Raw genomic sequence first — 51,103 nt, 5'->3', positions numbered from 1 at the left:
GGAAGGCGTTGGACTCCACGATGGCGTCGTAGCTTCTGCCGATGCCGCGGCAGGCGCTGCCGTCGACGGTGATCGTCAGGATGGCGCCCTGCTCGGCCGCCGAGGGCACGACGACGATACGGCTCGGCCCCGCACGACCCGGATCGACGCTGCCGGGATCGGCGCTGCCGGGGGCCGCGGTACCCGTACCCGGATCCGCACTGCTCGTGTGCGGGCGCACGCTGCCCGCCGGGTCCGCGGCGGCGGGCCGTGCGGGTACGGCGAGAACGGCTGCGGCCAGGGCCGTGGCCGCGGCGGCGCGGATCAGGGGCATGGTCTTCCTCCTGGCGGACGCGCTGCGGGGGTAGCACCCGGGGTTGCGGTGGGACGCGTCCATGTCGACAGTCGCCCGGCCCGGCCGGGTGTGCATGCCGGTGTTGGTCCGAACGGGCCGCATCCGCCCCCGCGGCGGTTGTCCGGGCCCCGCCGCCACCCGTTCGTCCTCTCTGCTGTCGCCGGTGCCACCGCTCCCGCCGTAACGTTCCGTCATACGACCAGCGCGGAGCGCGAGCGCCCCGCGCTCCCCGAGGGGAGAGAGATGGGTGCGAAGGACGGGCGGAGCCGTGGCCGCTATGTGCCGGTACGCAGGAGGAACTCGCCCTGGGGCGCCATAGCTCTCGCTCTCCTCGCCGGAGTGGCCCTGATACGGAACGGGGCCGAGGAGGCCGCCGGCCCGCCGCAGCCGGCCGCCGAGGCCGCCACGGCCGGACGGACCGCGGGTGCGGCGGGGACCTCCCCCTCGGCGGCACCACCCGCGCTCCCCGCGTCCACCCCGGCCCGGGTGAAGATCCCCGCGATCAGGGTCGATGCCCCGCTGACGGCTCTCGGGCTGGAGCCCGACGGCTGGATCCAGTCGCCACCGGCGTCGGACAAGAACCTCGCGGGCTGGTTCAAGGACGCGGTCACCCCGGGGGAGCAAGGAACCGCGGTCGTCGTCGGGCATGTGGACAACGCGGCGGGCCCGGTCGTCTTCTACAACCTCGGAGCCCTGAAGAAGGGCAACCATGTCGAGGCCGTCCGACAGGACGGCCGCACCGCCGTGTTCGAGATCTACGGCATCGAGGTCTTCGAGAAGCGGAACTTCCCCGCCGAGCGGGTGTACGCCGACACCGGCCGGCCGGAGATCCGCGTCATAACGTGCGGTGGCCGCTTCGCCAGGGGATCCGGCTACAACGGGAACGTGGTCGTGTTCGGCAGGCTGATCCAGGTCCGGTGAGCCCGGGGCCGGCACGGCGTGGTTGGCTGACGGCATGACCATCACCGTGACCACGTGGTCCCTGGAGCAGACCTCGCCCGCCGACCTGGTCCCCGCCGCCCCGTCGGCGGACGGCGGCGGCATACGGATCGTCCGGTCGCAGGTCCCGTCCCCGGAGTTCAGCCGCTTCCTCTACACCGCCGTCGGCGGAGACATCCGCTGGACCGACCGGCTCGGCTGGTCGTACGCGCGGTGGCGGGAGGACCTCGAGCGGCCCGGCAAGGAGACGTGGGTGGCCTACGACCGCGGGACACCGGCCGGGTACATCGAGCTGGACGCCCAGGACGCGGGCGTGGTGGAGATCAGCTACTTCGGGCTCCTGCCGGCCTTCCGGGGGCGGCGCATCGGAGGCCTGCTGCTGAGCGAGGGCACGGCCCGCGCCTGGGACCTCGCCGAGCGGTGGGAGAATCTGGCCCCGACCAAGCGGGTGTGGGTGCACACCTGCAGCAAGGACGGGCCGTACGCCCTCGACACCTACCGGCGGCGCGGCTTCCGGGTCTTCGCGACGACCACCGAGGAGGAGCCCGAGGTCCCCGCGCCCGGTCCGTGGCCGGGCGCCGTCCGACGCCCGGGGGCACGCGGCACCCACCGCGCGAGCGACGCGCGTGACCAACGACACACCGTCTCATAAACCGGGACGATGTCGTCCGGATACTGGACATCAGTGGACGCTCCAGAGACCCGCGTGACACGCTTTCGTCATGTCTCGAGCTGGAATTGCCTTGGTGAGTCGACGCCACGTCGACCTCGGCCGCATGTCCAGCGCCATGTGTCCGGCGGGCTGACAGTCACAGCGCCGCCGCACGCAGCACCGTCCCCACCGCCGCGGACGAGTGAGCACCCCTGAGCCGGACCACAGCACGCGCCTGCCCACCGTGCTGAGCCCACTTACGTACCCGCAGGTCAGCTGGACGCCCCGAGCACGTCCGCCGTATTGAGCCGCCCCGAAGGACAGACACCCATGGCCGCCACCCCAGAACGTGCAACCGCTGCCACGACCCGCCGCAAGGCCGGCCGCCACCGCGGCGAGGGCCAGTGGGCCGTGGGCCACTTCACTCCGCTCAACGGCAACGAGCAGTTCAAGAAGGACGACGACGGTCTCAACGTCCGGACACGCATTGAGACGATCTACTCGAAGGCCGGATTCGACTCGATCGACCCGAACGACCTGCGCGGGCGGATGCGTTGGTGGGGCCTCTACACCCAGCGCAAGCCCGGGATCGACGGCGGCAAGACCGCCGTCCTGGAGCCGGAGGAGCTGGATGACAGGTACTTCATGCTCCGCGTCCGCGTCGACGGCGGCCGGCTGACCACCGGACAGCTGCGCGTCATCGGCGAGATCTCCGACGAGTTCGCCCGCGGCACCGCGGACGTCACCGACCGGCAGAACATCCAGCTGCACTGGATCCGCATCGAGGACGTGCCCGAGATCTGGCGGCGGCTCGAGGGTGTCGGCCTGTCCACGACCGAGGCCTGCGGCGACACTCCGCGGGTCATCCTCGGCTCGCCGGTCGCCGGGATCGCCGAGGACGAGATCGTCGACGGCACACCCGCGATCGAGCAGATTCACAGCCGCTACATCGGCAGCAAGGAGTTCTCGAACCTCCCGCGGAAGTTCAAGACGGCGGTCTCCGGCTCCCCGCTGCTGGACGTGGCGCACGAGATCAACGACATCGCGTTCGTCGGCGTGCACCATCCCGAGCACGGCCCCGGGTTCGACCTGTGGGTGGGCGGCGGCCTGTCGACCAACCCCAAGATCGGTGTGCGGCTGGGCGCCTGGGTCCCGCTGGACGAGGTGCCGGACGTCTGGGCAGGCGTCGTCGGTATCTTCCGCGACTACGGCTACCGGCGGCTGCGCACCCGCGCCCGGCTCAAGTTCCTGGTCGCCGACTGGGGCGCCGAGAAGTTCCGCCAGGTGCTGGAGGACGAGTACCTCGAGCGCAAGCTGACCGACGGCCCCGCACCCGCGGAGCCCCCGCAGGAGTGGCGCGACCACATCGGCGTCCACCGCCAGAAGGACGGCCGGTTCTACGTCGGCTTCGCCCCCCGCGTCGGCCGCGTCGACGGCACCGTCCTGACGAAGATCGCCGAACTGGCCGAGGCCCATGGCTCGGGCCGGGTGCGCACCACCGTCGAGCAGAAGATGATCGTGCTCGATGTGGCAGAGGCCCACGTCGAGTCGCTGGTCGCCGGGCTGGAGGCGCTGGACCTGCGGGTCAGCCCCTCGCCGTTCCGGCGCGGCACCATGGCCTGCACCGGCATCGAGTTCTGCAAGCTCGCCATCGTCGAGACCAAGGCGCGCGGTGCGTCGCTCATCGACGAACTGGAGCGCCGTCTCCCCGACTTCGACCAGCCGATCACCATCAACCTCAACGGCTGCCCGAACGCCTGTGCCCGTATCCAGGTCGCCGACATCGGCCTCAAGGGACAGCTCGTCCTGGACTCCGACGGCAACCAGGTCGAGGGCTACCAGGTCCATCTCGGCGGGGCACTGGGCCTGGAGCCCGGCTTCGGCCGCAAGGTGCGCGGTCTGAAGGTCACCGCCGACGAGCTGCCGGACTACGTCGAGCGCGTGGTGAAGCGGTTCCAGGCGGAGCGCCAGGACGGCGAGCGGTTCGCCCAGTGGGCTGCCCGCGCGGACGAGGAGGCGCTGTCGTGAGCGCAGCGGACGAGAGGGAGGACGCGGCATGAGCGAACGAGCAGCGCCGTTCTACTGCCCCTACTGCGGGGACGAGGACCTGCGGCCCTCCGAGGAGGGCCACGGCGCCTGGGAATGCGGGTCCTGCAACCGGGCGTTCCGCCTCTCGTTCCTCGGGCTGCTGGCCAAGGGTCTGCAGCGCGACCGCAGTGAAGGGGGCACCACCTCATGACCACCGCACAGCAGTGCACCGCTGACGAGCTCCAGGAGCTGGCCGAACAGGCGGGCCGCGACCTGGAGAACGCGTCCGCGCTGGACATCCTGCGCTGGGCCACCGACACCTTCGGCAGCCGCTTCTGCGTCACCTCCTCGATGGAGGACGCCGTCGTGGCCCATCTCGCCTCACGCGCCGCCCCGGGCGTGGACGTGGTGTTCCTCGACACCGGCTACCACTTCCCGGAGACCATCGGCACCCGCGACGCGGTCGACGCCGTGATGGACGTCAACGTGATCACGCTGACACCGCGGCAGACTGTCGCCGAGCAGGACGCCGAGTACGGCCCGAAGCTGCACGACCGCGATCCGGACCTGTGCTGCGCGCTGCGCAAGGTCAAGCCGCTCGAGGACGGGCTGCGGGCCTACGACGCCTGGGCGACCGGACTGCGCCGCGACGAGTCCCCGACCCGGGCGAACACCCCGGTCGTCGGCTGGGACGCCAAGCGGCAGAAGGTCAAGATCTCCCCGATCGCCCGCTGGACGCAGGAGGACGTGGACGCGTACGTCGCCGAGCACGGCGTGCTCACCAACCCCCTGCTGACGGACGGCTACGCGTCGGTCGGCTGCGCCCCCTGCACCCGGCGCGTACTCGCGGGCGAGGACGCCCGGTCCGGCCGCTGGGCGGGCAGCAGCAAGACCGAGTGCGGGCTCCACGGCTGAGCCGATGACCGAACGACGAGACGAAGGACGGAAGATGAGCCTGACGGACCGCGGGGCGGATGCGCCTCAGGTGGGTGCCACGATCTGGCTCACCGGTCTGCCGAGCGCGGGCAAGACGACGATCGCCCACGCGCTGGCGGAGCAGCTGCGGGGCGAGGGGCACCGGGTGGAGGTGCTGGACGGGGACGAGATCCGTGAGTTCCTCTCCGCCGGCCTCGGCTTCACCCGCGAGGACCGCCACACCAATGTGCAGCGGATCGGCTTCGTCGCCGAGCTCCTGGCGTCGAACGGCGTGAAGGCTCTCGTTCCGGTGATCGCCCCGTACGCCGACAGCCGTGAGGCCGTCCGCAAGCGCCACCAGGCCGCGGGCACCGCCTATCTGGAGGTGCATGTGGCGACTCCGGTGGAGGTGTGCTCCGTACGCGATGTGAAGGGCCTCTACGCCAAGCAGGCGGCCGGCGAGATCTCCGGTCTGACCGGGGTCGACGACCCCTACGAGGAGCCGGAGACGCCCGACCTGCGGATCGAGTCGCACACCCAGACCGTGCAGGAGTCCGCAGCTGCGCTCGGCGCGCTGCTGGTCGAGAGGGGACTGGCATGACGACGGTTGCTCAGACCGGCGAGACCACCGACAACCCGTACGCCCTGTCGCACCTGGACGCCCTGGAGTCCGAGGCGGTGCACATCTTCCGCGAGGTGGCGGGCGAGTTCGAGCGGCCGGTGATCCTCTTCTCCGGCGGCAAGGACTCCATCGTCATGCTGCATCTGGCGCTGAAGGCGTTCGCGCCCGCGGCGATCCCGTTCTCCCTGCTGCATGTGGACACGGGGCACAACTTCCCCGAGGTCATCGACTACCGCGACCGCACCGTGGCCCGGCACTCGCTGCGGCTCCATGTGGCCTCCGTGCAGGAGTTCATCGACGCCGGGAAGCTGCGCGAGCGCCCGGACGGCACCCGTAACCCGCTGCAGACCGTTCCGCTGCTGGACGCCATCGAGAAGGGCCGGTTCGACGCGGTCTTCGGCGGCGGGCGGCGGGACGAGGAGAAGGCCCGCGCCAAGGAGCGGGTGTTCTCCCTGCGGGACGAGTTCGGCGGCTGGGACCCGCGCCGGCAGCGCCCGGAGCTGTGGCAGCTCTACAACGGCCGTCACTCCCCCGGCGAGCACGTCCGGGTCTTCCCGCTGTCGAACTGGACCGAGCTGGACGTGTGGCAGTACATCGCCCGCGAGGGCATCGAGCTGCCGGAGATCTACTACGCGCACGAGCGCAAGGTCTTCGCCCGTAACAACATGTGGCTGGCGCCGGGCGAGTGGGGCGGCCCCAAGGACGGCGAGCCCCTCGAGAACCGCCTGGTGCGTTACCGCACGGTCGGCGACATGTCCTGCACCGGCGCGGTCGACTCCGACGCCGTCACCATCGAGCAGGTCATCGCCGAGATCGCCGCCTCCCGGCTCACCGAACGCGGCGCGACCCGGGCCGACGACAAGCTGTCCGAGGCCGCCATGGAGGACCGCAAGCGGGAGGGGTACTTCTAACCATGAGCACCACGTCCATAGCCGAGCAGACCTCGGCCACGTCCCTGCTGCGCTTCGCCACGGCCGGATCCGTCGACGACGGCAAGTCCACCCTCGTCGGGCGGCTGCTGCACGACTCCAAGTCCGTGCTGGCCGACCAGCTGGAGGCCGTGGAGCACGCCTCGCGCAGCCGGGGCCAGGAGGCCCCGGACCTCGCTCTGCTCACCGACGGACTGCGGGCGGAGCGCGAGCAGGGCATCACCATCGATGTCGCCTACCGCTACTTCGCCACACCGCGCCGCCGGTTCATCCTCGCCGACACCCCCGGCCATGTGCAGTACACCCGGAACATGGTCACCGGTGCCTCGACCGCCGAGCTGGCGGTCGTCCTGGTGGACGCGCGCAACGGCGTCGTGGAGCAGACCCGCCGCCATGCGGCCGTCGCCGCGCTGCTCCGCGTGCCGCATGTCGTCCTCGCGGTCAACAAGATGGACCTGGTCGACTACGCCGAGCCGGTGTTCGCCGCCATCGCCGAGGAGTTCACCGCCTACGCCGCCTCGCTCGGCGTTCCGGAGATCACCACGATCCCGATCTCCGCACTGGCCGGGGACAACGTCGTGACCGCTTCGGCGAACATGGACTGGTACGGCGGACCGACCGTACTGGAGCACCTGGAGACCGTGTCGGTGAGCACCGACCCGTCCGCCGACCCGGCCCGTTTCCCGGTCCAGTACGTGATCCGGCCGCAGACAGCCGAGCACCCCGACTACCGCGGCTACGCCGGCCAGATCGCCTCCGGTGTGCTGCGCACCGGCGACAGCGTCACCGTCCTGCCCTCCGGCCGGACCAGCACCATCGAGGCCATCGACGCGCTCGGCGTGCCGGTCGATGTGGCCTGGGCGCCGCAGTCCGTGACCGTACGGCTCACCGACGACCTCGACATCTCCCGCGGCGACATCATCGTCCCGGCCGCCTCGGCGCCCACCCCCACCCAGGACATCGAGGCGACGGTCTGCCATCTGCACGACCGGCCGCTGAAGGTCGGTGAGCGGGTGCTGCTCAAGCACACCACCCGCACCGTCAAGGCGATCGTCAAGGACATCCCCTCGCGGCTGACTCTCGACGACCTCTCGCAGCACCCGGCACCGGGCGAGCTGGCGGCCAACGACATCGGCCGGGTGGTCATCCGCACCGCGGAGCCGCTGGCGCTCGACGCCTACGCCGACTCCCGGCGCACCGGGTCCTTCCTGCTGATCGACCCGGCGGACGGAACGACCCTGACGGCAGGCATGGCGGGCGCCGCCTTCGCGGCCTCGGAGGCCGAGGTCGGCGCCGCCCAGGACGACGAGGGGTGGGACTTCTGATGACCATCGACGTCTTCTCGACCTTCGCGAAAGAGGGCGGCCGCATCGGCAGCGGCGTTCGCGGAAGCGGCCAGGGCGGAGTCGGGCGATGTGTGTGCTGACCCCTGGGCAGCACCGCGCCGCCATGTATCCGCACCACTTCCGAAGATCCACTGAACTGCCGGGCGTGACCTGACACCACGGTCGCCCGGCCTGACGAGAGGACTCCCTCCCGTGTCTGCCGATCGCTCCCCCCTCGTCCGACCATCCACCGGCCTGCGGCACGGGGGCCCCCGCCGCCGTCTGTTCGCGGCCGTCATCTCCCTCCCCCTGCTGGCCGGCGCCCTGGGCGCCTGCGGCTACGGCTCCGAGGCCAAGCAGGAGGCCAAGGCTCCGGTGGCCAAGGGCAAGAAGGTCGACGGCCTTGACCAGGTGAAGATCGGCTACTTCTCGAACACGACCCACTCCACGGCACTGGTCGGCCTCGGCGGCAAGGGCCTGATCCAGAAGGAACTGGGCGGCACCCAGGTCACGCCCCGGGTCTTCAACGCGGGCCCGGCCGAGATCGAGGCCCTCAACTCCGGTGCCATCGACATGGGCTGGATCGGCCCCTCCCCCTCGATCAACGGCTGGACCAAGTCCCACGGCAAGAGCCTGAAGATCATCTCCGGCTCCGCCTCCGGTGGTGTCTCGCTCGTGGTCGACCCGAAGAAGATCAAGAGCCTGGACGACCTCAAGGGCAAGACGATCGCCACCCCGCAGCTGGGCAACACCCAGGACGTGGCGCTCCTCAACTACCTGGCCGAGAAGGGCTACAAGGTCGACGCGACCACCGGCAAGGGCGATGTCTCCATTGCCCGTACGGACAACAAGGTGACTCCGGTCGCCTTCAAGAGCGGCGATATCGACGGCGCATGGGTCCCCGAGCCCACGGCGTCCAAGCTGGTCGCGGAGGGTGGGAAGGTCCTCCTCGACGAGAAGAAGCTCTGGAAGGACGGCAAGTTCGTCATCACGAACCTGATCGTCTCCCAGAAGTTCCTCAAGCAGCACCCGGATGTCGTCGAGGCGGTGCTGCGCGGCTCGGTGAGGACCAACGCGTGGATCAAGGACCACCCCGAGGACGCGAAGAAGGCCATCAACGCCGCCCTGGAGAAGGACACCGGCAAGCCGCTGCCGGCCGAGGTGCTCGACCCCGCCTTCAAGAACGTCGAGATCACCGATGATCCGCTGGCGTCCACGCTGAACCGCGAGGCCGACCACGCGGTCAAGGCTGGGCTGCTCCAGAAGCCCGACCTCAAGGGCATCTACGACCTCACCCTGCTCAACAAGGTGCTGAAGGCCGAAGGCAGGCCCGAGGTCGACGACGCCGGTCTCGGCTCCAAGTAACCAGCAACCGGATCGCTCCCCAGGAGGTGACACTCATGGCCACCACCACGCTCACCAAGGCGGCCGCGGACGACACGGCAGTGTCCTACGCCGCCCGTATCGACCACGTCTCGAAGTCTTTCGGCCGGCCCGGTGCTCAGCAGCTCGTACTGGATGACATCACCCTCGACGTCGCACCCGGCGAGTTCGTCACCCTTCTGGGGGCCTCCGGCTGCGGTAAGTCCACGCTGCTCAACCTGGTCGCGGGGCTGGACAGGCCCTCCGCCGGGGCCATCGAGGTGCCCGGCGGACGGCCGGCGCTGATGTTCCAGGAGCACGCTCTCTTCCCGTGGCTCACCGCGGGCAGGAACATCGAACTCGCCCTGCGGATGCGGGGCCTGCCCAAGCCCGAACGGCGCCCGGAGGCCGAGCGCCTGCTGGAACTCGTACGGCTGAAGGGCGCGTACGGCAAGCGGGTGCACGAGCTGTCCGGCGGTATGCGGCAGCGGGTCGCCCTCGCCCGGGCACTCGCCCAGGACAGCCAGCTGCTGCTGATGGACGAGCCCTTCGCCGCCCTGGACGCCATCACCCGTGACGTCCTGCACGACGAGCTGACCCGCATCTGGCGGGAGACCAACCTCTCCGTCCTCTTCGTCACCCACAACGTCCGCGAGGCCGTACGGCTCGCCGAGCGGGTCGTCCTGCTGTCGTCCCGCCCGGGCCGTATCGCCCGGGAGTGGCAGGTCGACATCCCCCAGCCGCGCCGGATCGAGGATGCCGGGGTCGCCGACCTGTCCGTAGAGATCACCGAACAGCTGCGGGGAGAGATCCGTCGACATGGCCAGCACTGATACCAAGCAGTCCGCCGACGCCGCACCCGACCAGCTCGCCGGGCTGGAGGCGGGCCTCGACGCGCTGGAGACCCGGGCCGCGCAGCGTGCGCCGATCGGCCGGACCCTGCTCTCCAAGGTCGTGCCGCCGATCGTGGCCATCGCGATCGTGCTGGCGCTGTGGCAACTCGCCTACCACTTCGAGGTCAAGGAGCACTATCTGCTCCCCAGCCCGCTGGAGGTGGGCCGCAGTCTCCAGGACAAGTGGCTGGACGGCACGCTCCTGGGCTATGTGTGGACCAGCGTCTCGCGGGGCGCGCTCGGCTTCCTGGTCTCCGTCGCGATCGGCACCCCGCTGGGACTGATCGTCGCCCGGGTCAAGCCGGTACGGGCCGCGATCGGCCCGATCCTCTCCGGGCTCCAGTCACTGCCGTCCGTCGCCTGGGTGCCCGCCGCGATCATCTGGTTCGGGCTCACCGACGCCACGATCTACGCCGTGGTGCTCCTCGGCGCCGTACCGTCGATCGCCAACGGCCTGGTGGCGGGCGTCGACCAGATACCGCCGCTGTATCTGCGCGCCGGGCGCGTCATCGGGGCGACCGGGCTGCGCGCCGTACGACACGTCCTGCTCCCGGCCGCCCTGCCCGGGTACATCGCCGGTCTCAAACAGGGCTGGGCCTTCTCATGGCGCTCCCTGATGGCCGCCGAACTGATCGTGAACGCCGCCGACCTGGGCGTGGGGCTGGGCCAGCTGCTCGAGCAGGGCCGGGAACTCCAGGACATGTCCTGGGTCCTCTCGGCGATCCTCCTCATCCTCATCGTCGGCATCGGTATCGAACTGCTGGTCTTCGCCCCGATCGAGCGGCGCGTCCTGCGCAGCCGCGGCCTTCTCACCAAGAGCTGACCATGCTTCATGCCCCTCCCGTCCTGCTGATCGTCGCCCACGGCAGCCGCGACCCGCGGCACGCGGCGACCGTCACCGCGCTCACCGAGCGTGTGCGGTCGCTGCGGCCCGGGCTGCGCGTCGAGACCGGCTATCTGGACTTCTGCGCGCCGAGCGTGCACCAGGTCCTGAAGCGGCTCACGGCCGAGGGCGTACAGGACGTGGTCGCGCTCCCCCTGCTGCTCACCCGCGCCTTCCACGCGAAGGCCGATATCCCGGCGGTCCTCCACGAGGCGTCGGCCCGGCTGCCGCAGCTCTCCCTCCGGCAGGCCGATGTGCTCGGCCCGTCGCCACTCCTCACGGCCACCCTCGAACGGCGGCTGTACGAAGCCGGGGTACGCCCCGGCGACCGTCGCTCGACCGGGGTCGTCCTGGCCTCGGCAGGCTCCTCCGACCCGGAGGCGATCGCAGTGATCGCTGACATCGCGCGGGAGTGGCGGCACACCGGTTGGTGCGCCGTGCGGCCTGCGTTCGCCTCCGCATCGCTCCCCCGCACCGCGGACGCAGTAAGGGCACTGCGCGCCGAGGGGGTGGAGCGGGTGGCCGTCGCCCCGTATGTCATCGCCCCCGGGTTCCTGCCCGACCGGATCGCGACCGGCGCCCGGGAGGCCGGGGCGGATGTCCTGGCCTCCGTGCTCGGCGATGCCCCCGAATTGGCCCGTCTGCTGCTGCAGCGCTACGACGCGTCGCGCGTATCACGCCTGACGGCCCTCACCGCCTGAACCCAGCCCCGCCACAGCCACCCGGCCGCTCGGGTGTCCACGGGCCGTCGGGGCAGCCGAGTGCCGGCGCTGCCTCAGCCGCAGCCGGATCACACGGCCCGACCGCTGGGCCGTACCACTCACTACTCCGTCATCGCCATGAGCTTGAGCACCGTGTTCCAGTTGCGGGCGGTGGCGACGACATCGGCAGTGGCCTTCGCAAGCACCGGCATCAGCTTGCTGGTGCCCAGACCCTGGGGGCAGTGCACAAAGATCTCGCGCTCACCGATCCGGAACTCGTCCGGAAGGTAGGCCGAGGCGTCGATGGTGCTCAGCCGGCCGGCGTCGGGAGGCGCCGACAGGAAGGTCACGACCAGCTTCGACGGCTCGAACGACGAGGGCGGGAAAGGGTTGCGTCCGGCCGCGGCCCGTAGCTCCGCCGCACTGAGGACGATGCAGGACACCTCGAAGCCGAAGCGCCCGGCGAGCGCCTGCTCCAGGTCGCGCGCCAGCAGCCGGGGGTCCTTCTCCGGGCTGGTGAACACGGCGTTCCCGCTCTGCAGATGCGTACGGACGGCGCCGTGGCCCAGACCGGTCAGCAGCTCGCGCAGCGCCGCCATCGGCACCTTCTTCTGCCCGCCCACATTGATACCGCGCAGCAGCGCCACATAGGTCGTCACGGCGGCACCCTACGGGATACGCCGTGGGCCCGCGCGGGGCGTCACCGCGCCCCACAGGCCGTCGGGGGTCTGCCTTTCTCGTAGACGGTCAGGCCCCGGGAGAGACGGAGCGGGACCAGGAGCAGTTCGACGACGAGCGCCTTCCACGCGTAGTAGAGGTTCACCACCTTCGCCGGGTACACGCAGGGAATGTTCGCCAGCACTCTCAGAACCGGCAGCTTCCGCCTCCGGGCCGCATAGAGCAGGGGAGGCACGGTGAGGAGTATGTCGGCACCGGCCCACCAGGCCAGGGCCGATGGCAGGGACTGTTCTGTCGTGGCGGCGAGGAACAGAGGCGAGGCCCACCACAGCGGTGCCGTGACGATCTCCAGCAGCGCGAGAACGATCCAGACGGCGAGCAGGGGCTTCCTGAGGATCAGACCGCCCATGTGCAGGCGGACGTTCTGACAGAACCCGGCCATCCAGCGCCACACCTGCTTGCGCAGGTAGGTCAGGGTCTCGGGGTCGGCGGCCCATGCCTCGGCCTCGCTGACATAGACGGCTCTCCGGCCCGCGATCTGCTGGGACCAGGTGAAGTCCATGTCCTCCACGATGGTCCGCTCGGGAAAACCGCCGAAGGCCACCAGGGCGTCACGCCGGAAGGCCGAGCAGCAACCCGAGCAGACCACGGGGCTGTTGGCGCTGTTCTGGATGGGCCGGTGCCAGTGGAATCCGAAGAGGTACTCGACGGCCCGGCCCCGCTCCCACACCGTGCGCGTGTGCCGGGTCTGCACAGTGCCGGCGGCCACCACCACCTCGGGGTCGTCGAAGGCCGGTGTGATTCTCTCGATGTAGTCCGGTGCCAGGACGGTGTCGGCGTCGACCGCGAGCACCAGTTCGGTGGAGCAGTGCGGCAGCGCGTAGTTCTGTGCCTTCGCCTTGCTGCCGAGGTTGTGCGGCGGTGTCAGAACCCTCGCCCCGTATGCCTTCGCCACCTCCCCCGTGCGGTCCGTCGAGCCGTCGTCGATCACCAGGACCTCGTCGGCCGGGACCGTCTGCCGGAAGACGGACTCCAGGGTCGCCGGCAGTCCTTCCTCTTCGTTGTGCGCCGGGACGATGACGGTGAGACCGCGCATGTCTTCTTCCCCCGAATTCCCCCGAGTGCCATGGCCGCATGGCCCATGACGGCGATCAGTCCGACGACGCCGTAGACGATGGTGCCCAGACCGATGAACGGCAGGCCCCCGTGCATCTCGTCCTCCTTCTGTGCCGCGTGTTGGCGTCTTTCCGTGACCGACAGTAGTCAGTTGCGCTGATTCCTGCCGGGATCCGTCACGGCCTGTGGATAACTCCCGCGGCCCCCTCTCAGAAGACACAACTTCCCGGAGCCACAACGAACCGGCCGCCGCGCCCCGTGGGGGAGGGCGCGGCGGCCGGCTGCCGCTGGAGCCTGCGAAGGGTTACTCCACGACCTTCAGCAGCTTGTTCGGGGTGCCCTCGCTCGGGTTGCTGATCTTGCCAGCCGTGGCGCCGTCGGTCAGCGCCCCGGCGACCTGCTCCGGGGTGGCGGCCTGGTGCTTGCCGAGGTAGACGGCGGCGGCGCCCACCACGTGCGGGGTGGCCATCGAGGTACCGGAGATCGTCTTCGTGCCGTCGTCGCTGTCGTTCCAGTCGGAGGTGATCTCCGAGCCCGGAGCGTAGAGGTCGACGACGCTGCCGAAGTTGGAGAAGTCGGACTGCTCGTCGCCCTCGGTGCTGGAGGCGACGGTGATCGCCTCCTTCACCCGCGACGGGGAGCCCTGGCCGGCGTCGGAGGACTCGTTGCCGGCCGCGACGGCGAAGGTGACACCGGAGGCGATGGCCTTCTTCACGGCCGCGTCCAGCGCCTCGTCGGCCCCGCCGCCGAGGCTCATGTTGGCGACCGAGGGGCCCTGGTGGTTCTTGGTGACCCAGTCGATGCCCGCGACGACCTGCTCGGTGGTGCCGGAGCCCTGGTCGTCCAGGACCCGGACCGCCACGATCTTGGCCTTCTTGGCGACCCCGTGCTCCGCACCGGCGATGGTGCCGGCGACGTGGGTGCCGTGGCCGTTGCCGTCGTCCGCCGAGTCGTCACCGTCGACGGCGTCGAAGCCCGAACTCGCCCGTCCCTCGAAGTCCTTGTGCGTGGTGCGCACACCGGTGTCGATGACGTACGCCGTGGCACCCTCGCCCGCGCCGTCCGGGTAGGTGTACTTCTTGTCGCCCGCGGTGTCGTCCTGGTCGATGCGGTCCAGGCCCCAGGACGGCGGGTTCTCCTGGGTGGCGTTGATGCTGAACTTCTTGTTCTGTACGACCTTGCCGACAGCCGGGTCCGCGGCGAGCCGCTTCGCCTCGGTCTCGGTGAGACCGCCGGCGGAGAAGCCGTTGATCGCGGAGGAGTAGGTGCGCTTCAGCTTGCCGCCGTACTCCTTGGCGAGGTCGGCCTTGTCGCCCTTCGACGCCGCCGTTGCGGCCTTGTTGTCCAGGAGCACGATGTAGCTGCCGCTGACGGCGCCCATGGCGTCGGCGCCGTAGATCTTGCCCGTGGCGGGCGCGGGGCTCGCGCCCGCGGGGAGGGACAGCAGGGTGCCTCCGGCGACGACGGCGGCAGCGGCGGATATCGCCACGGTGAGCCGACGCTTGCCGTAACGCTTGTGTGAAGCCATGAAGAGGGTTCTCCTCGATTGCTGTGTGGGGGGTTGAAGCGTTGTTGCAATCGCCCCGGCGCACAGGAAGATCTACGCCCGGGTGGTTCGAAACCCTGACCGATCGACGCGAGCAATTCAATGACAACGGTGTGACAACTCACAGGTGTGACGCACACAACAAACGTACAGAACTCCAAACGACCGCAAAAGGGATCCAGTTGAGGCAGGTTGCCTCAACTCCCTTTATTTGACCGGGATCAGGGGCCCACTCGTGGTGCGGCGCCACCTCATCAGCACGTGTACGGGGACCGCGCCCCGGCCCCCGTACGCCTGCCCCCGGCTCAGGCCGTCGTCTCGAACGACTTGATGGTGCGGGTGAAGTCCCGGGTGGACAGCAGCAGTTTGTAGATGATGGCCAGCTCGAAGACGAGCAGCAGGGCGGCCGCGCCGATGGTCACCGGTGCGACGGCATCCACCGCGGGGGCGACGATGAAGACGGCCATCTGGAACTCGATCCCGCTGACCAGGTGGGTACGGATGCGATGACGCATCAGGAACGAGCGGAAGCGGATGTACCAGGGGAAGCGGTGCCGGAACTCCTGGTGCAGATCCACGATCTCCGGGCGCCGCTGCTCGTCCAGGGCCCCGGGTCGGGCCTCCGCCGGCGTACGGTCCTGGTCGGCGTCGGCCTCGGGGTTGTCCCGCAGCAGGTCCTCCATGAAGGCAAGTTCCCGCTCGTTCTCGGCACGGCGCGCCGCGCGCACCCGCGCCTTGATCTGCTTGCGCATCCCATGACGGATCTTGAAGATCTGCAGGGAGTCGACATAGCGCAGCATGTCGAGGAAGACGACGGCGAGCGCCAGCCAGAGATGCAGCACCTCGCCGGTACGGACGTACTGGCCGCCCATCAGGGCGATGGCACAGGCCAACACCCGTACTCGGTCGAAGACATAGTCGAGCCAGGCGCCGAAGACCGAATCGGTTCCGGTCAGCCGCGCCAGCTTGCCGTCCATGCAGTCGAGGATGAAGCTCACGTGATAGAGGGCGGCGCCGGCCAGCAGCCACCCCCAGCTGCCGGCGGCGAAGCATGCCGCGGCGCCGAGGCCGAGGAGGAGCGCGAGCCAGGTGATCTGGTTCGGCGTGGCCCGGGTCCACATCGCCGTCCAGCGGACGAGTGGTGTGGCGACCGGATCCACCAGGAGCACGGTCCACCATGCGTCACGCTTCTTCTCGGTGGTGCGACGCACCTCGGCGAGGGCCGGTATGTCTCGGGGCATGGTCAACTTCCTGCCTGCGGAGTGAGTTCACCCGACGTTAGGAATGCCGTCACCCAAGAGACAAGATTCGCCCCGCACAACCTTTACCCATGGGTATCCGTCTCCCCTACTGCTGAGGTCGGTGGCCTTCCCAGGCTTCCGGCCGTGCCCCGGCGAGGCCGGCGCGATACGCCCGGGTGCGTTCCCGGGCGCCGTCCCCGGTGGCCCTCCGTGCGCTGGAGGCGGCCTCGTGCCCCTCTCGGCCGGCCCGGGCCACTGACGGCCACCGGCGGGAACCCACACCACCCACCACCGCACCACCGTCTCACCACCGCGACTGCGAGACTGTCCCGTACGGTACGGCGGACGGCGGAGGTACGGCATGGCGCGGGGGCGAGTGGTGCCCTTCACCGAGGAGCGGGCGCGGTATGTGCTCCAGAAGGCCGGACATCCGGCCGGGGACGCGCGGTTGCTCGCGCTGGGGGAGAACGCCGTCTTCGGAATCGGCACCGACGGGCCGGTCGTCCGCGTGGGCCGCAGCGCCGAGCTGCTGGAGCGTATGGGGCGTGAGCTGCTGACCGCGGCCTGGCTCGCCGAGCAGGGCGTCCCGGCCGTCCGGCCGGCCGGTCCCGGGACCGCTGCCCGGTTGGTGGACGGGCACCCGGTGACGGTGTGGCAGCGGCTGCCGGACGCCGTGCGCCCGGCGGACGCCGCCGATCTGGCCGAGCTGCTCCGGCTGGTGCACCACCTGCCCTCCCCGCCCTTCCCGCTGCCCCGGCGCGACCTGCTGGGCGGCGTGGAGCGCTGGCTGCGGCTCGCCGGTGACGCGATCGACCCCGCCGACGCGGCGTTTCTGCGCCGGCGGCGGGACCGGTTCGCGACAGCCGCCGCAAACCTCGTACCGCAGCTGCCTCCCGGCCCGATCCATGGCGACGCGCTGCCCCGCAATGTGCACATCGGCCCCGAGGGCCCGGTCCTCGTCGACCTCGAGACCTTCGCCGACGATCTGCGCGAGCACGATCTCGTGGTGATGGCACTGGCCCTGGACCGCTACGGCCTTCCTCCGGAGGAGCACGCCCGGTTCACGACCACCTACGGCTGGGACGTACGGGACTGGGACGGCAGTGAGGTGCTGCGCGGGGCCCGGGAGACGGCCGCCTGCGCATGGGTGGCCCAGCACGCCCCCGGAAACCCGGCCGCCCTCGGCGAGTTCCGCAGAAGGATCACCTCACTGCGCACGGAGGACACCCGGGTCCGCTGGTACGCCTTCTGAGTCCGCCGGTGCGCCCTCCGACCGCCCCGACGCCCCTTGCCAAGCTGCCCGGCTGCCCAGCTCCCCGACTCCCCGGCTCCACTGGCTCCCCGCCCCCGACGATCCCTACGGCTGCGAGGGGTCCGGCGGGACCGACGGCTCCGGCGACACCGACGGCACGGACGGCACCGGGGCGGCCGCCGCGCGCTGAGCCGGAATCAGCGGCCAGGCCGGCTCCACATACGCCCGCGGGTCCGATGTCCGGCGCAGAAACCGCTGAAACGACTCCGCCTGCTCCGCGGCGGCCCGTATCTGGAGGTCGTGCAGCGCCCGGAGGTCGAGCACTCCGAGGTCCGTGTGCTTCTCCCCGATCCGCAGGGCCACTTCGGCCGCGGCCATGGCATCGGCGCCCGCCTCATGAGCACCGGTCAGCCGCACACCGTAATGGGCGCACAGCGCCTCCAGGGTGCGTTTGCCCTTGCGGTAGCGGTCGGCGTGCTTGTCCAGCACCAGAGGGTCGATGACCGGCCCGGGGGCCCGGCCGAGCCGGGCGGACAGCGGCGCGACGCCGTGCCGCAGGCACTCCCGGTCGAGCAACGACAGGTCGTACCGGGCGTTCATGACGGCCAGCGGACGCCCGGCGCGCAGGACGTCGGCGACGGCTTCCACGATCTCGCCGACCCCCTCCGCCGCCGCCCTGCCCCGCTCCCGGGCCTGCTCGGTGGAGATGCCGTGGATCGCCGTGGCCCCGTCGGGAATCGGCACTCCGGGGTCCAGCAGCCAGGTCCGCCCGGGGGCCGCGCTGCCGTCCGGCTCGAGCCGGACGAGCGCCGCGGTCACAATGCGGTCGCGCTCGATGTCGGTGCCCGTGGTCTCCAAGTCGAAGCCCGTCAGCGGCTCATGGTGCCAGCCCATACCTGCGGCCCCCCTCTTCTGTGGTGCGTTCCCCCTGATGGCTTCCACCCTCCCATGCCCCACTGACAGCCGGCCCGGGAGCGAGTGGCCGCTCAGGACACGGGCCGGGAGTCCGTCCACACGCTCTCGAACTCCTCGCGGTAGGTCTGGAAGAGCCCGTGGTCGGCGTCCGCGCCACGCTCCTGCACCAGGTCGCGTCCGCCGCCGCGCAGGACGAGCACCGGGACCTCCATCCCCCGCGCTTTGCGCAGATAGGACTGGACGACCGCCAGACCGTCGGCTCCGTCCCCATTGACCAGGTAAGCGGTGAAACGGGGCGTCTCGTCGAAGACACGGATCTCGAAGCCGCCGGTGTCCCTCAGCCGGGCCCGCACCCGCCGCATATGCATGATGTTGGTCTCCACCGTGCGGCTCAGCTCCCCCTTCTTCAGACCGAGTTCACGCTCCCTGCGGCGCACCGCGCTGCTGGCGGGGTTGAGGAACAGCAACCGGGTACGGCAGCCGGACTCGGCGAGCCGGACCATGCGCCGGCCCGAGTAGTTCTGCACCAGGAGATTCAGGCCTATGCCGATGGCGTCGAGCCGGCGGGCGCCGCCGAAGAGGTCCTCGGCCGGCAGCTGCCGTTGCAGCCGTACGCGGTCGGAGTGCACCCCGACGACATCGGCGTACCGGTCGCCGACCAGGTCCTCCACGGCGTCGACGGGGAGCCGGTCGGCCGAGGGTGTGCCCGTGCCGCTGCCGAGGATCTCCAGCAGCCGGGCCGAGGCCCGTTCGGCCTGCGCCAGGACCGTCGCGGAGAGCGCACGGTTGCGGGAGACGACGTTGCGCGCCACCTCGAGCTCGTCCAGCGCGAGTTCCAGATCGCGGCGGTCGTCGAGATAGGGCTCGAAGCAGGGCCAGTGCTGGACCATCAGCTCGCGGAGCTGCGGCAGGGTCAGAAAGCTGACGACGTTGTCGTCCGCGGGGTCGAGCAGATAGCCCTTGCGCCTGCTGACCTCTCGTACGGCGACGGCGCGCTGGACCCACTCGTGACCGGCCGGCCCGGCGGCGGCGACCACCCACTCGTCGCCGTGCACGGGTTCGTAGATGGGGCGCAGCACCGCGGCGACGACCGCCCGCAGCCGCTGCTCGACCAGGTTCAGCCAGATATAGGCCCGCCCTGCCCGCCGGGCACGCGTACGCACTTCGGTCCAGGCGTCGGCGCCCCAGTCCAGTTCCGCTCCGATCTCCATCGGCCGCGCAAGGGACACCGCGCCCGGTGGGACGTCAGCGGCGCCTCCCTGCTGACTTCCGTCACCAGGGGGCAGCTCAAGCCCGCCCGAGCTCACCTGTGCACCGCCTTCCGCCCCCGTTCCACGATCAAGGAAGGGTACTGCGTGGGCGGAGGGCGGTGCACCCTCATCCGTTCACTGGTCTACCAACTCGCTTTACGGCTGCGTCGGTTGGCCGTTCTGGTTGGCGAGGCCTGCCGGGGTGAGCGGGTTCATGGCGGTCACATCGCGCGGTGCGAGCTGGAAACCCTGCCAGTGGACGGGCATCGGGGTCTGGTCCTCGTCACGCGCCACATGGTGGAAACCGACGTTCACCCAGACGATGGGGTGCTTGAGCGTCTGGCCGTTGACCCACGTGTCCACACTGGTGCCGGAGCAGTTGCGGTTGTGACTGGCGAACTGCTGGCAGGAGTCCCACTGGGTGAAGAAGACATCGTTCTTGGTGTACGGGCGCCCGGGGTACTTGTTGCTGTGGCCGAGGACGATCTCGTACGACCGCGGGTGGTTGTCCTTGTTCTTGCCCCGAGTGCTCACCACGCGCCACCAGCGCTGTGCTCCGGTGTTGCCGGCCAGCTCCTTGGTGACCTCGGTGCGCTTGGTGCTGGTCGTCGGTGTCCGGCCGGGGCGGTCGGTGGTCTTCGCGTCGAACTGCTGTACCTTGCCGGGCGCGCCGTCGAGACCGAAGTTCAGCCGCCAGAAGACGTTGTGGCTGTGGCTGGTGGCGTAGGCCTTGGCGCCCTTGCCGACGGGCCAGCCCCGCCCGTCGCCCGCGTCGTAGTCGAACGGGGACAGATTGCCGGTGGCGCCGACCTGGGTGGAGATGGTGCCGTCGTCGGAGAACCGCCACTCGGTGATGTACTCGTACCAGCCGACCTTGTTGACGCTGTAGACGAGCAGGTCCTTGCCCTGGGCGGACCAGACGGTGCCGCCCTCGTCCGCGGCGGCGCGGTAGGCGTGGCCGCGGGCGCGGGTGGTGGTGCACAGACCGTTGACCGCGTCCGCGTGCGGGAGCTCGACCTTCTTGAGGGTGCCGCCGGGGCACTCCTGGGGCGAGAGGTTCTGTACACCCTCGCCGAAGCCGTAGCTGGTGAGGTCGTCGAACTCGTTCTTGCCGTCGTCGTACGGCACATGGACCTGGCCGAGTTTGGCGGTGGTGAGGACCGGTATGGGGCGGGCCTCGCCCTTCGGCTGGTAGCTGACCTTGTCCAGCACCAGACCGGCCTTGGACTCGTAGTGCCAGCACATCCGCCAGGTGGTGCCGCCGGAGAGCTTCTGCTCGATCCTTGAGGCGGCGCCGCAGTCCGCGGGGGCTGCCGGGGCCTTGGGCGCGGCCGGGGCCTTGGGCGCTGCCTGGGCGGCGCCCGCCGGGCCCGCCGCGGCGACCGCGCCGCCGAGCAGCACCGTCAGTCCGACGGCGGCCGTCGCCCGTATACGGCCGCGGCTCCGTCCGGGGGCACGGCTCGGCCCGCGGCGCCGACCCCTGGTCTCTCTTCCTTCACGCATGAATGGTGACTCCGTTTTTCTCGCTCAGACGTCCGAACGTCTATCGGATGCGGCCCACGGTGCGGTTGCTGAGGTCGACGACCAGGTGCCGGATGTCGATCCAGGGGCCGTTGCGCACCTTGGTGAACAGCCGCATACAGCGGTGCCGGCCACACTCACGCAGCCCGGCGGGCCCGCTGTTCTCCTCGTCGACCCGGTAGGCCATGCCGGTGGTCTCCAGCTGGTCCGCCGCGGTGAGCGCCTTGCCGGTGGCGTCCTCGTAGTCCTTCTTCAGCTCGGCGCTGAGGGGGCTGTCCAGCAGCACCCGCACGGCCTCGGCGGCCTCGGCGCGCGTCGGCGGCGGCTGCTCGCCGCCCCGGCTGTCGGTGTCCTCGACCTTGCCCGTCGCCAGGTTGACGGTCTTGGTGACGAGCGTGTCGTCCTCGTAGTCGTAGTACGAGATCTCGGCGCGGCGCGGCGGGGTCGTGTCTCCGGCCTCCGAGGGCCGCGGTTCCGCGAGATCCGTGCTGAGCCACTGCGGGCCCGCTCCGCCGGTGACGTTCTCGCTGTCGGCGCGCAGGCCCGGATTCAGGGCGAGCCGCTCCGCGCGCTTCAACTCGTCGTCGGTCAGCGCGTCCCGGCCCGTGCCCCGCTCGCCGACCGGCGGCTGCGACTCGACGACGCCGGGCTGCTGCTGCGTCTGCTGCTGCGTCTGCCCCTGCTGCCCCTGGCCCGGTGCCTGGGCGGCCGCTCCGCCTCGCGTGCCGGCCGGGCCGTCAGCGGCGCCGGCGCTCCCCGGCAGGGTCACTCCGACCATCACCGCGGTGCCGGTCACCGCAATGGCCGCCCCCGCGACCACCTTGCCCAGGTGGCGGCGCATCATGGTGCGCACATGTCCCCCCTCATCGCCCATCTCCCCTAATGAGTGCATACAACGTATGCATCGGTCACCCTGTAGGACGAGCCGTTGTCGTAGGAGGTTGCCCTGCTTTCCAGGAAGATCTGACGAAAGTGCCCCGTAACTCCGCTGGTTGGACAAGGGTTCCTGTTCGGTCGGGGATTCGCCGTCTCGCGGAGCCCGGATCAGAAGTGGAAGAGTCGACATCATGCAGGTCTGGCCGGGACAGGCGTATCCCCTCGGCGCCACGTACGACGGCGCCGGGACGAACTTTGCCGTCTTCTCCGAAACCGCCAGCAGGATCGAGCTGTGCCTGCTGCACGACGACGGCTCGGAGACGGCGGTGGAGCTCCGCGAGTCCGACGCGTTCGTCCGGCATGCCTATCTGCCGGGTGTCATGCCGGGGCAGCGGTACGGCTTCCGGGCCCACGGGCCCTACGAGCCGGCCCGCGGGCACCGCTGCAACTCGGCGAAGCTGCTGCTGGACCCGTACGCGAAGGCCGTCAGCGGCCGGATCGACTGGGACGAGGCGGTCTACGGCTATCACTTCGGCAGGCCGTCCGAACGCAACGACCTGGACTCCGCGCCCCACACGATGACCTCCGTCGTGGTCAACCCCTACTTCGACTGGGGGGACGACCGGCCGCCGCGGACCGACTACCACCGGACGGTGCTCTACGAAGCCCATGTGAAGGGTCTGACGATGCTCCACCCGGCTCTGCCGGACGAGCTGCGGGGCACGTATGCGGCGCTCGCCCACCCCGCGATCATCGAACATCTGACCGAGCTCGGGGTGACGGCGCTCGAACTGATGCCCGTCCACCAGTTCATCCATGACCACCGTCTGGTGGACTCCGGCCTCGCCAATTACTGGGGCTACAACACCATCGGCTTCTTCGCCCCGCACAACGCCTACGCCTCCTGGGGCGACCGCGGTCAACAGGTGCTGGAGTTCAAATCCGCCGTCCGGGCCCTGCACCAGGCCGGCATCGAAGTCATCCTCGACGTGGTCTACAACCACACCGCCGAGGGCAACCACCTCGGTCCGACGCTGTCCTTCCGGGGCCTGGACAACGCCTCGTACTACCGGCTGGCCGACGATCCGCGCTACTACATGGACACGACCGGGACCGGGAACTCGCTGCTGATGCGCAGCCCGCACGTCCTCCAGCTGATCATGGACTCACTGCGCTACTGGGTGACCGAGATGCGGGTGGACGGATTCCGCTTCGATCTCGCGGCGACCCTGGCCCGCCAGTTCCACGAGGTGGACCGGCTGTCGTCCTTCTTCGACCTGGTGCAGCAGGACCCGGTGGTCAGCCAGGTCAAGCTGATCGCCGAACCGTGGGACGTGGGCGAGGGCGGCTATCAGGTGGGCAACTTCCCGCCGCTGTGGACCGAGTGGAACGGCAAGTACCGGGACACGGTGCGGGATCTGTGGCGGGGCGAGCCGCGCACGCTGGCGGAGTTCGCCTCCCGGCTCACCGGCTCCTCCGATCTCTACCAGAGCGACGGGCGGCGGCCCATCGCCTCCGTGAACTTCGTGACCTGCCACGACGGCTTCACCCTGCACGACCTGGTGGCGTACGACCAGAAGCACAACGAGGCCAACGGCGAGGGGAACCGCGACGGCGAGAGCTACAACCGGTCGTGGAACTGCGGAGCGGAGGGGCCGACCGACGACCCGGGGGTGCTGTCGCTGCGCGGCCGTCAGCAGCGCAACTTCATCGCGACGCTCATGCTCTCGCAGGGCGTGCCGATGCTCAGTCACGGCGACGAGTTCGGGCGTACGCAGGGCGGCAACAACAACGCCTACTGCCAGGACAGCGAGCTGTCCTGGGTTCACTGGCCGGGCCCGGACGCGGACAGCCGGCTCCTGGAGTTCACCCGTTCGATGGTGTGGCTGCGACGGGACCACCCGGTCTTCCGGCGCCGCCGCTTCTTCCAGGGCAGGCCGGTGGAGGGCACGCACGACGACCTCTCGGACATCGCGTGGTTCACTCCTCAGGGGGAGGCGATGCGGCAGCGCGACTGGCAGGCCGCGTCCGCCCGCTCGCTCACGGTCTTCCTCAACGGCCGCGCGATCTCCGAGCCCGGCCCGCGCGGGGAGCGGATCGAGGACGACTCGTTCCTGCTGATGTTCAACGCCAGTGATGAGCCGTTGGACTTCGTGGTCCCGGTCAACCACGGACAGCAGTGGCAGGTGGTGGTGGACACGGCCCGTACGGAGGGGGTGGAGCCGGGAACCGGCCGCAGGGTCAAGGCGGGTGACCGTTTCACCCTGGTGGACAGGAGTCTGACGGTGCTGCAACGCCCGGCGTGACGCTCCTGCCGTACGGCCCGGCCACGCGCGCGTGGCCGGGCCCCGCACGGGACGAGCCACGGATGCACGGGTGGGAGGCACGAAAGCCGCGCCCGGGGGTAGCCCGTATCCATGACGCCTGAGCCGCCTCAGCACGAGCCGTCCGAGCCCGCCCCCCACCGGCCCGTGACGACGGAGCCCACCGCGCCACCCGAACCCGGCGGAGCGCCCACGGCGACGTACCGGCTCCAGCTCCAGCCCGGCTTCCCGTTCTCCGCCGCCACCGCGGCCGTGCCGTATCTCGCCTCGCTCGGCGTCTCCCACCTTCATCTCTCGCCCGTACTGGAGGCGGTGCCGGGCTCGGCCCACGGATACGACGTGGTGGACCACTCGGCCGTACGGGGGGAGCTGGGCGGCGAGGAGGGGCTGCGGGAGCTGTCCCGTACGGCGCGGCGGCACGGCCTCGGACTGGTGCTCGACATCGTGCCGAACCATATGGCGGTGCCGGTCCCGGAGCAGCTGAACCGGCCCCTGTGGGAAGTGCTGCGGGACGGACCCGATTCGCCGTACGCGCGCTGGTTCGACATCGACTGGGAGCAGCACGGCGGACGGGTGCTGCTGCCGGTGCTGGGCGGGCGGCTCGGCGACGAGCTGGAGCACATCGCCCCGGACGGGGACGTGCTGCGGTACCACGACCATGTCTTCCCGGTCCGGCCGGGCACCGCGCACCTGCCACTCCCGGAGCTGCTGGACGTCCAGTGGTACCGGCTCGGCTGGTGGCGGCTGGCCCGCACCGAGCTGAACTACCGGCGGTTCTTCACCATCTCGGAGCTGATCGGTGTGCGGGTGCAGGACCCCGTGGTGTTCGACGCGACGCACGCCAAGGTGCTGGAGCTGCTGCACGACGGTGTCGTGGACGGGCTGCGCGTCGACCACCCGGACGGGCTCGCCGACCCGGGGGCGTATCTGCGGCGGCTCGACCGGGCGACGGGGGGCCGCTGGACCGTCGTGGAGAAGATCCTCACGGGCGGCGAGCGGCTGCCCGCGGACTGGCCGGTCGCCGGCACCACCGGGTACGACGCGCTGCGGCGCGTCGATGGTCTGTTCGTCGACCCGGCGGGGGCGGCGGACCTTCTCGGCGTCTACCGGGGCTTCACGGGGCAGCCCGCCGACCGGGGCGGCGAGTGGGCCGCCACCGAGCGCCGCGCCGGGTACAAGGTCGTCACACACGAACTGGCTGCCGAGGTCTCCCTGCTCGCCCGTACCGCTGCCCGGATCTGCGAGACGACACCGGCTCTGCGCGACCACGCGCCCTGGGCGCTGCGCACGGCCGTGCGGGAGCTGCTGGTACGCGTGCCGGTGTACCGCCCGTACGCGGTCGCGGGAGAGCGGGTGCCGGAGGGCGACACGAAGATGTTGCGGACCGCGGCCGAGGGCGCGCGTGCCGTCTTCACGGTCCCCGAGGAGGCGGACGCGGTGGATCTCGTCCGGGATCTGGCGCTCGGGCTGCTCGGCGCGACACCCGACCACCGGGAGTTCTGCTCGCGCTTCGCCCAGACCTCGTCCGCACTGCGTGCCAAGTCGGTGGAGGACAAGGCCTTCTACCGCTACGCGCCACTGCTGTCGGCCGGGGAGGTCGGCGGCGATCCGGGGAGCCCGGCCGTGTCCGTGGACGGATTCCATGACTTCTGCGCCCGTCTGCAGCGCGACTGGCCGGCGACCGGGACGGTGCTGTCCACGCACGACACCAAGCGGAGCGCGGACGTACGGAGCCGGATCGCGCTGCTGACCGAGGCTCCGGGAGAGTGGGCCGGGCTGGTCGAGCAGCTGACGAAGGAGACGGCGCGCCCGGAAGTGCCGTACGCACCCGGCTCAGCGCCCGGCCGGGCTCCGGAGGGCGCCCCGGCGCCCGCGCCCGCCCCGGACCGGCATGTCGCTTGGACGGCCTGGCAGGCGGCGTTCGGGCTGGGGTTCCCCTGCTGTGACCGGACGCCGCCCGAACGGCTCGTCCCGGCCGTGGTGAAGTCGGTGCGGGAGGCCGGTTTGCGGACCTCCTGGACGGAGGGTGACCCGGCGTACGAGGCAGCGGTGGAGGACTTCGTGACGGCGGGGCCGTGCGGGCCGCCGATGCGTACGGCCGCGCCCTTGATCGATTCGCTCGCCGAGGGAGCCCGCGCCAACATCCTCGGCGCGACGCTGCTGCATCTGACCATGCCCGGAGTTCCCGACGTCTATCAGGGCACGGAGCGGGAGTACACCGCCCTGGTGGACCCCGACAACCGTCGGCCGTTCGGCTGCGAACCCGGCGTCCTCGCCGAACTGGACGCGGGACGGGACCCACGGGGGCTCTCGGAGGACAAGCTCCGGCTCACGGCCACGGCGCTGCGGCTGCGCCGCGCCCACCCGGACTGGTTCGGCGGGTCGGGCCACTACGAACCGCTGGCCTTACGGGGTGCGGCCGCCGTGCACGGTGTCGCCTTCTCCCGGGCGGGCGAGGCCGTCACCGCGGTCACCCGGCTCCCCCGCCGCCTGGAGGAGGCGGGCGGCTGGCGGGACACGGAGGTGATCCTGCCGGAGGGGCGCTGGACCGATCTGCTGTCGGGACGGACGGTGGGAGGCGGCGCAGTGCGGGCCGCAGAGCTGTTCGACGGATCGCCGGTGGCCCTGCTGATCCGGGGATGACCCCGTCCGCCGCATGACCCGGTCCGCCGCATGACCCGGTCCGCCGTATGCCCCGGTCCGCCGTATGACCCGCTCCGCCGTATGCCCCCGTCCGCCGCCCGGGTCGTCCGCCCCGCAGGACGGACCGGCGATCCGCGCAGGAGGGGGCGGGGCTCGCGTGCGTACGCCCTGTGAGTACGCCCAGGGCGTCGCCCGGCGTGTGGACGGGACGGCGGCCCGAGGCGGGTGTACGGCACTCCGCCCGAGGTGTGTTCCGGCACCGCCGCGGCCCGAGGTGTGTACGCCCCGATCAGACCTCGTCCAGGACCGGCCAGGTGCTGTCGGCGGCGCGCCAGTGGGTGAGCCGGGACATGTCACCGCTCCACAGCGCGCGCCCGCACCACTCCGACTCGAACCACGCGTCACTGCCGGAGCAGCCGCGGGGGTCCACGACCAGCTCGACCTCCGGGGCCCGCTGAACGGGGCCGCTTCCGGCCACGAGGGCTCGCAAGGGCCGTACGTACACCCGGCCGTCGGGCCCGGCCCAGAACTCGGCGTCGCTGCCCTGGAGGAGCTCAGCCGCCTCCACAGGCAGCTCGCCCCGCTCCAGAGCCTCCCGGACCGCGCTCAGAGCGGCCCGCCGGGCCCTGCTTCCGGCGGAAACCTTCCTCGCCATGACTCCATGCTCCCTCCGCGCGGTGCGGAATGCACGCGCCGGGCCGGATGCGCGCCCCGGGGCTGCTCCGCGGACGCCCGCTGCTGATGCGAAGGGCACCGGCAACCCGCGACGACGGCGGCTCCGCGGAAGCTCCGGCAGGTCGGTGGGGCGGTCGCGGCTCCCGCGCCGTCACCCGGTCAGGCGCTCAACTCTTCGCGGCGACGGGCTCGGAAGGCAGCACGCCCTGGCGACGCAGAACCGCGTAGCCGACGCCGATACCCACTGCCACGGGCCACTCGATGACGTCCGCGATGCCGAGGACGCCCAGGCCCACGTAGACCGGCAGTCCCCCCTTGGCCGGCAGCACCTGGCGGGCGGCGGCCACGGGCAGCATCGCGGCGTTCGCGGCTCGGGAGGCGACGCGGTCGAACGAGGGGAGCGTGATGGTCACGGTGCGCCGGTCGCTCTTTTCCGCGTCCTCCGGTGTCTGCTCGGTCCCACGGTTCTCGGAGCGGGCCGCCGCCTTGGCCCTGCTCGGGGAGGAGGCCTTCCGGGATCCGGGGGTCCGGGTTCCGGCGGTGGTCGCCGCGGCTTCGGTCCGCGGTGCGCCGGCGCTCGGCTGCGTCTCGGTGTTCGCCCCGGCTGCCGCGCTTTCCCGGGCTTCGGCGTTCTGCTGGGCTTCAGCGCTCTGCTGGGCTTCGGGGTTCTTCCCGAAAGCGGCTTCGGCGTTCTTCTGGGAAGCGGTGGTCTTCCGTGAGGAAGGCGAATTGGTCACGGCTCTCACGTCCACACGCAATGATCTGGGAGTTCTTTGTCCCACAAGAATAAACAATTCCGGCATGTGTTGAACGGCCGCCGGGGGTTACTCGCGGAGTGGCCGCCGCCACGGCCCCTCGGGACCCGAGCGGTGACGTCTCCAGCTCGGAAGGGCGCCGCTCATGTCATCGTCGTCAGCGCCGGGTCCGCCGGTGATTCCGCTGCTGGGGCCGATCACGGGCCTGGTGACGGCCGGTGTGCGCGGGGCCGCGGATGTGGCCGGTGATCTGGCGGGCCGGCTGATCGGGCTGGAGCGGCGGGGGGTGTGGTCACGGCCCGGCCGCTGCCATATCGAGGTCCAAGGGGTCCACGGTTCCCGTGGAGAGCATCTGGCCCGGTTGGTGGAGCGTGCGCTCGAGGAGCACCCGGGGGTGGAGTGGGCGCGGGTGAACGCCCCGGCGGAGAGGGTCGTGGTCGGCCTGGCCTCGCCACCGCCGCCGGTGCGGGAACTGACGGCGCTGGTCGCGGACGCGGAGGCCCGCGGCGCGGCCGTACCGGACGAGTTCGACGAGTGGTGCCCCGAGCCGCATCACCCCTCCGAGGGCCCGCGGACCCGGCAGTCGGTCCAGGTCCTGGTAGCGGACGGGTTCGGCCTGCTCCTGTCCACCATCCGCAATCTGGCGCCGTGGGTGCGGCTGCCGACCGAGGTCGGGGCGCTCGCCACCGCGCTGCAGCACCATCCGCAGCTGCGGCATCTGGTCGCGAAGGGCCTCACCGGCCCGCACCAGGCCGAGTCGGTGCTGCCGGTCGTCAGCGCGCTGGCCCAGGGCGTCGCCACCCGGGGCGGCGGGCTGGCCCTGGATGTGGTGCAGCGGGTGGCGCAGTGGCGGGAGGCGAGCGCCGACCGCGAGGCGTGGGCCGCGGCGGAGCCAGGGCTGGTGTGCCGGCCCGAGTACGCCTCGGCCGACGCGATCGTGGTGGAGCGGCCGGGTACGCCTCCGCAGGACGCGGCGGACCGCTACGCCCAGCGGTCGATGGGGATCGGCGCGCTGGCCGGCGCCATGGCCGTACCGTTCGTCGGGCCGCGGCGGGGGCTGGCGCTGGCGCTGACCGCCGTACCGAAGGCACCGCAGGCCGGGCGGGAGGGGTTCGCCACGAGCCTGGGCCGGTTCCTGGCGCTGCGGGGAGTCGTGGCCATGGACCGGAGCGCGCTGCGCCGGCTCGGCCAGGTGGACACCGTGGTGCTGGACGAGGAGACGCTGCGCAGCGACCGCTACGACCTGGTCGACCTGGAGCTGCTGAGCGGAGCCGATCCGGAACGGACCACCGACCACCTCTTCGCCCTGTTCGACCCGGACGACCCGAACCAGGGCCGGCGCGATGACCACGGCTGGCGGCTGGGCCCCCTGGAAGACCTGGATCTGACGGGGCGTACCGGGCGGCAGGCCGCCGGGCGGCTGCGCCGCAGGGGCAGTGAGCGCGTGCTGGGCCTGGCCAAGGGGCGGACGCTGCAGGCCGTGGCGGGCCTGGCGACGCAGACCGCCCCGGGTGCCGAGGCCGTTGCGGCGGCAGCCCGCCGGGCCGGAGCACGCGTGGTGCTCGCCACCGACCGGGAGGACCCGTTGTTCTCCTTCGCGGACGCGGTCGTCCCCGCCGGTGGCCGGCTGGTGGCCTCGGTGCGTGAAGTGCAGGCGGACGGCGCGGTGGTGCTGCTGCTCTCGGGGAACCGCCGTGCCCTGGCCGCCTCCGACTGCGGCGTCGGAGTCCACCGCGAAGGCGACCCTCCGGCGTGGGGTGCCCATCTGCTGGTCGGCTCCGACCTGGAGTCGGCCGGGCTGATCGTGGACGGCGTCGGCGTGGCGGCACGGGTCGACCGGGACAGCGCGGTGCTGGCCGCGGGCGGCAGCGGCATCGGCGGCGTGGCCGCCCTCCAGGGCCCGGCCCGGCAGGCGACGTCACGTGGAGTGGCGGCCTCCAACTCCGCCGGGTCCGTGGCGTTCGTCCTGGGCCACTGGCGCGCCAGGCAGCTGATGTCCCGGCCGATCGCCCCTCCCGTGACCAGTACGCCCTTGCACCTGATACCTGTACCCCGGGTCCTGGAGCGGCTGGATACGACCAGCGACGGTCTGCCGCCGGAAAGGGCCGCGGCACGGGCCGGGGGCGCGCCGCGGCCGGACGAGCCGGCGCGCACCACCCTGGCGGCCGCGTTCGTCGAGGAGCTCGCCAACCCCCTGACACCGGTCCTGGCGGCGGGGGCGGCGCTGGCCGCGTCCGTGGGCTCGCGGACCGACGCCATGCTGGTGGCCGCCATCACCGGGACCTCGGCGCTCGTCGGCGGTGTCCAGCGGGTCCGTACGGAGCGTGCGCTGGCCGAGTTGTTCGCCCGCTCGGCGATCGGCGCGCGGGTACGGCGCGGCGGGACCGAGCGGCTGGTCACGGCCGGGGACCTGGTGCCCGGCGATGTCATCGTGCTGGGGCCCGAGGACGTGGTTCCGGCGGACTGCCGGCTGCTGGAGGCCAAGGGGCCGGAGGTGGACGAATCCTCGCTGACCGGCGAGTCCCTGCCGGTGACCAAGGACCCCGCGCCGGTGATCGCCGCACAGATCACCGGCCGTCGCTCGATGCTCTACGAGGGCACCAACGTGACCGCGGGACAGGCGGTGGCCGTCGTGGTCGCGACCGGTCCGGCCACCGAGGTCGGGCGCAGCCTGGCCACCGCCCGCCAGGCCGCCCCGGCGACGGGCGTCGAGGCGCGCCTGACCTCGCTGACCAAGGCCAGCCTGCCCGTCGCGCTCGGGTCCGGCGCCGCGGTGACCGGGGCGGGTCTGCTGCACGGACAGGGGCTCGCCCGGACGATCGCCTCGGCGGTGAATCTCGCGGTCGCGTCCGTACCGGAAGGGCTGCCGTTCCTCGTCAACGCGGCCCAACTCGCCGCGGCGCGCCGGCTGGCGGACGTCGGGGCGCTGGTGCGCAATCCGCGGACCATCGAGGCGCTCGGTCGCGCCGACGTCCTGTGCTTCGACAAGACCGGGACCCTCACCGAGGGCAATCTCCAGTTCGTCGCCGTCAGCGACGGCGAGCGTGTCCTCTCCGCCGACCGTCTCGACACCCCGCACAAGGCGATCCTCGCCGCCGCCCTGCGGGCGACCCCGCCGGCCCGTCAGGCGGAGCCGCTCGCCCACCAGACCGATCGTGCGGTGGCGGCCGGAGCCCGCCGTGCGAAGGTCCCCGTACGGCTCGGCGCCCCCCGCTGGCGCCGGACGCACGCGCTGCCCTTCGAACCCTCCCGGGCGTATCACGCCACTGCCGGACGCCTTTCGCGCGGCGCGCTGCTCAGTGTGAAGGGCGCACCGGAGAACGTGCTGGCCCGGTGCAGCCGCAGGCGTCTGGCGGACCACGACGTCCCGCTCGACGACACCGGCCGTGCGCAGCTCACCGCCACCGCCGACGAGCTCGCCGGTGCCGGGCGCCGGCTGCTGGCCGTGGCCGAGCGCCCGATGCGTGAGGAGGAGGACCTCACCGACGACGCGATGGAGGACCTGGTCTTCCTCGGCTTCATCGCGCTGGCGGACCCGGTCCGTACCAGTGCCGCCCCCGCCACCGCGCGACTGCACGAGGCGGGCGTGCAGACCGTCATGCTCACCGGGGACCACCCGGCCACCGCCGACGCCATCGCGGCCACGGTCAGCGAGGATGCGGACCAGACGGTGTCCACGGGGCCCGAACTCGACGAACTCGACGACGAGCAACTGGACGCGCTGCTGCCGACGGTCGATGTCATCGCCCGGTGCAGCCCGCGCCACAAGGTCCGTATCGTTCAGGCGTATCAGCGGCTCGGCCGGGTCGTGGCCATGACCGGGGACGGCGCCAACGACGCTCCCGCGATCCGGCTCGCGGACGTGGGCATCGCTCTGGGACGGCGCGGCACGCCCGCGGCGACCGCGGCCGCCGACCTGGTCGTGACCGACGACCGCCTGGAGACGATCGTCTCCGCGCTGATGGAGGGCCGCGCGATGTGGGCGTCGGTCCGGGCCGCTCTCGCCATCCTCATCGGCGGCAACCTCGGCGAGGTCACCTTCAGTGTGCTGGCCTCCGCCCTGACCGGTAACTCGCCGCTCAACGCCCGGCAGATCATGCTGGTCAACCTGCTCACCGACCTCGCGCCCGCCCTCGCCATCGCCGTACGGGAACCGACCGGTGAAACCGGCGAACGGCTACTCCGCGAGGGCCCCAGCCACTCCCTGGGGACCGCGCTCACCCATGAGATGGTGCTGCGCGGCGTCACCACCGCCTTCGGCGCAGGTCTGGCGTGGGGCGCCGCGCGGGTCACGGGCCGGGCGCGGCGCGCCAGTACGGTCGCGCTCGCGGCGGTGGTCGGCACCCAGCTGGCGCAGACGCTCACCACCGGTGGCCTGGACCGTCACGTTCTCGTCGCGGGACTCGGATCCGCGGCGCTCCTCGCCGGCATCATCCAGACACCGGGCGTGAGTCAGTTCTTCGGGTGCACCCCTCTCGGGCCGGTGGCTTGGACGATCACCCTCGGATCGATCACCGCGGCCACTCTCCTGGCCACGGCCCTGGCGCCGCTGGTCCACGGTCTCCGGACGGCCGAGGCCTGAGTTCCGGTAGGGCGGTCCCTGCCACACCGTGACGTACGGCGCCGAACCCGTGTGCCCGGAAGAGGCGCAGCAGGTCCGGGGGCTTGGCGGGGCAAGCTGTCGCTCTGTCAATTCCTGTGATTCCGCCCGGCAGTTCGTGACACGATGCGTGTCAGCAGTCACGGTGTGCCATGCGTGCACCACCGTGGCCGCGGCGTGCTGGAAGGGGGATCCCATGCCGCAGAGCCCACCGGCTCCGCCCGCCGGACTGGCGGAAGCAGCCGGTCTCGTCCATGAGTGCTGGCTGCACCGCCCCGCCGAGCCCGACCGCCCTCTTCCGGTGATCGCGCTGCTGGGCCGTCCCGGCAGCGGCAAGACCCACGCCCTCGACCACTTCGCCTCCGTCACCGAGGGCGCCCCCGTCGCCAGGATCGACTTCGCGGCAGCCGCCGAGCAGCGCCCGCACGAGGTGGCCCTGCACCTGGCCTTCCTGCTGTCCCGCAAGCACCGTGGCAGCAAGCCGCTCCGCTTCCCGCGCCTGCTGCTCGGACTGCTCGCCGTGCAGCCGCAGCTGTCGCTGACCGACCGCGGACAGGCCACGCGCGAACTGCGCCAGGCGCTGCGCCGGGCCCGTAACCGGGGAGCCGCGGCGGACGCGGGCGAGGGCATAGCGGGGCTGGTCGAGACGCTGGGGCTCTCCCCCGTTCCCGGCATCGACCTGATCGTGGGCGTACTGCTGCGGGGCTTCGAGTACATGCCGGCCGGCACCTTCCTCAACCGGGCGCTGGCCTCGTACGGATCCTCGGGCCCCGCCAGCGCGCTGGAGGAGCTGGTGGAGCTCAACCGGCGCGGCCGCAGTGGCATACCCACCGACCGCGACTTCGTGGACCGCCGGCTGTGCCTGGCCTTCCTGGACGACCTGTGCGCCGGGCACGCCCGCAGCCACCGTCTCCACAACTGCCTCGCCCTGCTGGACGACATCGACCGGAACGACGGCGCCCTCCGCTTCCTCGAGGTGCTGCTGCGGCTGCGCACCGAGCGCGCCCGCTCGGACGCGTACGATCCGCTGCTCGTCGTGGCCACCAGCGCCACCACCCAGGCGGTGCCGGGCCCGTGCGACGGCAGACCTGACGACCCGTACATCCACCACCCCGCGGACGCCTCCTACTCCGCCTGGCGGGCCCGCGCCGGCACGCCGCTCACCGACTGGTGGTACCCCGTGCGGCTGCGCGACCTCGATGCCGTGGAGGTGGCGCTGGAGGCAGGGCGGTACGAGTCCGGTGCCGCCCGTCGGACAGGCCGGCCGGAGACCGGTGCGCTGTCGCACAGCACCCCGCTGGTGCACCGGCTCACCTACGGCCATCCCTGGAGCGTCCTCCAGCTCCACGCCGCCATCGACCGGTTGCTGGAGCACACCCCGGAGGATCTGCGCGGCCTGCTCGACACGCCCGTGCAACCGCCGGGCACACCGGCGGCCGCCGCTCCGGTGCGCGGGCCCCAGCTCGCCGCGTCCGTCCGCGACTATCTGCTGACCGGTCTCACGGACGCCCAGCGGGCCGCCGCGACACGGATCGCCGCCGCCCGCACCCCCAAGGCGGCCGTCAACGCCGGTCTGCTGAACGGCCGCCCCGAACACGCCCGGGACACCGTGATGCGCGAGCTCCGCAACCGGCTCTGGCTGTCCGGACCGGTCCCCGAGGACGCCAACACCCGGGGCGGCACGGCCCCCTCGGGGTATCTGCAGCCCCTGCCCGCGCCACATGGGGACACCGCCTCCGACACCGTCGACACCACCCACGACGGCCGCCCTGTGCTGCACCCCTGGCTGCGACTGCTGCTGCTCGACGAGCTCTCCGGGCCGCCGAACGGCTCGTGGGAGGAGTGGCGGGCCCTCCACGGCACCCTGGCGGACTGGCACCACCGCCACGGCCAGCCGCTGGACTCGCTGTACCACCGGCTGGCCATCGACGAACTGGAAGCGGTGGTGGCGCACTTCGTCCCCGGACTGACCGCCGCCGACCTGCGGCCCTGGCTGCGGGAGCTGTACCACGTCACCGCCGCCCCCATGTACCGGGCGCAGCTCTCCGACGCTCCACCGCCCCGGCGGGCCGGGGAGCTGGCACGGGAGCACGCGCCCGATGCGTACCGGGACCGGGCGCGGGGCCGTCCCCTGGCCGAACTGTGCGCCGCCCTGTGGCTCGCGGGGGATCCGCGCAACCGGCTGCCGCCGGGCCGCCCCGAGCTCAACTACAAGATCGGAGCGATGTTCCGTCAGCTGGCCATGGTCGCGGACGCGGACGCGGACACGCTCCTGGACGAGGCCGCCCGCTACGCCGACTGAACCCCCTGCCGCCGTCCCGTACCGGCCGTCCCAGCCACCGACCCGTACCACCTGCCCGTACCACCGGGTCGGGCCAACGATCCGTATCGAATCCCGCATCGAACGAGGAGAAGCCGCCATGTCCCCCGGAGCCTGGGTGCGCCATCGCCCGCTGTGGGCCCGCTGGCCCTGGAACGCCGTGTCGGGCGCCGTGCTGCTCGCCCTCGTGGCCGGCGTCCTGGTGTGGACGCTGCGCCCCGAGGACACATCCTGTGCCCCCGGTGTCCGGCGCGTCGGCACACCGGCGCAGTGCGTCGGTGTGACCGATGGCTCGTACGCCTTCAGCGAGAACCTCCGGCCGGTGTCGGGGCTGATCCATGAGCAGAACAAGAAGCTCGGCAGCTCGGGCGGGAAGCAGAGCGTGCCACGGTTCGTGAGCATCGTGTATCTGATGCCGATGCTGCCGGGGGCCGGCGACACGAATACGCCGGACTCCGTACGCCATGAGATCCAGGGCGCGTACGTCGCCCAGTACGAGGCCAACAACAGCAACAAGTACGGCAACGCTCCGAAGATCAAGTTGCTGCTGGCGAACAGCGGTATCAGCCCTGAGCAGCGCGCGGCCGCTCTGGACCGGATCCGTGAACGCATCCGCCCCGACCACATCGTCGCCGTCGCGGGGCTGGGCACCAGCACCGACGCCACGGAGAAGATGATCCGTACGATCACGCGGAACGGTGGGGACGGACTGCGGCTGGCCGCGACCGGCTCGGTCCTCACCGCCGACACGCTCAGCAGGGTCAAGGGCCTGGTGCGGGTCGCTCCCACCAACTCCGACGAGGCGGCGGCGGCCGCGGCGTACCTCCGGGACAAGCCGTACGCCCGCCGGGTGCTGGTGGTCCAGGACTCCCGCCCCGACGACCAATACACCCGCACGCTCAGTCAGGGATTCCTGCGTGCCTTCCCCCGTGACCGGCTGGTCGACCACATCGAGGAGTACGACTCCTCCCACGAGGGCGTGGCCACCGCCTTCAAGACGCGGATGGCCACGCTGTGCGCGGCAAAACCGGACGTCGTCTACTTCGCCGGTCGGGGCATCGATCTGCCGCGCTTCCTCGCCCCGCTGAAGGACCGTCCGTGCACGGACCGCGAACTGGTGGTCTTCTCCGGGGACGACGCCTCCCAGTCGGCGCAGGCCAAGGGGTTCGAGGAGATCAAGGAGACGCTGCGCAGCGGCAAGGTACGGCTGCTCTACACCGGTCTCGCCCACCAGGGGGCGTGGAAGAAACGGGAGAACGCCTATCCGGGGTGGGCCGTCCAGTCGTTCGGGGAGAAGGGACGGTACCGTTCGGCGTTCCCCGAGGAGACACTCAACGACGGGCAGGCCATCATGGGCCATGACGCCGTGCTCACGGCGTTGTCGGGAGTGCGGCTGGCCTCGGAGTCCAGCGGCCGGGTCACCGGCTCGCAGGCCATCCAGATCTGGAAGTCGCTGCACGGAGTGGAGTCGGTGAAGGGCGCCAGCGGATTGATTTCCTTGAGCAATGCCGGTTCCCCCGATCGCAAGGCCGTGCCCATCATCGAGATAGAGCCGGACGGCACCGTGCGCACCGTGGACGTCTCGGCTCGCTCGGGCGCTCCGCTGACCGAGAGCGATCTCAGCTGACCCCACCGACCGAGGAGCCGTCAATGCTGTTCGAGGTATGGGCACCGGAGGCGGAACGGGTCACCCTCCATGTGGAGGGTTCTCCGTATCCCATGGAATCCGATCCGGGGCGGGAGGGATGGTGGCGGGCGGACGCGCCCGCCGGTCACGGCACCCGTTACGGCTTCGCGCCGGTCGGCGGCTCCTCATCCGGCTCCTCGCCCGGTGCCGGTTCCTCGTCCGGCTCGCCGCCCGGCTCCTCACCGGGTGCCGGGGCCGTCCTGCCCGATCCGCGCTCCCGCTGCCAGCCCGACGGGCCCGACGGCCTCAGCGCCGTCGTGGACCACTCCCGTTTCCGCTGGGAGCACCCCTGGTACGGCAGGCCGCTGCCCGGAGCTGTGCTGTACGAGCTGCACATCGGTACGTACACCCCCCGGGGCACCTTCGACGCAGCCGCCGAACGCCTGGGCCATCTGGCGGAGTTGGGCGTCACCCATGTCGAGCTGATGCCGGTCTGCCCCTTCCCGGGCCGGCACGGCTGGGGCTACGAAGGCGTGTCGCTGTGGGCGGTGCACGAGCCGTACGGCGGCCCGGACGGACTCAAGCGCTTCGTCGACGCGGCACACGCCCACGGCCTGGGGGTGGTCCTGGACGTCGTGCACAACCATTTCGGGCCCTCCGGCAACCATCTCCCGGCCTTCGGGCCGTATCTGACCGAGACCCACCGGACCCCGTGGGGCGCCGCCGTCAACCTGGACGCCCCGGGTTCCGACGAGGTCCGCGCGTTTCTGCTCGGCAGTGCGCTGGGCTGGCTGCGCGACTACCGGCTGGACGGGCTACGGCTCGACGCGGTGCACGCCCTGCACGACACCCGGGCCCGGCACTTCCTGGCCGAGCTCTCCGCCGCCGTGGACGCGCTGGCCGCCGAGACCGGCCGGCCGCTCTTCCTGATCGGTGAGTCCGACCTCAACGACCCCCGTACCACCGCGCCACGCCCTATGGGCGGCCACGGTCTCCACGCCCAGTGGAACGACGACTTCCATCACGCCCTGCACACCGCGCTCACCGGTGAGTCCCAGGGCTACTACGCCGACTTCGCACGCGACGCGCCGGCCGCTCTCGCCAAGACCCTGACCCGGGGCTTCTACCACGACGGCAGCTACTCCAGCTTCCGGGGCCGGTCGCACGGCCGCCCCCTCGACCCCGGTACGACCCCCGCGCACCGGCTCCTGGCCTACGCCCAGACCCACGACCAGATCGGCAACCGCGCCCTCGGCGACCGGCTGTCCGACCGGCTCCCGCCCGGTCTGCTCGCCTGCGCCGCCGCCCTCGTCCTCACCTCCCCCTTCACCCCCATGCTCTTCATGGGCGAGGAGTGGGGGGCGCGCACGCCCTGGCAGTTCTTCACCGACCATACGGATCCGGCGCTCGCCGAGGCGGTACGGAGCGGCCGGCGCCGGGAGTTCGCCGCCCACGGCTGGGCGGAGACGGACGTCCCCGACCCGCAGGACCGGGCCACCCGGGACCGCTCCTGCCTGGACTGGGACGAGCCCGGGCGCGAGCCGCACAGCCGGCTGCTGGCCTGGCACCGTGAGCTGGTCGCCCTGCGGCGCGCCCGCCCCGAGCTGACCGACCCGGACCTCGGCGGCGTCGAGGTCTCCTACGACGCCCGGGAACACTGGCTGGTGGTGCGGCGGGGCCGGGTACGGATCGCGGTGAACCTCTCCCCGGAGGCAGAGGTGAAGATTCCGGTGGGGGCGGGGGACGCGAGCGTACTCTGCGCGTGGGAACCGTGCGAGCCGCCCGCGGGCGACGGTCTGGTCCGCCTGCCGCCGCAGTCCGCGGCGGTGCTGGACGTCACGCGGTGACGCGGCATCAGAACGGGAACCCGGGACCAGAGGATGCCGGGGTCAGCGAATGCCGAGGTCACGGAGGAGCCGGTAGTGGTCGGGGCTGTCCGGGAGAAACGGGTGGAGGCCCTCCAGGGCCAGGACGCTGACGAGGTTCGCGGCGATGACCAGGCCGAGAAAACCGAGCGTGACGAAGGACAGGACGGGGCTCCGGTTGTCCAGCGGCTCGGCCTCGTCGGCGAGGAAGAGGGCGGCAGCGGCGGCGACGACCGCGATCACGAAGGTGATGAACGTCCAGGTGTAGAGGTGCAGGCCCAGCACCGTACTGCCGTATCCGGGGACGCCCGGCTTGATGTACTGCAGGATCTGCCGGCCCGAGGCCGCCGCACCGCAGACCGACGCGAGGACGCTCATGCCCCAGCCCGTGGCGAAGTCCCCGGTGGTGACGGGACGGTGGCGGGAGATGGCGACGAGGGACGCGGGGCCGAGCGCCGCCAGCACCATGAAGGCCCGCTGGACGACACAGAGCGCACAGGGCAATGCGTTCTGGCCGAACTGGATGACGAAGCCGCCCGCGAGCACCGCCGTCAGAGCGAGTACGTACAGATGGGCGTACCACAGGCCCCAGAGGTTGGTGAGCCGGGAGACGGACGGCCCCGGGCCGGTGAACCGGAGAGTGGTCATCTCGTACACGGGACTCCCCCTCCTCAGAAGCTCAGATCGAGAGGGGACGTGGGCTGCGACGCCAGCAGCAGCACCGTGCCCACCAGGGATCCGCCCCACAGCAGCAGAATCCGGGCCCGGCTCCACCGCGCCAGCAGCGCACACCAGATCAGGAGGAGCAGGAGGAAGAGAAGGGTGTCCATGGCGGTCCTTCTAGCGGGCAGCGGTTCCTTGACGGCATGTCAGGACTTTTCCGGATCTTGACATGGATTCCGCCCGACGGCCCGGCGGACGCGCTCGGGCCGTGTCCCGCCGCGCCGGGACCCGGGCCGGACTCGCCCGGCCTTCCAGGGCCATGCGGACGCCGGCGAGCGGCGCCCCGCCCGGGACCCGCTCCATCCGGCGCCGCACCGCCGCGCGGTCGCGTTCCCTGTATCGCCAGGCCGACGAGTGAAGGGAGCGGTGCACTCGTCGGCCTGGCCGCTCAGCTGCCCTCGGGGTGCAGGCGCAAGGAGATCGAGTTGATGCAGTAGCGCTGGTCGGTGGGGGTCGGGTAGCCCTCGCCCGAGAAGACGTGCCCCAGATGCGAGCCGCAGCGCGAGCACCGGACCTCGGTGCGGACCATGCCGTGCGAGCGGTCCTCGATCAGCTCGACCGCGTCCGAGTCCTTCGGGTCGAAGAAGGACGGCCAGCCGCAGTGCGACGCGAACTTGGTGTCCGAGCGGAAGAGCTCGGCGCCGCACGCCCGGCAGGCGTAGACGCCGTCCGTCTTGGTGTCGGTGTACTCGCCGGTGAAGGCGGGCTCGGTGCCGGCCTGGCGGAGCACCGAGTACTCCTCCGGGGACAGCTCCTCGCGCCACTGCTCGTCCGGCTTGTCGACGTCGTACGCCATGTCGGTCCTCTCCTCAGCACTCCGGGCGGGCGCTCTTCTCCAGACGCAACAGGATGGCGGGACCGAGGTCGGTCACATCGCCCGCGCCCATGGTGAGAACGAGATCACCGGGCCTGGCCATTCCTTCGACCACCTCGGGAACGGCGGCCTTGTCGTGCTCGGCACGGACGTCCGCGCCCCTGGCGGCCGCCGCGTCGATGATCAGCGCGCTGGTGACGCCGGGGACCGGGTCCTCCCGGGCCGGGTAGATGTCGAGCACGACGGAGGCGTCGGCCAGGGCGAGCGCCTCGCCCATCTCGGTGCCCAGCTCCTGCGTCCGGCTGAAGAGGTGGGGCTGGAAGACCACCAGCACCCGCCCCTGCCCGGCGCCACCGCGGATGGCCTCCAGATCGGCGGCGATCTCGGTGGGGTGGTGGGCGTAGGAGTCGATGACCTGGACGCCGGCCGCGGTGCCCTTGAGCTGGAGGCGGCGCTTGACACCCGTGTACGCGCCGAGGGCCGTGGCGAGGTCCTCCACCGGCAGGCCGAGCGCGGCGCCCGCGGCGAGGGCGGCGACGGCGTTGCTCGCGTAGTGGCGGCCGGGGACGGAGACGGTGAAGGTCAGCGTCCGCTCCTGGAGGGCGACGGTGACCTCGCTGGTCAGTCCGCGCGGGGCGATCTCCACGATCCGTACGTCGGCGTCCTCCGCCTCGCCGTAGGTCACCACGCGCAGTCCGTCGCGGCCGGAGACACGCTTCGTGAGTTCCCGGGCGCCGTCGTGGTCGGCGGAGACGACCAGCGTGCCGCCGGGCCGGACGCGGCCGACGAAGGTCTGGAAGGACTCGTAGATCTCGTCCATCGATGCGTAGTTGGCGTGGTGGTCGAGCTCCACATTGAGGATGATCGCGACCTCGGGCGCGTACTTGTGGAAGCTGCGGTCGCTCTCGTCGGCCTCGGCGACGAAGATCTCGCCGCCGCCGTGCTGAGCGTTGGAGCCGGGCGCGTCGAGATCGCCGCCGATGGCGTACGAGGGGTCGAGGCCGAGGGCCGTCAGACCGACCGCGAGCATGCTCGTCGTGGTCGTCTTGCCGTGCGTACCGGCCACGGCGATCGGGCGCAGACCGTCCATCAGCGCGGCCAGGGCGTCGGAGCGGTGCACGACGGGGATGCCGAGCTCGGCGGCGCGGGCGAGCTCGGGGTTGTCGGCGCGGATGGCGCTGGAGACGACCACGCTGGTCGCGTCATCGGCGAGGTGCCCCGCGGCGTGGCCGATGTGCACGGTCGCACCGAGGGCGCGGAGGGCGTCGGCGGTGGCGGACTCCCGCGCGTCACTGCCCGCGACGCGCGCGCCGCGCATGGCGAGGATCTTCGCGATGCCCGACATCCCGGCGCCGCCGATGCCGATGAAGTGCGGTCGGTCCATGGCGGACGGAACGGCCGGTGCCATCGTGGAGTCTCCCCGGGTCGCGGTGCGTGCGTGGCTGCCGCCGGGCTGATCATCGCTCGGCGGTGAACAGCTGGGCAGTGCTCGTTGCCCGGCGGTGAACGCCGCCGGGCGGTGGACGCCGACCAGCCTATTCGGTGTGGGCGTACAGCTTGAGCACCGGGACACCGACCTTGTGACGGGCGCGGGAGGTCCAGTCGCGGTGGAAGAACTCCTCCACCAGGTGCGGACGGGTCAGAACGATCACCTCGTCGGCCCGCGTCTCCTCGACGACGGACCGCAGCAGGTCGAGTGGATGCTTCTCGACGATCTGGCCGACGGCCTGGCTTCCCGCGGCGCGCAGCGCCTCGATGGAGTGGTTCAGCGCGCGCTCGGCGGGCTGGAGAGCTGCGCTGCCCTCCGGCTCCTCGCCCTCGTGGACGGCCTCGTCCAGCTCGCCCAGAGCAACGTCGTCCAGGGCTCGCAGCAGCCGGTCCTGATCGCCGTGGGGCTGCATGAGGACGACGAAGGAGGAGGGGTCGTCGCCGTGCAGCGTGGTGACCAGTTCCACGTCCGTGGGAACCAGCGGCTTCTCGATCATGAGTACGGTCGTGAACACGGCGGGTCCCTTCGTCTTCGTGGGCCCGGAGGCCCTACAGAACCATCCTGCACCCATATCCGCACGATGCCTGCGAGAGTGCGGGCCCGGCGGAACGAACCACGCGGAATGCACGGGTGCGAGGAATTCCGCGGCTGGTCAGATCCGACGGTAGCGGGTGAAAAGGTACCCGGCCTCTTCCAGCACGGACGCCAGATCGAAGCGTTCCGGTTCTTCGATCGCATGACCGTCCATGATCCGGGGCGCCGCGCCCACGGTGGCGAGGGGAGCGACGGTCAGACACAGCTCGTCGAGGACTCCCGCGGCGGCGAACTGGCCGAGAAGGCGCGGGCCGCCCTCGGTGAGCAGCCGGTGGTGGCCGCGGTCGGCCAGTGCCCGTACGGCCTTGGCCGGCTCGATGCCCTCCCCGTCCCCGGCAACGATCACATCGGCACCGGCGGCGCGGGCGACGTCCGCCCGGTGGGCGTGGTGGGCGGCGCCGGTCAGGACGATGGTGGGGACGACCGGCTCGGTGAAGAGCGGGGTCGAGAAGTCCAGGTCGAGGCTGGCGGTCACCACGGCGATCACGGGGGCGGGCGACTGGCCGTGCGCGGCCCGGCGGGCGGCGAAGGCCTTGCGCACCCGGGCGGGCCGGTAGCCCTCCCGCCGTACCGTCTCCGCACCGACGACGACCACATCCGCGAGCCCGCGCAGGACGCCGAAGATCCGCATGTCCGCATCGGAGGACAGGGGGTGGGAGCGCCCTCCGTGATGGGCGGCCCCGTCCAGCGAGGCGACCATGTTGCCCCGCAGCCACGCCTGCCCGGAGCCGCCCTGCGCGTCGGGATAGGGGTACGCGTCGGCCAGCTCGTCGAGATCCCACTCGCGGTCGGCGAGCTGGTCGGGGGCGGTGGGGCCGGAGGCCGGCGGGAACAGGCGTCGCATGCGGGCAGTGTGGCACGGCCCCCGTACCGGAAGCTCCCTGGCAGCCGACCACCCGGTCCACGCCGGAGGCATCCCCGGGCCGGGCAGCCCACCGCCCGCACCGGGACTCCCTACGGCCGGGGCTGCCCGACCACCGGCGCGCACCCACCACCCGGGACCACCGAAGCTTCCACCAGCCGGGCAGCCACCACCCGGTGCGCGCCCGGCCCCCGACGCCCCGGGGCCGCCGACCGCGGGTGCGCACCGGCGGAACCCCCTGCCCGGACAAACCCACGCCGGGGCACGAGGCCACTCATGAGCCAGACCCACAACCCGGGACCCTCGAGGCCTTTCCCCGTCCCGGGCAGCCCATCACCCGGCGCGCACCCGGCCCCGACGGCCCGGGCCGTACCGGGTGCGCACCGGCGGCCTTCCCTGTCCCGGGGCAGCCGAGGGACCGGGTGCGAACAGGCCACAGCAAGGCGGGCAAGGGGCGGGGCATCCCGGGGGGCGGCGGGTCGTCATCGCGGAGTGCCCGCTCCGCAGGGAGCGCAGTACGGTCCCGGAGGGAGCGGAGCGCCCGTCCCGGAGGGATTAGGCTGGGGCGCTGTGTCCTCCCTCCCTGCCTCCGAGCCGAGTCCGATAGCCGCGCCGTCCTCCCCCGGAGCCCCGCTGTCGCTGTGCGACCGCGAGCCGCACGTGCCCGCGGAGCGCCTCGTGGCGGAGATGGTGCCGCCGCCCCGCTTCGACTCGGTCCGTTTCGAGACCTACGTCCCGGACCCGGCGCAGCCCAGCCAGTCCGAGGCGGTGCGCGTCCTCAGCGGCATCGCCGCCGGCCTTGCCGGGGCGACCGCTGCCGGAGGTGGCAAACGGCGCTGGTTCGCCAGGAAACCCGCCGCGCCCTCCGGACCGCGGGGCGTCTATCTCGACGGCGGCTACGGCGTCGGCAAGACGCACCTGCTCGCCTCCCTCTGGCACGCCACCCCCGCACCCGCTGAGCACAAGGCCTTCGGCACGTTCGTCGAGCTCACCAATCTCGTGGGTGCCCTCGGCTTCCAGCAGACCGTACGGACACTCAGCGGCCACCGTCTGCTCTGCATCGACGAGTTCGAGCTCGACGACCCGGGCGACACCGTGCTCGTCTCCACGCTGCTCGGCAAGCTCGTCGACGCGGGCGTGGCCCTCGCCGCGACCTCGAACACCCTCCCCGGCAAGCTCGGCGAGGGCCGCTTCGCCGCCGCCGACTTCCTCCGCGAGATCCAGGGCCTGTCCGCGCACTTCCGGCCGTTGCGGATCGACGGCGAGGACTACCGCCACCGCGGTCTGCCCGAGGCCCCGCCGCCGTACGCGGACGACGACGTCACGCGCGTCGCCCACCGCGCCGAGGGCGCCTCGCTCGATGACTTCCCCTCCCTCCTCGGCCATCTCTCGAAGGTGCACCCGAGCCGCTACGGGGCGCTCTGCGACGGCGTCCGGGCCGTCTGTCTGACGGGTGTCCGGCCCGTACCCGACCAGTCGACGGCCCTGCGCCTGGTCGTCCTCGCCGACCGGCTGTACGACCGGGAGGTGCCGGTGCTGGCCTCCGGAATGCCGTTCGACCAGCTTTTCAGCGAGGAGATGCTGACGGGCGGCTACCGCAAGAAGTACTTCCGGGCGATCTCACGGCTCACCGCGCTGGCGCGCGACGCGAAGACGCTCGTCGAGTCCTGACGGGAGCCCACGCCAGGAGACGCCTGGGGCTGCACAGCGCGGATGGTTCCGGTGGGGCGAACAGCGTGATACACACGGCCGGTCATATTTCCTGTCCGCCAGCAGGGAGCTGCCCATGTCCGCGACACGACGTCACATCCTGGCAAGGACCGGTGCGCTGGGAGTGGGGATCGCCTTCTCCGGAAGCATCCCGGAGATCTTCGCCGGTACGGCCGCCGCACTCGAACGGAAAGACGGGGGCTACGGCCCCCTCGTCCCCGACCCCGACGGGCTTCTGGACCTCCCCGAGGGCTTCCGCTACACCGTTCTCTCCCGCGAGGGCGACCCCCTGCGCTCCGGCGAGGGCCGTGTTCCCAGCAACCACGACGGCATGGCCGCCTTCCCTGGGCGCGGAGGCCGTACCCATCTGGTGCGCAACCACGAGAACCGGGTCGACGCCAGGATCCGGGTCCCCGCCGTCGACGGGCTGACGTACGACCCCATGGGCCCGGGCGGCTGTACGGCTCTGGAGCTCGGCCCGGGCAACCGGCTGCTCGGCGAGCGCGTCGCCATCGCCGGCACCGCCGTCAACTGCGCCGGCGGCCGCACCCCCTGGCACACCTGGCTGACCTGCGAGGAGACCGAGGACAAAGCCGGGACGAACGGCTACACCAAGGACCACGGCTTCATCTTCGAGGTCGATCCCCACGATCCGCGCCGCACCGGCGCCGTCCCGCTCACCGCCATGGGTCGCTTCCAGCACGAGGCCATCGCCGTCGACCCGGACCGGGGCGTCGTCTACGAGACCGAGGACGCCTTCCTCAAGCCGTTCGGGCTCTTCTACCGGTTCCTGCCGGAGAAGCCGCTCGGCGGCGTCGGCTCACTGCGCGCGGGCGGCCGGCTCCAGGCGATGCGCGTACCGGGCGTACCGGATCTGTCCGCCGTCCAGGAGACGGGTACGACCTTCGACGGCATCGAGTGGGTGCCGGTGCCCGATCCGCTCGCGCGGGAGACCCCCGTCCGGCTCCAGGACTTCGGCCCCAAGGGCATCACCCATGCACAGAAGCTGGAGGGCTGCTACTGGGGCGGGTCGTCGGTCTACTTCGTCTCCAGCTTCGCCAAGAGCGCTGAGGGCTCGGCGGCCGACCACTTCGGGCAGGTGTGGCGGTACGACCCCCGCCACCGCCGCCTCACCCTGGTGGTGGTCTTCGGCCCGAGTACGGATGTGCAGCTGCCCGGCGAGTCTCCGGACAACATCACGCTCGCCCCGGGCGGCGGCCTGATGGTCTGCGAGGACGGCGACGGGGCGCAGCACGTCTTCGGACTGACCCGGCGCGGCCAGGTCTACCCGATGGCCCGGGGCCGTCAGAACATCGGCACCCCGGACGAGCCGGAGTGGGGCGAGTTCGCCGGAGTCACCTTCGCCCCGGACCACCGCACGATGTACGTCAACTGCTACACCCCGGGTACCACTTTCGCGGTGACCGGGCCTTGGCGTCAGGGCCTGTCCGCCGGCTCCGCGTGAATCGGCGAGCGTGCCGCACTCCCCCAGCCTCCGGTCGGCGCACCGTCCCCCAGCGGTAGCCGGGGGGACGGTGTGTCAGGGCGGCGAGCGGGGTGACCTTGGCTGACGCGGCGTTGGGTCGAACGGGTCGGCGGCCCGGTGCGAGGACATGCCGATCGCCCCGCACGCGTTTACGCTCCGAACATGATCCACAGCATGGGGCCACGGGCCCGCTACCGGATGGCCCGGGGCTTCGGCCCGGCTCTGCTGCCACTGTTCGCGCTGGCCCTGACGGCGTGCGGCGGAGGCGCGGCGCAGCCCGAAGGGGAGCAGGCCGCAGGGCCCGCTCCCGCCCGGCCGTCCGCCTCGCGGTCGGCGAGCGGGCCGGCGCGGTCCGCGGCCCCGACCCTGCCGCCGGGCCCCGGCGGCCGGACGGCCGTCTTCTCGCACGGACCGCGCGGCGGTGACAAGGTCGTGGCGCTCACCTTCGACGCCGAGATGACGTCCGATCAGGGTGCGCGGGCCGCGGGCGGGGAGCGCTTCGACAATCCCGCGCTCGTCGCCTCGCTGCGCCGTCTGAAGGTCCCCGCCACGTTCTTCATGACGGGTCGATGGGCCCAGGAGTACGCCGACCAGGCCAGGTCCATCGGCCGCGATCCGCTGTTCGAGGTGGCCGGTCACACCACCGGCGACCCCGCCTCCGCGGACTCCTGCCACACGGTTCCGCCGGTGACGCCCTCCGGGCTGCGCGCCGACGTCGAGCGGGCCTTCACCGCGATCCGCCGGGCAGGTGTCCCCGACCCGCTGCCGTACGTCCGCTTCCGCGACGGCTGCTTCAGCGACCGGGCGCTCCGGGAGGTCGCCCCCGCCGGGGTGACGGCCGTGCGGTGGGACGTGGCCGCCGGGGACGCCCTCGCCACCGACACGCGCCGGGTGGCCGAACAGGTCCTGTCGCAGGTCAAGCCGGGATCGGTGGTGGCTCTGCGCAGCACGCTCAGTACGGCGCCGGTGACGGACGAGGCGGTGGAGCGGATCGTGCCGCAACTCCGGGCCCGGGGCTACCGATTCGTCCGGGTGTCGGAGCTGATCCGCGCGGGCGGCTGAACCCGGCTGCTCAGGACCGGTCGGTCACGGGTCGGGAACCGTCCGGACCGGCCCGGATGACCGGCCCGGGTGACCGGCCCGGTTCAGCCGGAACAGGCCGTGCGCTGAGCCTCCTGCCACTCGCAGACCGGGCAGAGGGTCACACCGGGATGGGCGGTCCCGTACTCCGTCGGCTCGCCGCAGAGGACACAGTCGGCGTACGGAGGTCCCGCCGGCACCGACCCGGCAGCGAGCCCGGCCTCCGGTTCCTGGGGCAGCAGCCGCCCGTACGGTCGTCCTGGTCCTGGTCGTCCATGGCTCGAGCGTACTCAGCCTCGGCCCGGACCCCGAACGTCCCCGGCGCGGCCGCCGAGCGCACTCAACCTCGGCGCGGTCGCCCAGGAAGAATGCGGACCCGACGCCGAGCATCCCCGGCGCGGCCTTCGAGCGCACTCAGCCTCGGCGTGAGCCGACGGCACACGCGACGGCGGTCGCCGCGGCGGCCAGCAGCGCCGACGCGGCGAGAGGGACGAAGGGCATCGTCACCCGGCCGCTCAGAGAGCCGGTGACCAGCCCGGAGACGGCCGCCTGAGCCGGTGAGCCGCCGGTCACGAGGACAATCAGGGCGGCGAGCGCGGTGGCCGGCACGGCACGGCCGGTGCTGCGCAGCACCGGCCGGTTGCAGAGGACTCCGACGGCGGTCCCGAGGAAGGCGCAGACGAGCGCCGCGAGGAATCCCGCAGCGGCGGCGGGCACGACCGGCACCCTCACCCGGTGGTCGGCGCTGTACGGCTCGCTGACGGCGGCCACCAGCAGCGTGGTGGCGGCGCCCAGCACGACGACGCCGAGGACGGCAGTGAGCACGCAGGCCAGGTGCGCCCGTACGGGACCGGCCGCGGCGGCCGCGCAGTGGCGCGCCGCCGTGGGCGCGTTGGTCGCGCAGACCCGCACCAGCCAGGCCGCGACGGGAAGCAGAGCGGCGGCGGCGTACCCGAGGGAGTCCAGCACCGGCTGCCCGGCCTGCACGCCGACGCCGAGGAAGCCGGCGTAGAGCAGCAGGGGCGGCAGCCAGCGCTGCGAGCGCAGGAGTAACGCGGCCTGGTAGCGCAGCAGGGCGGTCACAACGCCTCCGTACGTGGGGCAGTGCCCCCGCCCGGGGGCGGGCCGGCGGTATCAACTGGTCCCGCGCCGGCCGCCTCGCCCGGCCGCGGGCCCGGCTCGAGCGGCCTCACCGCCCGGACGTGCCAGGGCGGCCGGGCGCCGAGAAGGGCACGGAGCAGGGCGTCCGAATGCAGGGCGGGGACGGTCAGCCGCGTCACGCCTGAGGGGGCGCGCTCGCAGGAGGGCAGGCCCGGCAGTCCGGCCGGAGGGTCGGCGCCGTGCGGTCCCTCCGCCTCGATCAGCATCCGCGGGCCCTGCGCCTCCGCACAGGATCGGTGCCGTACGCGAACCAGGCCGCCGTCCTCCACACGGTGGGCCGCGTCCGTCGCGCCCGCGAGCCGGCGCGGGTCGTGGTCCACGAAGACGACCGTGCCGCCGTCGGCGACGCGTTCGGCGACGGACCGGTCGAGCACCCCGCGCGCCGCCTGGTCGAGGCCGGTCCAGGCCTCGTCGAGGACGAGGAGCCCCGGGCGGGCGAGCAGCGCCTGGGCCACGGCCACCTTCTGGCTCGTGCCCTTCGAGAGCTCGGCGAGCGGCGTGCGGGCATGCCCGTCGGCACCGAACCGCGTCAGCCACGCGCCGGCGGCCCGGGCCGCGGCCGCCGTCCGCAGCCCGTGAACGCGCCCGAGGTGGGTGAGATATCCGACCGCGTCGAACGGCAGCTCGGCCGGGAACCGTTCGGGCACGTACGCCGTGCGCGGCCGCCCGGCGATACGGCCCGCGGTGGGCGTGTCGATCCCGGCGAGGAGCCGGAGGAGCGTGGACTTGCCGCTGCCGTTGCCGCCCTCGATGCGCACCAGTGTGCCCTCGGCCAGGTCAAGGTCGATACCGCGCAGAACCCAGGGGCCACCGAGGCCGTAACGCCGTCCGACTCCTCGCAACTCCACGTCAGTTGCCGGGCTTCCGTTCCGCCTCTGCCCCGAAGGGCCGGACGAGCCCCGTCCCGTCACCCTCCTCAGGTCCGAGCCGGACCGTTCCGCCCGCGCCTCCACGCGGTACCGAGCCGCTCTCCGAGCGGTGCGCCGCGGCGCAGAGGCGGGCCCCTTTCGGGCCACGTCGCACGAAGCGGGCGCCGGCCACGGCGCGACGGACCAGCGCGGAGTTCCGCGGGGTCATACCGGGTGCGGTGGCCGGAACAATCCTGTTCGCGGAGGCAGAGAGATCACTGCGCATACGGCATGCTCCCCCGGAACGATTCGCTCCGCCAAGCACGGCCGGAGCCGCACCTCGAGGTGCTGGCAGACTGGGCAGGTGACCAGCGCCGACACCAGCCCCCACAGCACCAGCCCGTTCCAGCACGAGGTGAGCGAGCGGGATGCCGCGCCGCAGTTCGTACTGCCGCTCGTGGTCCGGATCGAGCGGGCCGAGCCACCCGCCCGTACGGACGCCCTGGAGGCGGCGGCGCGAGCGGTGCTGGTGCTGCTGTCGGACGAACGGGCGGCGGCCGAGGACGGCGAGTGGTTCCGGGCCGTACGCGACTGGCAGGACGCCCGGATCCGCAAGGTGGTGCGCCGGGCGCGCGGGGCGGAGTGGCGGCGGGCCGGGGAGCTGCCGGGCATCACGGTCACCCAAGGCTCCGCCGAAGTCCGGGTCTTCCCGCCCGTGCCGCTGGACGGCTGGCCCAAGGAGCTGGCCAAGCTGCAGGTTTCGGGCACGGACCTGGACGAGCCGGAGCCGCCCGCCGCACCGGACCCGGCACGGCCCGTGCTGTGGCTCAGCCCCGACCTCGAGATGTCGGCGGGCAAGGCGATGGCTCAGGCAGGGCATGGCGCACAGCTGGCCTGGTGGGAGCTGACGGCCGTGGAGCGGGAGGAGTGGCGGGCGTCCGGCTTCGCGCTGTCCGTACGCAGCCCGGACGCGGCCCGCTGGGCGGAGCTGACGGCGAGCGGCCTGCCGGTGGTCCGTGACGCCGGATTCACGGAGATCGCCCCGGGCTCGTGCACGGTTGTCGCCGGCCACCCCGCTCTGCGGAGGCGCGCCGGGGGCTGACCGGCGGCACGCGCCGTACTCGGCACGGGCACGGGGCGCGGTGCCCGGCGGGCACGCGGCGTACGGGGCACGGGCCTCGCGGTACCCGGCGGCACGCGGCATACGGGTACGGGCATGGGTCGCGGCACCCGGCGGCACACGGCATACGGGTACGGGCATGGGTCGCGGCATCCGGCAGCACGCGGCATACGGGTACGGGTCAGCGGGTCCCGGCAGCAGGCGGCATGCGGGTACGGGCACAAATCGCGGTGCCTGGCGGCACGCGGCACGCGGTGTGGGCGGCGTACGGCGCGCGGGCGCACACGACGCGTGCAGCGCGGGCAGCGGGCAGCGGGGACCGACTCCCGCAGGGCAGTGGGGCTACCCCGCGGTATTTCGTCGCGGCCCGGATTGAACACCGGGCGGCGCCGATCCGTATGACTCCGTGCCACCCGCACGCACCACCAC

At 72.1% G+C, this 51,103-nt stretch carries 40 protein-coding genes and 3 pseudogenes; 24 read left to right on the top strand and 19 right to left on the bottom strand.

The features are described 5' to 3' along the window. Positions 1-313 (bottom strand): annotated as a pseudogene (locus ACTWQE_RS19640) (hypothetical protein); the annotation flags it as partial. A 264-nt stretch (positions 314-577) separates the two neighbouring features. Here ACTWQE_RS19640 and ACTWQE_RS19635 point away from each other — a divergent pair. The 13 genes and pseudogenes from ACTWQE_RS19635 (at position 578) to ACTWQE_RS19575 (ending at position 11,583) form a co-directional block, all read left to right on the top strand. Then, positions 578-1,255 (top strand): class F sortase, encoded by a 678-nt coding sequence (locus tag ACTWQE_RS19635; protein ID WP_443330283.1) that lies wholly within the window; start codon positions 578-580, stop codon positions 1,253-1,255. A gap of 34 nt (positions 1,256-1,289) precedes the next feature. Continuing rightward, positions 1,290-1,853: pseudogene (locus ACTWQE_RS19630) on the top strand (GNAT family N-acetyltransferase); the annotation flags it as partial. 142 nt (positions 1,854-1,995) lie between these two features. After that, the gene (locus ACTWQE_RS19625) at positions 1,996-2,079 is read left to right on the top strand and encodes a putative leader peptide (RefSeq protein ID WP_323137367.1); all 84 of its coding nucleotides are present in this window, start codon (positions 1,996-1,998) and stop codon (positions 2,077-2,079) included. A 176-nt stretch (positions 2,080-2,255) separates the two neighbouring features. Continuing rightward, entirely contained in the window at positions 2,256-3,953 is a 1,698-nt protein-coding gene (locus tag ACTWQE_RS19620; RefSeq protein ID WP_443330282.1) for a nitrite/sulfite reductase, read from the top strand. 28 nt (positions 3,954-3,981) lie between these two features. Beyond that, a complete protein-coding gene (locus ACTWQE_RS19615; protein WP_443330281.1) occupies positions 3,982-4,164 on the top strand; it encodes a hypothetical protein in 183 nt (60 codons plus the stop codon). Continuing rightward, complete coding sequence (locus ACTWQE_RS19610) at positions 4,161-4,868, top strand: phosphoadenylyl-sulfate reductase (protein ID WP_443330280.1); 708 nt, start codon at positions 4,161-4,163, stop codon at positions 4,866-4,868. The genes ACTWQE_RS19615 and ACTWQE_RS19610 overlap by 4 nt, the downstream gene beginning before the upstream one ends. Before the next feature lie 34 nt (positions 4,869-4,902). After that, positions 4,903-5,469, top strand: coding sequence for an adenylyl-sulfate kinase (cysC, locus tag ACTWQE_RS19605; RefSeq protein WP_443330279.1), 567 nt, complete (start codon positions 4,903-4,905; stop codon positions 5,467-5,469). Then, complete coding sequence (gene cysD, locus ACTWQE_RS19600) at positions 5,466-6,401, top strand: sulfate adenylyltransferase subunit CysD (RefSeq protein ID WP_443330278.1); 936 nt, start codon at positions 5,466-5,468, stop codon at positions 6,399-6,401. Before cysC ends, cysD begins: the two co-directional genes overlap by 4 nt. Positions 6,402-6,403: 2 nt before the next feature. Next, entirely contained in the window at positions 6,404-7,744 is a 1,341-nt protein-coding gene (locus ACTWQE_RS19595) for a sulfate adenylyltransferase subunit 1 (RefSeq protein WP_443330277.1), read from the top strand. A gap of 213 nt (positions 7,745-7,957) precedes the next feature. Beyond that, entirely contained in the window at positions 7,958-9,109 is a 1,152-nt protein-coding gene (locus ACTWQE_RS19590; RefSeq protein WP_443330276.1) for an aliphatic sulfonate ABC transporter substrate-binding protein, read from the top strand. 35 nt (positions 9,110-9,144) lie between these two features. After that, a complete protein-coding gene (locus ACTWQE_RS19585) occupies positions 9,145-9,939 on the top strand; it encodes an ABC transporter ATP-binding protein (protein WP_443330275.1) in 795 nt (264 codons plus the stop codon). Next, complete coding sequence (locus ACTWQE_RS19580; RefSeq protein ID WP_443330274.1) at positions 9,926-10,822, top strand: ABC transporter permease; 897 nt, start codon at positions 9,926-9,928, stop codon at positions 10,820-10,822. Before ACTWQE_RS19585 ends, ACTWQE_RS19580 begins: the two co-directional genes overlap by 14 nt. Before the next feature lie 2 nt (positions 10,823-10,824). Further along, complete coding sequence (locus ACTWQE_RS19575; protein WP_443330273.1) at positions 10,825-11,583, top strand: sirohydrochlorin chelatase; 759 nt, start codon at positions 10,825-10,827, stop codon at positions 11,581-11,583. A 122-nt stretch (positions 11,584-11,705) separates the two neighbouring features. Here the strand turns inward: ACTWQE_RS19575 and ACTWQE_RS19570 are convergent, their stop codons facing one another. The 4 genes and pseudogenes from ACTWQE_RS19570 to ACTWQE_RS19555 form a co-directional block, all read right to left on the bottom strand. Beyond that, complete coding sequence (locus ACTWQE_RS19570) at positions 11,706-12,242, bottom strand: DUF1697 domain-containing protein (protein WP_443330272.1); 537 nt, start codon at positions 12,240-12,242, stop codon at positions 11,706-11,708. A 326-nt stretch (positions 12,243-12,568) separates the two neighbouring features. Beyond that, positions 12,569-13,357, bottom strand: a pseudogene (locus ACTWQE_RS19565) (glycosyltransferase family 2 protein); the annotation flags it as partial. 324 nt (positions 13,358-13,681) lie between these two features. Beyond that, positions 13,682-14,905, bottom strand: coding sequence for a S8 family peptidase (locus ACTWQE_RS19560; RefSeq protein ID WP_443330271.1), 1,224 nt, complete (start codon positions 14,903-14,905; stop codon positions 13,682-13,684). A gap of 323 nt (positions 14,906-15,228) precedes the next feature. Further along, on the bottom strand, positions 15,229-16,164 hold the full coding sequence (locus ACTWQE_RS19555) for a CDP-alcohol phosphatidyltransferase family protein (protein WP_443330270.1): 936 nt from the start codon (positions 16,162-16,164) through the stop codon (positions 15,229-15,231). 361 nt (positions 16,165-16,525) lie between these two features. On the opposite strand from ACTWQE_RS19555, the gene ACTWQE_RS19550 reads away from it, so the two are divergent. Beyond that, positions 16,526-17,416, top strand: a complete 891-nt coding sequence (locus tag ACTWQE_RS19550; RefSeq protein WP_443330269.1) for a phosphotransferase enzyme family protein — start codon at positions 16,526-16,528, stop codon at positions 17,414-17,416. A 105-nt stretch (positions 17,417-17,521) separates the two neighbouring features. Here ACTWQE_RS19550 and ACTWQE_RS19545 read toward each other — a convergent pair whose 3' ends face one another. The 4 genes from ACTWQE_RS19545 to ACTWQE_RS19530 all read right to left on the bottom strand — a co-directional run bounded on the left by ACTWQE_RS19545 (position 17,522) and on the right by ACTWQE_RS19530 (position 21,946). After that, complete coding sequence (locus tag ACTWQE_RS19545) at positions 17,522-18,310, bottom strand: 3'-5' exonuclease (protein WP_443330268.1); 789 nt, start codon at positions 18,308-18,310, stop codon at positions 17,522-17,524. Positions 18,311-18,402: 92 nt separating this feature from the next. Beyond that, positions 18,403-19,638: an SAV2148 family HEPN domain-containing protein gene (locus tag ACTWQE_RS19540; RefSeq protein WP_443330267.1), complete on the bottom strand. Its 1,236-nt coding sequence runs from the start codon at positions 19,636-19,638 to the stop codon at positions 18,403-18,405. Between the two features lie 99 nt (positions 19,639-19,737). Beyond that, complete coding sequence (locus tag ACTWQE_RS19535; protein WP_443330266.1) at positions 19,738-21,084, bottom strand: copper amine oxidase; 1,347 nt, start codon at positions 21,082-21,084, stop codon at positions 19,738-19,740. A gap of 40 nt (positions 21,085-21,124) precedes the next feature. After that, positions 21,125-21,946, bottom strand: a complete 822-nt coding sequence (locus tag ACTWQE_RS19530) for a Tat pathway signal sequence domain protein (protein ID WP_443330286.1) — start codon at positions 21,944-21,946, stop codon at positions 21,125-21,127. Positions 21,947-22,169: 223 nt separating this feature from the next. Here ACTWQE_RS19530 and glgX point away from each other — a divergent pair, with 223 nt between their 5' ends. Together glgX and treY are read left to right on the top strand one after the other, a co-directional pair. Then, positions 22,170-24,284 (top strand): glycogen debranching protein GlgX, encoded by a 2,115-nt coding sequence (gene glgX / locus ACTWQE_RS19525; RefSeq protein WP_443330265.1) that lies wholly within the window; start codon positions 22,170-22,172, stop codon positions 24,282-24,284. Positions 24,285-24,395: 111 nt separating this feature from the next. Further along, positions 24,396-26,945, top strand: coding sequence for a malto-oligosyltrehalose synthase (gene treY / locus ACTWQE_RS19520; protein WP_443330264.1), 2,550 nt, complete (start codon positions 24,396-24,398; stop codon positions 26,943-26,945). Positions 26,946-27,234: 289 nt separating this feature from the next. Here the strand turns inward: treY and ACTWQE_RS19515 are convergent, their stop codons facing one another. Then, the gene (locus ACTWQE_RS19515) at positions 27,235-27,600 is read right to left on the bottom strand and encodes a hypothetical protein (RefSeq protein WP_443330263.1); all 366 of its coding nucleotides are present in this window, start codon (positions 27,598-27,600) and stop codon (positions 27,235-27,237) included. Between the two features lie 187 nt (positions 27,601-27,787). Then, complete coding sequence (locus tag ACTWQE_RS19510) at positions 27,788-28,357, bottom strand: hypothetical protein (protein ID WP_443330262.1); 570 nt, start codon at positions 28,355-28,357, stop codon at positions 27,788-27,790. Positions 28,358-28,520: 163 nt separating this feature from the next. On the opposite strand from ACTWQE_RS19510, the gene ACTWQE_RS19505 reads away from it, so the two are divergent. From ACTWQE_RS19505 to treZ, 4 genes are all read left to right on the top strand, one after another. After that, complete coding sequence (locus ACTWQE_RS19505; protein ID WP_443330261.1) at positions 28,521-32,957, top strand: HAD-IC family P-type ATPase; 4,437 nt, start codon at positions 28,521-28,523, stop codon at positions 32,955-32,957. Between the two features lie 214 nt (positions 32,958-33,171). Further along, positions 33,172-35,277: a hypothetical protein gene (locus ACTWQE_RS19500; RefSeq protein ID WP_443330260.1), complete on the top strand. Its 2,106-nt coding sequence runs from the start codon at positions 33,172-33,174 to the stop codon at positions 35,275-35,277. A 118-nt stretch (positions 35,278-35,395) separates the two neighbouring features. After that, positions 35,396-36,922: an ABC transporter substrate-binding protein gene (locus ACTWQE_RS19495; protein WP_443330259.1), complete on the top strand. Its 1,527-nt coding sequence runs from the start codon at positions 35,396-35,398 to the stop codon at positions 36,920-36,922. Between the two features lie 23 nt (positions 36,923-36,945). After that, positions 36,946-38,769: a malto-oligosyltrehalose trehalohydrolase gene (gene treZ / locus ACTWQE_RS19490; RefSeq protein ID WP_443330258.1), complete on the top strand. Its 1,824-nt coding sequence runs from the start codon at positions 36,946-36,948 to the stop codon at positions 38,767-38,769. A 42-nt stretch (positions 38,770-38,811) separates the two neighbouring features. Here the strand turns inward: treZ and ACTWQE_RS19485 are convergent, their stop codons facing one another. The 6 genes from ACTWQE_RS19485 to ACTWQE_RS19460 form a co-directional block, all read right to left on the bottom strand. Then, complete coding sequence (locus ACTWQE_RS19485; protein WP_443330285.1) at positions 38,812-39,435, bottom strand: disulfide bond formation protein B; 624 nt, start codon at positions 39,433-39,435, stop codon at positions 38,812-38,814. Between the two features lie 23 nt (positions 39,436-39,458). Further along, positions 39,459-39,617, bottom strand: coding sequence for a hypothetical protein (locus ACTWQE_RS19480; protein WP_443330257.1), 159 nt, complete (start codon positions 39,615-39,617; stop codon positions 39,459-39,461). Positions 39,618-39,898: 281 nt separating this feature from the next. Continuing rightward, the gene (msrB, locus tag ACTWQE_RS19475; RefSeq protein ID WP_443330256.1) at positions 39,899-40,306 is read right to left on the bottom strand and encodes a peptide-methionine (R)-S-oxide reductase MsrB; all 408 of its coding nucleotides are present in this window, start codon (positions 40,304-40,306) and stop codon (positions 39,899-39,901) included. 13 nt (positions 40,307-40,319) lie between these two features. Next, positions 40,320-41,732: a UDP-N-acetylmuramate--L-alanine ligase gene (gene murC / locus ACTWQE_RS19470; protein ID WP_443330255.1), complete on the bottom strand. Its 1,413-nt coding sequence runs from the start codon at positions 41,730-41,732 to the stop codon at positions 40,320-40,322. A 127-nt stretch (positions 41,733-41,859) separates the two neighbouring features. Continuing rightward, positions 41,860-42,327 carry an indole-3-glycerol phosphate synthase gene (locus ACTWQE_RS19465; protein WP_443330254.1) on the bottom strand — a complete coding sequence of 156 codons (468 nt, stop codon included), beginning with the start codon at positions 42,325-42,327 and terminating at the stop codon, positions 41,860-41,862. Between the two features lie 138 nt (positions 42,328-42,465). Continuing rightward, positions 42,466-43,251, bottom strand: coding sequence for a pyrimidine reductase family protein (locus tag ACTWQE_RS19460; RefSeq protein ID WP_443330253.1), 786 nt, complete (start codon positions 43,249-43,251; stop codon positions 42,466-42,468). A 588-nt stretch (positions 43,252-43,839) separates the two neighbouring features. On the opposite strand from ACTWQE_RS19460, the gene zapE reads away from it, so the two are divergent. The 3 genes from zapE (at position 43,840) to ACTWQE_RS19445 (ending at position 47,527) form a co-directional block, all read left to right on the top strand. Beyond that, a complete protein-coding gene (gene zapE, locus ACTWQE_RS19455; protein ID WP_443330252.1) occupies positions 43,840-44,940 on the top strand; it encodes a cell division protein ZapE in 1,101 nt (366 codons plus the stop codon). 115 nt (positions 44,941-45,055) lie between these two features. Further along, a complete protein-coding gene (locus ACTWQE_RS19450; RefSeq protein WP_443330251.1) occupies positions 45,056-46,444 on the top strand; it encodes an alkaline phosphatase PhoX in 1,389 nt (462 codons plus the stop codon). Between the two features lie 219 nt (positions 46,445-46,663). Continuing rightward, on the top strand, positions 46,664-47,527 hold the full coding sequence (locus ACTWQE_RS19445; protein ID WP_443330284.1) for a polysaccharide deacetylase family protein: 864 nt from the start codon (positions 46,664-46,666) through the stop codon (positions 47,525-47,527). Between the two features lie 432 nt (positions 47,528-47,959). Here ACTWQE_RS19445 and ACTWQE_RS19440 read toward each other — a convergent pair whose 3' ends face one another. Both ACTWQE_RS19440 and ACTWQE_RS19435 read right to left on the bottom strand, forming a co-directional pair. Next, complete coding sequence (locus tag ACTWQE_RS19440) at positions 47,960-48,628, bottom strand: ABC transporter (RefSeq protein ID WP_443330250.1); 669 nt, start codon at positions 48,626-48,628, stop codon at positions 47,960-47,962. After that, positions 48,625-49,554 carry an ABC transporter ATP-binding protein gene (locus ACTWQE_RS19435; protein WP_443330249.1) on the bottom strand — a complete coding sequence of 310 codons (930 nt, stop codon included), beginning with the start codon at positions 49,552-49,554 and terminating at the stop codon, positions 48,625-48,627. The genes ACTWQE_RS19440 and ACTWQE_RS19435 overlap by 4 nt, the downstream gene beginning before the upstream one ends. Positions 49,555-49,918: 364 nt before the next feature. On the opposite strand from ACTWQE_RS19435, the gene ACTWQE_RS19430 reads away from it, so the two are divergent. Then, positions 49,919-50,656, top strand: coding sequence for an aminoacyl-tRNA hydrolase (locus tag ACTWQE_RS19430; protein ID WP_443330248.1), 738 nt, complete (start codon positions 49,919-49,921; stop codon positions 50,654-50,656). Positions 50,657-51,103 lie beyond the last annotated feature (447 nt).

Origin of the sequence: Streptomyces sp. 8N706 (genome assembly GCF_052245415.1) — a bacterium.
In the GTDB taxonomy this organism is placed as follows: Bacteria; Actinomycetota; Actinomycetes; order Streptomycetales; family Streptomycetaceae; genus Streptomyces.
This window is presented reverse-complemented; position numbering and strand designations above follow the sequence as displayed.

Bases quoted from the DNA above. Each gene is read 5' to 3' on its own strand.
- ACTWQE_RS19635 (WP_443330283.1), top strand. From the start codon at position 578: ATGGGTGCGAAGGACGGGCGGAGCCGTGGCCGCTATGTGCCGGTACGC.
- ACTWQE_RS19625 (WP_323137367.1), top strand. From the start codon at position 1,996: ATGTCTCGAGCTGGAATTGCCTTGGTGAGTCGACGCCACGTCGACCTC.
- ACTWQE_RS19620 (WP_443330282.1), top strand. From the start codon at position 2,256: ATGGCCGCCACCCCAGAACGTGCAACCGCTGCCACGACCCGCCGCAAG.
- ACTWQE_RS19615 (WP_443330281.1), top strand. From the start codon at position 3,982: ATGAGCGAACGAGCAGCGCCGTTCTACTGCCCCTACTGCGGGGACGAG.
- ACTWQE_RS19610 (WP_443330280.1), top strand. From the start codon at position 4,161: ATGACCACCGCACAGCAGTGCACCGCTGACGAGCTCCAGGAGCTGGCC.
- cysC (WP_443330279.1), top strand. From the start codon at position 4,903: ATGAGCCTGACGGACCGCGGGGCGGATGCGCCTCAGGTGGGTGCCACG.
- cysD (WP_443330278.1), top strand. From the start codon at position 5,466: ATGACGACGGTTGCTCAGACCGGCGAGACCACCGACAACCCGTACGCC.
- ACTWQE_RS19595 (WP_443330277.1), top strand. From the start codon at position 6,404: ATGAGCACCACGTCCATAGCCGAGCAGACCTCGGCCACGTCCCTGCTG.
- ACTWQE_RS19585 (WP_443330275.1), top strand. From the start codon at position 9,145: ATGGCCACCACCACGCTCACCAAGGCGGCCGCGGACGACACGGCAGTG.
- ACTWQE_RS19580 (WP_443330274.1), top strand. From the start codon at position 9,926: ATGGCCAGCACTGATACCAAGCAGTCCGCCGACGCCGCACCCGACCAG.
- ACTWQE_RS19575 (WP_443330273.1), top strand. From the start codon at position 10,825: ATGCTTCATGCCCCTCCCGTCCTGCTGATCGTCGCCCACGGCAGCCGC.
- ACTWQE_RS19560 (WP_443330271.1), bottom strand. From the start codon at position 14,905: ATGGCTTCACACAAGCGTTACGGCAAGCGTCGGCTCACCGTGGCGATA.
- ACTWQE_RS19555 (WP_443330270.1), bottom strand. From the start codon at position 16,164: ATGCCCCGAGACATACCGGCCCTCGCCGAGGTGCGTCGCACCACCGAG.
- ACTWQE_RS19550 (WP_443330269.1), top strand. From the start codon at position 16,526: ATGGCGCGGGGGCGAGTGGTGCCCTTCACCGAGGAGCGGGCGCGGTAT.
- ACTWQE_RS19545 (WP_443330268.1), bottom strand. From the start codon at position 18,310: ATGGGCTGGCACCATGAGCCGCTGACGGGCTTCGACTTGGAGACCACG.
- ACTWQE_RS19535 (WP_443330266.1), bottom strand. From the start codon at position 21,084: ATGCGTGAAGGAAGAGAGACCAGGGGTCGGCGCCGCGGGCCGAGCCGT.
- ACTWQE_RS19530 (WP_443330286.1), bottom strand. From the start codon at position 21,946: ATGATGCGCCGCCACCTGGGCAAGGTGGTCGCGGGGGCGGCCATTGCG.
- glgX (WP_443330265.1), top strand. From the start codon at position 22,170: ATGCAGGTCTGGCCGGGACAGGCGTATCCCCTCGGCGCCACGTACGAC.
- treY (WP_443330264.1), top strand. From the start codon at position 24,396: ATGACGCCTGAGCCGCCTCAGCACGAGCCGTCCGAGCCCGCCCCCCAC.
- ACTWQE_RS19515 (WP_443330263.1), bottom strand. From the start codon at position 27,600: ATGGCGAGGAAGGTTTCCGCCGGAAGCAGGGCCCGGCGGGCCGCTCTG.
- ACTWQE_RS19505 (WP_443330261.1), top strand. From the start codon at position 28,521: ATGTCATCGTCGTCAGCGCCGGGTCCGCCGGTGATTCCGCTGCTGGGG.
- ACTWQE_RS19500 (WP_443330260.1), top strand. From the start codon at position 33,172: ATGCCGCAGAGCCCACCGGCTCCGCCCGCCGGACTGGCGGAAGCAGCC.
- ACTWQE_RS19495 (WP_443330259.1), top strand. From the start codon at position 35,396: ATGTCCCCCGGAGCCTGGGTGCGCCATCGCCCGCTGTGGGCCCGCTGG.
- treZ (WP_443330258.1), top strand. From the start codon at position 36,946: ATGCTGTTCGAGGTATGGGCACCGGAGGCGGAACGGGTCACCCTCCAT.
- ACTWQE_RS19485 (WP_443330285.1), bottom strand. From the start codon at position 39,435: ATGACCACTCTCCGGTTCACCGGCCCGGGGCCGTCCGTCTCCCGGCTC.
- ACTWQE_RS19480 (WP_443330257.1), bottom strand. From the start codon at position 39,617: ATGGACACCCTTCTCTTCCTCCTGCTCCTCCTGATCTGGTGTGCGCTG.
- msrB (WP_443330256.1), bottom strand. From the start codon at position 40,306: ATGGCGTACGACGTCGACAAGCCGGACGAGCAGTGGCGCGAGGAGCTG.
- murC (WP_443330255.1), bottom strand. From the start codon at position 41,732: ATGGCACCGGCCGTTCCGTCCGCCATGGACCGACCGCACTTCATCGGC.
- ACTWQE_RS19460 (WP_443330253.1), bottom strand. From the start codon at position 43,251: ATGCGACGCCTGTTCCCGCCGGCCTCCGGCCCCACCGCCCCCGACCAG.
- ACTWQE_RS19450 (WP_443330251.1), top strand. From the start codon at position 45,056: ATGTCCGCGACACGACGTCACATCCTGGCAAGGACCGGTGCGCTGGGA.
- ACTWQE_RS19445 (WP_443330284.1), top strand. From the start codon at position 46,664: ATGGCCCGGGGCTTCGGCCCGGCTCTGCTGCCACTGTTCGCGCTGGCC.